The sequence below is a fragment of the Aldersonia sp. NBC_00410 genome (genome assembly GCF_026342035.1).
Taxonomy (GTDB): domain Bacteria; phylum Actinomycetota; class Actinomycetes; order Mycobacteriales; family Mycobacteriaceae; genus Aldersonia.
In genome coordinates, this window is the sequence record NZ_JAPENM010000005.1 from 169318 (window position 1) to 225249 (window position 55932).

At 66.1% G+C, this 55932-nt stretch carries 61 protein-coding genes (2 of these 61 cut by a window edge); 34 read left to right on the forward strand and 27 right to left on the reverse strand.

Features of this window, described 5'->3' with window-relative positions; genetic code table 11:
• Positions 1–476, reverse strand: partial view of an NAD(P)-dependent oxidoreductase gene (locus OG921_RS13515; RefSeq protein WP_266112980.1) — the 5' portion only. 379 nt of this gene lie to the left of the window's left edge; the window shows 476 of its 855 coding nt (coding positions 1–476); its start codon is at positions 474–476; its stop codon lies off the left edge, out of view.
• A gap of 78 nt (positions 477–554) precedes the next feature.
• Here OG921_RS13515 and OG921_RS13520 point away from each other — a divergent pair, with 78 nt between their 5' ends.
• The 4 genes from OG921_RS13520 (at position 555) to OG921_RS13535 (ending at position 4606) form a co-directional block, all read left to right on the forward strand.
• Positions 555–2132: a methylmalonyl-CoA mutase family protein gene (locus OG921_RS13520; protein ID WP_266112981.1), complete on the forward strand. Its 1578-nt coding sequence runs from the start codon at positions 555–557 to the stop codon at positions 2130–2132.
• On the forward strand, positions 2132–2533 hold the full coding sequence (locus OG921_RS13525) for a cobalamin B12-binding domain-containing protein (protein WP_266112982.1): 402 nt from the start codon (positions 2132–2134) through the stop codon (positions 2531–2533). Before OG921_RS13520 ends, OG921_RS13525 begins: the two co-directional genes overlap by 1 nt.
• A 73-nt stretch (positions 2534–2606) precedes the next feature.
• A complete protein-coding gene (locus tag OG921_RS13530; protein ID WP_266112983.1) occupies positions 2607–3563 on the forward strand; it encodes an LLM class F420-dependent oxidoreductase in 957 nt (318 codons plus the stop codon).
• Positions 3560–4606 (forward strand): CaiB/BaiF CoA-transferase family protein, encoded by a 1047-nt coding sequence (locus tag OG921_RS13535; protein ID WP_266112984.1) that lies wholly within the window; start codon positions 3560–3562, stop codon positions 4604–4606. Before OG921_RS13530 ends, OG921_RS13535 begins: the two co-directional genes overlap by 4 nt.
• A 17-nt stretch (positions 4607–4623) precedes the next feature.
• Here the strand turns inward: OG921_RS13535 and OG921_RS13540 are convergent, their stop codons facing one another.
• From OG921_RS13540 to OG921_RS13560, 5 genes are all read right to left on the reverse strand, one after another.
• Entirely contained in the window at positions 4624–5409 is a 786-nt protein-coding gene (locus tag OG921_RS13540; protein WP_266112985.1) for an SDR family NAD(P)-dependent oxidoreductase, read from the reverse strand.
• Positions 5410–5499: 90 nt separating this feature from the next.
• Positions 5500–6597 carry a dihydrodipicolinate reductase gene (locus tag OG921_RS13545; protein WP_266112986.1) on the reverse strand — a complete coding sequence of 366 codons (1098 nt, stop codon included), beginning with the start codon at positions 6595–6597 and terminating at the stop codon, positions 5500–5502.
• Between the two features lie 41 nt (positions 6598–6638).
• Positions 6639–7442, reverse strand: a complete 804-nt coding sequence (locus tag OG921_RS13550; RefSeq protein ID WP_266112987.1) for a mycofactocin-coupled SDR family oxidoreductase — start codon at positions 7440–7442, stop codon at positions 6639–6641.
• A gap of 1 nt (position 7443) precedes the next feature.
• Positions 7444–7770, reverse strand: a complete 327-nt coding sequence (locus OG921_RS13555; protein WP_266112988.1) for a DUF4286 family protein — start codon at positions 7768–7770, stop codon at positions 7444–7446.
• A 61-nt stretch (positions 7771–7831) separates the two neighbouring features.
• Positions 7832–8221, reverse strand: coding sequence for a 2Fe-2S iron-sulfur cluster binding domain-containing protein (locus OG921_RS13560; RefSeq protein ID WP_323182776.1), 390 nt, complete (start codon positions 8219–8221; stop codon positions 7832–7834).
• Positions 8222–8388: 167 nt separating this feature from the next.
• Between OG921_RS13560 and OG921_RS13565 the strand changes: the two genes are divergently transcribed.
• From OG921_RS13565 to OG921_RS13595, 7 genes are all read left to right on the forward strand, one after another.
• Positions 8389–9873 (forward strand): class I adenylate-forming enzyme family protein, encoded by a 1485-nt coding sequence (locus tag OG921_RS13565; protein WP_266112989.1) that lies wholly within the window; start codon positions 8389–8391, stop codon positions 9871–9873.
• Positions 9851–10756, forward strand: a complete 906-nt coding sequence (locus OG921_RS13570; RefSeq protein ID WP_266112990.1) for an acyl-CoA dehydrogenase family protein — start codon at positions 9851–9853, stop codon at positions 10754–10756. The genes OG921_RS13565 and OG921_RS13570 overlap by 23 nt, the downstream gene beginning before the upstream one ends.
• Positions 10743–11831: an acyl-CoA dehydrogenase family protein gene (locus tag OG921_RS13575; protein WP_266112991.1), complete on the forward strand. Its 1089-nt coding sequence runs from the start codon at positions 10743–10745 to the stop codon at positions 11829–11831. The genes OG921_RS13570 and OG921_RS13575 overlap by 14 nt, the downstream gene beginning before the upstream one ends.
• 1 nt (position 11832) lies before the next feature.
• Positions 11833–12600, forward strand: coding sequence for an enoyl-CoA hydratase/isomerase family protein (locus OG921_RS13580; protein ID WP_266112992.1), 768 nt, complete (start codon positions 11833–11835; stop codon positions 12598–12600).
• A gap of 24 nt (positions 12601–12624) precedes the next feature.
• A complete protein-coding gene (locus tag OG921_RS13585; protein ID WP_266112993.1) occupies positions 12625–13386 on the forward strand; it encodes an SDR family NAD(P)-dependent oxidoreductase in 762 nt (253 codons plus the stop codon).
• Between the two features lie 18 nt (positions 13387–13404).
• Positions 13405–14124: an alpha/beta fold hydrolase gene (locus OG921_RS13590; RefSeq protein WP_266112994.1), complete on the forward strand. Its 720-nt coding sequence runs from the start codon at positions 13405–13407 to the stop codon at positions 14122–14124.
• A gap of 132 nt (positions 14125–14256) precedes the next feature.
• A complete protein-coding gene (locus OG921_RS13595) occupies positions 14257–15036 on the forward strand; it encodes an enoyl-CoA hydratase/isomerase family protein (protein WP_266112995.1) in 780 nt (259 codons plus the stop codon).
• A gap of 12 nt (positions 15037–15048) precedes the next feature.
• Here the strand turns inward: OG921_RS13595 and OG921_RS13600 are convergent, their stop codons facing one another.
• From OG921_RS13600 to OG921_RS13610, 3 genes are all read right to left on the reverse strand, one after another.
• Positions 15049–15942: a TIGR03619 family F420-dependent LLM class oxidoreductase gene (locus OG921_RS13600; protein WP_266112996.1), complete on the reverse strand. Its 894-nt coding sequence runs from the start codon at positions 15940–15942 to the stop codon at positions 15049–15051.
• Positions 15943–16018: 76 nt separating this feature from the next.
• On the reverse strand, positions 16019–16765 hold the full coding sequence (locus OG921_RS13605) for an SDR family NAD(P)-dependent oxidoreductase (RefSeq protein WP_266112997.1): 747 nt from the start codon (positions 16763–16765) through the stop codon (positions 16019–16021).
• A complete protein-coding gene (locus OG921_RS13610; RefSeq protein ID WP_266112998.1) occupies positions 16762–17526 on the reverse strand; it encodes an SDR family oxidoreductase in 765 nt (254 codons plus the stop codon). The genes OG921_RS13605 and OG921_RS13610 overlap by 4 nt, the downstream gene beginning before the upstream one ends.
• A 53-nt stretch (positions 17527–17579) precedes the next feature.
• On the opposite strand from OG921_RS13610, the gene OG921_RS13615 reads away from it, so the two are divergent.
• The 3 genes from OG921_RS13615 to meaB are packed head-to-tail and all read left to right on the forward strand — an operon-like array spanning position 17580 to position 21050.
• Entirely contained in the window at positions 17580–19019 is a 1440-nt protein-coding gene (locus OG921_RS13615) for a class I adenylate-forming enzyme family protein (RefSeq protein WP_266112999.1), read from the forward strand.
• Positions 19012–20151: a thiolase family protein gene (locus OG921_RS13620; RefSeq protein ID WP_266113000.1), complete on the forward strand. Its 1140-nt coding sequence runs from the start codon at positions 19012–19014 to the stop codon at positions 20149–20151. The genes OG921_RS13615 and OG921_RS13620 overlap by 8 nt, the downstream gene beginning before the upstream one ends.
• Before the next feature lie 35 nt (positions 20152–20186).
• Entirely contained in the window at positions 20187–21050 is an 864-nt protein-coding gene (meaB, locus tag OG921_RS13625) for a methylmalonyl Co-A mutase-associated GTPase MeaB (RefSeq protein WP_266113221.1), read from the forward strand.
• A gap of 17 nt (positions 21051–21067) precedes the next feature.
• Here meaB and OG921_RS13630 read toward each other — a convergent pair whose 3' ends face one another.
• From OG921_RS13630 to OG921_RS13640, 3 genes are read right to left on the reverse strand one after another with little or no spacing between them, the layout of a single operon-like run.
• Positions 21068–22171, reverse strand: a complete 1104-nt coding sequence (locus tag OG921_RS13630; protein ID WP_266113001.1) for a dihydrodipicolinate reductase — start codon at positions 22169–22171, stop codon at positions 21068–21070.
• A 2-nt stretch (positions 22172–22173) separates the two neighbouring features.
• Positions 22174–23019: an acyl-CoA thioesterase II gene (locus OG921_RS13635; RefSeq protein WP_266113002.1), complete on the reverse strand. Its 846-nt coding sequence runs from the start codon at positions 23017–23019 to the stop codon at positions 22174–22176.
• Between the two features lie 25 nt (positions 23020–23044).
• On the reverse strand, positions 23045–23719 hold the full coding sequence (locus tag OG921_RS13640) for a TetR/AcrR family transcriptional regulator (protein WP_266113003.1): 675 nt from the start codon (positions 23717–23719) through the stop codon (positions 23045–23047).
• A gap of 182 nt (positions 23720–23901) precedes the next feature.
• Between OG921_RS13640 and OG921_RS13645 the strand changes: the two genes are divergently transcribed.
• The 4 genes from OG921_RS13645 (at position 23902) to OG921_RS13660 (ending at position 27491) form a co-directional block, all read left to right on the forward strand.
• A complete protein-coding gene (locus OG921_RS13645; protein ID WP_266113004.1) occupies positions 23902–24900 on the forward strand; it encodes an acyl-CoA dehydrogenase family protein in 999 nt (332 codons plus the stop codon).
• Complete coding sequence (locus OG921_RS13650; RefSeq protein ID WP_266113005.1) at positions 24884–26062, forward strand: acyl-CoA dehydrogenase family protein; 1179 nt, start codon at positions 24884–24886, stop codon at positions 26060–26062. The genes OG921_RS13645 and OG921_RS13650 overlap by 17 nt, the downstream gene beginning before the upstream one ends.
• An 11-nt stretch (positions 26063–26073) precedes the next feature.
• Positions 26074–26862 carry an enoyl-CoA hydratase gene (locus OG921_RS13655; RefSeq protein WP_266113006.1) on the forward strand — a complete coding sequence of 263 codons (789 nt, stop codon included), beginning with the start codon at positions 26074–26076 and terminating at the stop codon, positions 26860–26862.
• A 104-nt stretch (positions 26863–26966) separates the two neighbouring features.
• Positions 26967–27491: a hypothetical protein gene (locus OG921_RS13660; RefSeq protein WP_266113007.1), complete on the forward strand. Its 525-nt coding sequence runs from the start codon at positions 26967–26969 to the stop codon at positions 27489–27491.
• A 214-nt stretch (positions 27492–27705) separates the two neighbouring features.
• Here the strand turns inward: OG921_RS13660 and OG921_RS13665 are convergent, their stop codons facing one another.
• Genes OG921_RS13665 through OG921_RS13695 form a run of 7 tightly spaced genes read right to left on the reverse strand, consistent with a single transcriptional unit; the run spans position 27706 to position 33385 of the window.
• The gene (locus OG921_RS13665) at positions 27706–28497 is read right to left on the reverse strand and encodes an acyl-CoA dehydrogenase family protein (RefSeq protein WP_266113008.1); all 792 of its coding nucleotides are present in this window, start codon (positions 28495–28497) and stop codon (positions 27706–27708) included.
• Positions 28494–29582: an acyl-CoA dehydrogenase family protein gene (locus tag OG921_RS13670; RefSeq protein WP_266113009.1), complete on the reverse strand. Its 1089-nt coding sequence runs from the start codon at positions 29580–29582 to the stop codon at positions 28494–28496. The genes OG921_RS13665 and OG921_RS13670 overlap by 4 nt, the downstream gene beginning before the upstream one ends.
• Entirely contained in the window at positions 29579–29995 is a 417-nt protein-coding gene (locus OG921_RS13675; RefSeq protein WP_266113010.1) for a nuclear transport factor 2 family protein, read from the reverse strand. Before OG921_RS13675 ends, OG921_RS13670 begins: the two co-directional genes overlap by 4 nt.
• Positions 29982–31193, reverse strand: a complete 1212-nt coding sequence (locus OG921_RS13680) for an amidohydrolase family protein (RefSeq protein WP_266113011.1) — start codon at positions 31191–31193, stop codon at positions 29982–29984. The genes OG921_RS13675 and OG921_RS13680 overlap by 14 nt, the downstream gene beginning before the upstream one ends.
• 3 nt (positions 31194–31196) lie before the next feature.
• Complete coding sequence (locus OG921_RS13685; RefSeq protein ID WP_266113012.1) at positions 31197–31541, reverse strand: hypothetical protein; 345 nt, start codon at positions 31539–31541, stop codon at positions 31197–31199.
• On the reverse strand, positions 31534–32850 hold the full coding sequence (locus OG921_RS13690; protein WP_266113013.1) for an aromatic ring-hydroxylating dioxygenase subunit alpha: 1317 nt from the start codon (positions 32848–32850) through the stop codon (positions 31534–31536). The genes OG921_RS13685 and OG921_RS13690 overlap by 8 nt, the downstream gene beginning before the upstream one ends.
• A 4-nt stretch (positions 32851–32854) precedes the next feature.
• A complete protein-coding gene (locus OG921_RS13695) occupies positions 32855–33385 on the reverse strand; it encodes a carboxymuconolactone decarboxylase family protein (protein WP_266113014.1) in 531 nt (176 codons plus the stop codon).
• Between the two features lie 339 nt (positions 33386–33724).
• On the opposite strand from OG921_RS13695, the gene OG921_RS13700 reads away from it, so the two are divergent.
• The 13 genes from OG921_RS13700 to OG921_RS13760 all read left to right on the forward strand — a co-directional run bounded on the left by OG921_RS13700 (position 33725) and on the right by OG921_RS13760 (position 46577).
• Positions 33725–35101: an ABC transporter substrate-binding protein gene (locus OG921_RS13700; RefSeq protein ID WP_266113222.1), complete on the forward strand. Its 1377-nt coding sequence runs from the start codon at positions 33725–33727 to the stop codon at positions 35099–35101.
• A 246-nt stretch (positions 35102–35347) separates the two neighbouring features.
• Positions 35348–36727 carry an ABC transporter substrate-binding protein gene (locus tag OG921_RS13705; protein WP_266113015.1) on the forward strand — a complete coding sequence of 460 codons (1380 nt, stop codon included), beginning with the start codon at positions 35348–35350 and terminating at the stop codon, positions 36725–36727.
• The gene (locus OG921_RS13710; protein WP_266113016.1) at positions 36728–38848 is read left to right on the forward strand and encodes an ABC transporter permease; all 2121 of its coding nucleotides are present in this window, start codon (positions 36728–36730) and stop codon (positions 38846–38848) included.
• Positions 38826–39539 carry an ABC transporter ATP-binding protein gene (locus tag OG921_RS13715; RefSeq protein ID WP_266113017.1) on the forward strand — a complete coding sequence of 238 codons (714 nt, stop codon included), beginning with the start codon at positions 38826–38828 and terminating at the stop codon, positions 39537–39539. The genes OG921_RS13710 and OG921_RS13715 overlap by 23 nt, the downstream gene beginning before the upstream one ends.
• Entirely contained in the window at positions 39536–40243 is a 708-nt protein-coding gene (locus tag OG921_RS13720; protein ID WP_266113018.1) for an ABC transporter ATP-binding protein, read from the forward strand. Before OG921_RS13715 ends, OG921_RS13720 begins: the two co-directional genes overlap by 4 nt.
• Positions 40240–40590, forward strand: a complete 351-nt coding sequence (locus OG921_RS13725; RefSeq protein ID WP_266113019.1) for a hypothetical protein — start codon at positions 40240–40242, stop codon at positions 40588–40590. The genes OG921_RS13720 and OG921_RS13725 overlap by 4 nt, the downstream gene beginning before the upstream one ends.
• The gene (locus tag OG921_RS13730; RefSeq protein WP_266113020.1) at positions 40587–40898 is read left to right on the forward strand and encodes a hypothetical protein; all 312 of its coding nucleotides are present in this window, start codon (positions 40587–40589) and stop codon (positions 40896–40898) included. The genes OG921_RS13725 and OG921_RS13730 overlap by 4 nt, the downstream gene beginning before the upstream one ends.
• 92 nt (positions 40899–40990) lie before the next feature.
• Positions 40991–42157 (forward strand): acyl-CoA dehydrogenase family protein, encoded by a 1167-nt coding sequence (locus OG921_RS13735; RefSeq protein WP_266113223.1) that lies wholly within the window; start codon positions 40991–40993, stop codon positions 42155–42157.
• Positions 42158–42925 carry an SDR family NAD(P)-dependent oxidoreductase gene (locus tag OG921_RS13740; RefSeq protein WP_266113021.1) on the forward strand — a complete coding sequence of 256 codons (768 nt, stop codon included), beginning with the start codon at positions 42158–42160 and terminating at the stop codon, positions 42923–42925.
• Positions 42925–44202: a CaiB/BaiF CoA-transferase family protein gene (locus OG921_RS13745; RefSeq protein WP_266113022.1), complete on the forward strand. Its 1278-nt coding sequence runs from the start codon at positions 42925–42927 to the stop codon at positions 44200–44202. Before OG921_RS13740 ends, OG921_RS13745 begins: the two co-directional genes overlap by 1 nt.
• A 2-nt stretch (positions 44203–44204) precedes the next feature.
• Positions 44205–45353 carry an acyl-CoA dehydrogenase family protein gene (locus OG921_RS13750; protein ID WP_266113023.1) on the forward strand — a complete coding sequence of 383 codons (1149 nt, stop codon included), beginning with the start codon at positions 44205–44207 and terminating at the stop codon, positions 45351–45353.
• 118 nt (positions 45354–45471) lie between these two features.
• Positions 45472–46077, forward strand: a complete 606-nt coding sequence (locus OG921_RS13755) for a TetR/AcrR family transcriptional regulator (protein WP_266113024.1) — start codon at positions 45472–45474, stop codon at positions 46075–46077.
• Positions 46078–46115: 38 nt separating this feature from the next.
• Complete coding sequence (locus tag OG921_RS13760) at positions 46116–46577, forward strand: hypothetical protein (protein ID WP_266113025.1); 462 nt, start codon at positions 46116–46118, stop codon at positions 46575–46577.
• Positions 46578–46643: 66 nt separating this feature from the next.
• Here OG921_RS13760 and OG921_RS13765 read toward each other — a convergent pair whose 3' ends face one another.
• The 6 genes from OG921_RS13765 to OG921_RS13790 all read right to left on the reverse strand — a co-directional run bounded on the left by OG921_RS13765 (position 46644) and on the right by OG921_RS13790 (position 51969).
• On the reverse strand, positions 46644–46994 hold the full coding sequence (locus OG921_RS13765; protein WP_266113026.1) for a hypothetical protein: 351 nt from the start codon (positions 46992–46994) through the stop codon (positions 46644–46646).
• A 113-nt stretch (positions 46995–47107) separates the two neighbouring features.
• A complete protein-coding gene (locus tag OG921_RS13770) occupies positions 47108–47878 on the reverse strand; it encodes an SDR family NAD(P)-dependent oxidoreductase (protein WP_266113027.1) in 771 nt (256 codons plus the stop codon).
• 4 nt (positions 47879–47882) lie between these two features.
• On the reverse strand, positions 47883–48863 hold the full coding sequence (locus OG921_RS13775; RefSeq protein WP_266113028.1) for an NADPH:quinone oxidoreductase family protein: 981 nt from the start codon (positions 48861–48863) through the stop codon (positions 47883–47885).
• Between the two features lie 6 nt (positions 48864–48869).
• The gene (locus tag OG921_RS13780; protein WP_266113029.1) at positions 48870–49655 is read right to left on the reverse strand and encodes an enoyl-CoA hydratase-related protein; all 786 of its coding nucleotides are present in this window, start codon (positions 49653–49655) and stop codon (positions 48870–48872) included.
• Complete coding sequence (locus OG921_RS13785; RefSeq protein WP_266113030.1) at positions 49652–50671, reverse strand: phosphotransferase family protein; 1020 nt, start codon at positions 50669–50671, stop codon at positions 49652–49654. Before OG921_RS13785 ends, OG921_RS13780 begins: the two co-directional genes overlap by 4 nt.
• Entirely contained in the window at positions 50668–51969 is a 1302-nt protein-coding gene (locus OG921_RS13790) for an acyl-CoA dehydrogenase family protein (RefSeq protein WP_266113031.1), read from the reverse strand. The genes OG921_RS13785 and OG921_RS13790 overlap by 4 nt, the downstream gene beginning before the upstream one ends.
• 89 nt (positions 51970–52058) lie before the next feature.
• Between OG921_RS13790 and OG921_RS13795 the strand changes: the two genes are divergently transcribed.
• From OG921_RS13795 to OG921_RS13805, 3 genes are read left to right on the forward strand one after another with little or no spacing between them, the layout of a single operon-like run.
• The gene (locus OG921_RS13795; protein ID WP_266113032.1) at positions 52059–52511 is read left to right on the forward strand and encodes a VOC family protein; all 453 of its coding nucleotides are present in this window, start codon (positions 52059–52061) and stop codon (positions 52509–52511) included.
• Positions 52508–53341, forward strand: a complete 834-nt coding sequence (locus OG921_RS13800; protein WP_266113033.1) for an SDR family oxidoreductase — start codon at positions 52508–52510, stop codon at positions 53339–53341. Before OG921_RS13795 ends, OG921_RS13800 begins: the two co-directional genes overlap by 4 nt.
• The gene (locus OG921_RS13805) at positions 53338–53970 is read left to right on the forward strand and encodes a TetR/AcrR family transcriptional regulator (RefSeq protein ID WP_266113034.1); all 633 of its coding nucleotides are present in this window, start codon (positions 53338–53340) and stop codon (positions 53968–53970) included. The genes OG921_RS13800 and OG921_RS13805 overlap by 4 nt, the downstream gene beginning before the upstream one ends.
• Before the next feature lie 9 nt (positions 53971–53979).
• Here OG921_RS13805 and OG921_RS13810 read toward each other — a convergent pair whose 3' ends face one another.
• Complete coding sequence (locus tag OG921_RS13810) at positions 53980–54753, reverse strand: SDR family NAD(P)-dependent oxidoreductase (RefSeq protein WP_266113035.1); 774 nt, start codon at positions 54751–54753, stop codon at positions 53980–53982.
• A 106-nt stretch (positions 54754–54859) separates the two neighbouring features.
• On the reverse strand, positions 54860–55932 hold the 3' portion of the coding sequence (locus tag OG921_RS13815) for an amidohydrolase family protein (RefSeq protein ID WP_266113036.1). 193 nt of this gene lie beyond the right edge of the window; 1073 of the gene's 1266 nt are visible here — the last part of the coding sequence; its start codon lies off the right edge, out of view — the gene reads right to left on this strand; it ends in the stop codon at positions 54860–54862.

Below are 55932 nucleotides of genomic sequence, written 5' to 3' on the forward strand. Positions count from 1 at the left end.
TGCGGGTTCAGGTTGACCGGCGGGGCAATCGTGAGGACGTGCGGATTTGCCGATTTGCGCAGATGCGGCAGGCAGGCTTTGGTCAGCAGGAACGTGCCGCGGCAGTTGATCTCCTGCATGAGGTCGTACTTCTTGGCCGAGAGGTGTTCGGTCGGTTCGACCGCGATCGCACTCGCGTTGTTGACGCAGATATCGATGCCGCCGAAATGCTCGACCGCGGTTTCGACTGCCCGCACGACATCCTCTTCGCGGCGGACATCGCCGACCACCGCAATGGCCTTGCCGCCCGCGGCTTCGATTTCCGCGACGGCGGTGTGCACGGTGCCCTGCAGGCGCGGATGCGGCTCGGCGGTCTTCGCGAGCAGGACCACATTCGCGCCTTGCCCGGCCGCCGCAATGGCGATCGCCAACCCGATGCCGCGGCTCGCGCCGGAGACAACCATCGTCCGATCGGTGAGTAAACCCTGCTTGTCCATGCGTTCTCCTAGTAGATCGGCACTCTTCGCCGCGAATGGTATTGGCATTCTCATTTTCTGCAAGTACCGTATCCAACGATGAACGAGACCGTGAAAACCTCCTCCGGCATCCCGCTCGAGCCGGTCTACGGACCGGACGATCTGGTTGCCGAGCCCCCCGCGCCGGGCAGCTATCCGTTCACCCGCGGCAACTTCGCCACGGGCTATCGCGGCCGCACCTGGACGTTCCGGCAGTACTCGGGCTTCGGCACTGCCGAGGAATCCAACCGCCGGTACCGGTACCTGCTCGAACAGGGCGGCACCGGGTTGTCGGTTGCCCTCGACCTGCCCACCCAGTGTGGCTACGACTCCGACGATCCCGAGGTGAGTGAAGAGGTCGGTCGGGTAGGCGTTGCGGTCGACACCCTCGCCGACGCCGAGGTGCTGTTCGACGATATTCCGCTCGACAAGATCAGCACCAGCTTCACCATCAACGGAACCGCGGCGATCCTGCTCGCGTTCTACGTCGCCGCCGCCGAGCGCAAGGGCGTGCCGCGCGAAAAGCTCACCGGCACGATCCAGAACGACATCCTCAAGGAATACGCCTCCCGCGGCACCTGGATCTGGCCGCCCGAACCGTCGCTGCGGCTGATCGCCGACACGATCGAGTTCTGCGCCGCCGAGGTGCCGCGCTTCAACGCGATTTCGGTCGCGGGTGCGCATTTCCGCGACGCCGGTGCGACCGCGGTGCAGGAGATGGCGTTCACGCTTGCCGACGGCGTCACGTACTGCGACACGGTGGTCGAGCGCGGCCGACTGACGATCGACCAGTTCGCGCCGCAGGTCTCGTTCTTCTTCTACACGCACGGCGACTTCTTCGAAGAGATCGCAAAATACCGTGCCGGACGGCGCCGTTGGGCCACGATCGTGCGCGAGCGCTACGGCTCGACCGTCGACAAGGCGTCGATGTTCCGGTTCGGTTGCGTGGCGGGTGGCGCGTCGCTGTATGCCCCCCAGGCGCAGAACAACCTGGTCCGGATCGCCTACGAGGCGATGGCCTCCGTCCTCGGCGGCGTGCAGTCGATGTTCACCGCCGCGTGGGACGAGCCATTCGCCCTGCCGAGCGAGGAATCCGCGACGATGGCCCTGCGAACGCAGCAGATCCTCGCGTACGAGACGGGGGTGACGCGAGTCGCCGATCCGCTCGGTGGCTCGTACTTCGTCGAGGCACTCACCGACGCCACCGAGGAAAAGATCATCGAGATCATGGACGACCTCGAACAGCATGGCGGCATGGTCCGCGCGATCGAGGACGGCTACCTGCAGGGCCTCATCGCCGACGAGGCCTTCAAGTTGCACCACGAGGTCGAGAACGGCGAGCGACCGGTGGTCGGGGTGAACCGGTTCGTCTCGCCGGAACCGGCGCCCGAGATCTCCACCTACGAACTCGACGCGGAGGGACGCCGGCTGCAGCTCGAGCGCCTCGCGCGGGTGAAGGCAGAACGTGACCCGCTCGCCGTCAAGGACGCGCTCGCCGCACTATCCCGCGCTGCGGAAGGAACCGACAATCTGATGCACAAGTTGATCGACTGCGCGAACGCGTACTGCACCGTCGGCGAGATGGTGACCACGCTGAAGGACGTCTGGGGCGAGTTCCAGCAGCCGGTGGTGTTCTGATGACCGCCCGCGTTCTCGTCGCCAAGCCCGGCCTGGACGGGCACGATCGCGGTGCCAAGATCGTCGCGCGCACGTTGCGCGACGCGGGATTCGAGGTGATCTACACCGGAATCCGGCAGAAGATCGAGGACATCGTGTCGATCGCCTTGCAGGAGGACGTCACCGTTGTCGGGCTGAGCATTCTCTCCGGCGCGCATGTCGCACTCACGAAGCGGGTTGTCGACGCCCTGCGCGAGGCCGACGCCGGCGACATCGCCGTGGTGGTGGGCGGGACGATTCCACAGTCCGACGTGCCCAAACTGCTCGAGGCCGGCGCGGCCGCGGTCTTCCCGACCGGAACGGCACTCGACGTGCTGGTGACCGAGATCCGCAAGCTCACCGGCACACCCGCGCCGTCCTGAGCGAGGCGAAACTACAAGTAGGACAATCGCGTCGGCCGTTCGGTCACGCATACGGTGTCGAGCTGGAGGAATTGTGCGGATCGGAGTGATGAGCGGGCCGGAGCGTGGTGACTCCGCGCGCAAGGTGTCGCGGATGATCGCCGACGCGGAATGGGCGGAGTCCGCGGGCATGGACACCGTGTGGGTTCCGCAGGTACCCAACGACTTCGACGCGCTCACTGCCGTGACGATGATGGGCACCCGCACGAGCACGATCGAGATCGGCACCGCGGTCGTACCACTGCCGGCTCAGCACCCCATTGCCTTGGCGCGCCAGGCGCTTTCGGTGCACGCCGCGATCGGTGGCAGGCTGAGCCTCGGTGTCGGCCCGTCGCACCACTGGATCGTCACGGACATGCTCGGCCTGCCCTACGAAAAGCCGGCCCGATACACCCGTGATTATCTCGAGGTGCTCGCGGCGGCGCAGGCGGCGACCGGCTCGGTCGACGTCGAGAACACGAACTTCACCGTGCACAATCCGTTCGATCTCACCCCGCTCGCGCCGATGCCCGTTCTGGTCGCCGCACTCGGACCGGTGATGCTCGGCATCGCCGGTGAGCAAGCCGACGGAACCGTGTTGTGGATGGCGGACTACCGGGCGATCGCCGACCATATCGCCCCGCGCATCACCAAGGCGGCCGACAATGCCGGACGGCCGGCGCCTCGCGTGGTGGCCGGCGTGCCGGTCTGTCTGTGCAAGCCGTCGGAGGCTGACGAGGCTCGCGAGCGAGCGAACCGGATCCTCGCCGAAGCCGAGTACTCGCCGAACTACCAGAAGCTGCTCGAACACGGCGATGCGCGCAATGTGGGCGATATCTGCATCGCCGGCGACGAAGAGGCGATCCTCGAAGGATTCCGCCGGTATCGGGACGCGGGAGCCACGGACCTCTCGATGCGCCTGCTGCCGATCGGCGACACCCGCGACGAACTCGTCGCCTCGAAGTACCGGACCCGTGAGGTTGTGGCCGAACTCGCCAAGGAACTCAGGTGACCCAGGGACCGCTTGCCGGAATTCGGATCCTCGAGGTCGGTCACATCCTGGCCGGCCCCTACGCGACGATGGTGCTCGCCGACCTCGGCGCCGAGGTGACCAAGCTCGAACCGCCGACCGGCGACCTCTCGCGCCAAGTCAGCGACGCCTATTTCGCCAGCCTCAACCGCGGCAAACGCAGCATCTGCGTCGACCTGACCACCGAGGCAGGGCAACAACGGCTCGGCGAGCTCGCCGCCGAGTCGCATGCGTTGTTGGTGAACTTGAAGCCGTCGGCGATTCGGCGCTACGGCTTGACCTACGATGCGTTGCGCAAATGGAACGACAAGATCGTCTGCGTTGCGCTCACCGGGTTCGGCATGTCCGCCGGTGACGATCCGGCGTTCGACTACGTGATTCAGGCCGTGACGGGTGTCGCGGCCCTCACCGGGGATCCGGATGGCCCGCCGACCCTGCCCGGCTACTCCGCCGCCGACAACTCGACCGGCCTCACCGCGGCACTCGGCTTGCTCGCGCAGATCGTGTCCGGTCGCGGGGGACAGGTCGAGGTCTCCTTGCGCGACGTGATGCTGTCCCAGCTGAACTACCGCGCCTCGGCCTATCTCAACGAGGGCACCGAGCCGCGGCGGATGCCGCACGGCGCGCACTCCTATTACGTTCCCGCGCAATTGTTCCCGACCGCGGAGGGCTACCTGGCGCTGTTCGTCACTCACGACGGATTCTGGCGGTCGTTCGCAACCGAGGCCGGCATCGACGGCTACACCACGATGGCAGAGCGGGCGGCGAAACGCGACGAGGTGCTCGACGTGGTGACGAAGGTGCTCGCCACCGACACCGCTGCCGCGTGGGAAGCCCGGCTGCATCCGCTCGGTGTTCCCGCGGCCGCGGTGCGCACACTGCCCGATGCGCTGGCGGCCACCCCGGACGTGGTGGTGAAGGCCGGTGACTTCCAGCTGATCGGCAGCCCGATTCGCTTCGACGGATACGAGCCCGAATACGGTCCCCCGCCGCGCCTCGGCGAACACGGTGACCGCACGGGGTAGCGCGGGTAGCGCTGCCGTCAGATCGTGGTGATCATGCCGCCGTCGATGGTGACATCGGTACCGGTGATGTTCGCCGCCACATCACTGGCCAGGAACACGGCAACGTTCGCGACTTCCGCTGCGGTGGTGAACCGTTTCGTCACGGTGTCGGCCACCGCGCCGTCCGCGATGTCGGTCGCACTGCGACCGGTCACTCCAGCCACGGTGGTGGCGACGCCACCGTCGGCGAGCCAGAGGTCGGTCGCCACGGGACCGGGGCTGATGGAGTTGACGCGAATATTGTGTGGGCCCAGTTCCTTGGACAGGCCCTTGGCGAGGTTGGTCAACGCAGCTTTGGTCGCGCTGTAGTCGAGCACGATCGGATCCGGGAGGTAGGCGTTGACGGATCCGATCATCACGATGGTTCCGGCGCCCGAGGCGATCAAGTGTGGCAGCGCTGCCCGGGTGGTGCGGACCGTTGCCATCAGTCCGAGCGTCCAGGTCGCGAGCCAGTCGTCGTCGCTGATCGAGGCGAAGCCGCCGGTGCGCGGCGTGACGGCGCCGGCGTTGTTCACCAGGATGTCGATGCCGCCCCGCGCGGCGGCAGTCTCGACGAGGTGCGCGCCTGCGTCCGGTGCGGTCAGGTCGACGGCGACATGGGTGAGGTTGCCGGTTTCGGCGAGTTTCGCGAGACCCGCGCTGTTGCTGCGTGATCCGGCTACAACGTGGGCACCGGCGTCGATCAGGGCGCTGCTGATGGCGAGCCCGATGCCTTTGCTCGCGCCGGTGACGACAGCGGTCTTTCCGCCGAGGTGAAGGTCCATTGAGGGGTTCCCTTTCGAGCCGGTGCGGGTGTCTGTCGGAGTCTGCCCTAGCAGGGTTCGATTGTCAGCGGACGAGCCCGACGATCGAAACTACGACGGACCCCCGACGATCCCACGTGGCCGGACCAGGCCGAGGTCGAAGTCGGTGACGATGCCGGGCTCGGCATCGCACACGGCCGGGATCGTGTTGACGACGTCCATCGCCGTCCAGATGTAGCCCGGGTGTGTATGGCTCCCGTCGGGATTCGCGGCGCCCTGGAGCACGAGCTCGGTCGGTGGGTCACCCTCGATGACGATGCGGTAGCGGGTGTGGCCGCAATTCCAGTTCGGTTCGACGGCTTCGTCGCCCATTGTGTACACGGCGTGGCACACGACCAGCGGCGTGCCGTCGACCCAGGCGGTCCACTGGTGGTGCTGCGCGCCGACCGTGCCGGCTTTGATGACACCGGTCGCGCCCGGCATGTCGCTGTCGGGCGGTCCCTCGTAGCCGATGTCGCGGGTGGTCACCGCGATCTCGACATCGCGGGTGACTTTCTCGATCGTCTTGCCGAGTCCTTCGACGACCTCGGTGATGCTCTGGGTGAAGTAGGGGTGCGACTCACCCAACAGCGTTGGGCCGGCGAGAAATTGCTCGGGATCGGCGCCCATGCCCATCAGCTCGATGTACTTCGACGGGTCGGTCCCGAAATTCACGTACTCGTAGATGTGCAACTTGTCGATCCGGCTGGCGAGCCGTGCCATAGTCAGCGGCAGCAGATCGCCCGCGAAGCCCGGATGAATGCCGCCCCCGTGATACGAGCTGTTGCCCTCCTGGCAGGCTGCCTCGATTCGGTCGAAGTCCGCCCGGGTGAAATCCGTACGAAAGAACGGGCCGCTGGTCGATACGACGTTCTTGCCCGAGCGCAGAATTCGACAGATGGCGTCGACATCGGCCCAGATCGGTGAATACATGACGCAGTCCGCGCGCAACGCCAGCACGGCATCGACGTCATCGGTCGCGAGCACACCGACAGGTTCGGTGCCGGCGATCTCGCCGGCATCCTTGCCCACCTTCCCTGCATCGAACACCAGGACTGCGACGAGATCGAACACTGGGTTGCCGGCAAAATGACGGACCGCGACCTTGCCGACGTTCCCGGTGGCCCACTGCACCACCCGATACGGCACCTGTACTTCGGCATCGACCACGACGTGCCACCTTTCGAACGTTGTGCCGGTGCGGAGTTGGATCAGCGAATCGTCACGCCGGCATCGACCTTGAGCTCGGTGCCGGTCACGAAGCGTGACTCGTCCGACGCAAGGTACAACACCGCGTTGCTGACGTCGGCCGCTTCGATAACCTGGACCGGCAACGCATTCTGGTAGATCGGTCCGAGGTCGCCGCGCGTGGTGGCCATCAGCTCGTGCATCGCCGGCACCGACATCCCGGTCACGACACCCGTCGGATGCACCGTGTTGACTCGAATCGAGTTCTGCGCCAGCTCGTTCGCCAACGAGCGGCTCAGCCCGACCACCCCGTGCTTGGACGCGGTGTAGGGCGAGGTCAGCGGATTGCCCTTGATTCCTGCTGCCGAGCTGATGTTGATCAGGCTGCCGCCGCCCCGCTCGATCAGGTGCGGGATCGCGGCGACGCAGGTGTTCCAGACGCCGATGAGGTTGACGTCGAGCACCGTGCGCCAGTCGTCGGCGGTCGTGGTGTCCCAGGTGCCCGACGTGATAACTCCGGCGTTGGCGACCGCAGCGTCGAGGCCGCCGAGCGTGGCCACCGACTCGGCGGTGAACTCGGCGAGCCGCGCGCCGTCACGTACGTCGATCGCTGCCGCGGCGACGCGCCTGCCGAGCGCGGACACGGCAGCGGCGGTCTCGTCGAGATCGTCCTTGCCGCTCATCGGGTAGGGGACCGGCTCGACCGGGGCACAGATGTCGACCAGGATCAGATCGGCGCCCTCCGCGGCCAACTTCAACGCGTGACTGCGACCCATCCCGCGGGCTGCGCCGGTGACGAGTACGACTTTTCCGTCTACGCGACCCATTTCAGGCCACCGCAACGCGTTCGGTGGTGAGCTCGAGCAGCCGGTAGCTCGGCGGCGGATCCATCTGCATCGCGTCCGACAAACGGAACTCGCCGCGGCCCGCTGCGGCGATCATGTTCGCGATGATCGCCTCGAGATCGTCACCCTCGAGCTCGTAGATCGATACGTACGGGCCGTCGTCCTGCACCGGCCGCAGGCGGCGTGCAGCGACGAAGCCATCGAGGGCGAGCAGCTCGGGAATATGCACTTCGTTGTACCAGGTGTTGTACTCCAGGTCGCGGTCCGGCCCGGTGGGTCGGCTCTCGACATAGAAGATTCCCTTGGCCATCGACACTCCTCGTTGTGTGCACCTGGACGTAGCGGGTATGTGAGCTACCCGGCGCGGGTGGTCATTCGTAGCAGACCTTCACGGGCCCGTCGGGGACTGCCTGGCAGGTGAGCACGTAGCCCTCCTCGACCTCGTCGTCGTCGAGCGCGTCGTTCACGCGCATCGTCGCGGTTCCCTCGTCGAGCTTGGCGATGCAGGTGGCGCAGTTCCCCGCCTCGCAGGAGAACGGTGGGGCGAGGCCGGCGCGTCGCGCGCTGTCCAGGATGGTCTCGCCGTCCTTGCGCGGGACGGTCACCTTCTTGTTGTTGAGGTGGATGGTGACAGTGTCGCCGGACGCGGCGCCATTCTGCACGTCGCCGGACGCGGCGCCATTCTGCACATCGCCGGACCCGGCGCCGTTCGTCGCCGCGCCTGTCATGGCCGCATCCTTGGTCTCTGTTCCGTTGGTCACTTGCTTGCTCCGCATCGCCGTGTGGTGTTGCGTCGGTCTGGATCGGTCCGGCGACCGCCTCGCGACGATCCTGAAAGCGGGGGTCTCGCCATCACCCGACTTCTCCTGGTATTAACATTCTAATACAAAGAGAATACTATTCTCACTGACGAGACGGGATCTTCTCAATGTTGAATTCCAGCACGCGAGACGGGGCGCCCGCGGCGACCCCGGCCGCCGTGACGGACAAGGTGTCCGCCGCGCGTGCTGTGCTGGCCTTCGACGGCCGGGAGTACACCCGCGCCGAACTCGACTCCCTCGCCGGCGGCATGGCCGACGCGCTGGCGGGGCGGGGCGTACGCCCAGGGGACAGAGTTGCACTGATGTCGTCGAATCGGCCCGAGTTCGTGATCGCCGTGCAGGCGATCTGGCGTCTCGGTGCCGCCGTGGTCTTGATCAGCCCGGCCTGGAAGCGCGACGAGGTCTCGCACGCCCTCGAGGTGACCGGTCCGACGTGCGCGGTCGGCGACAGCGAGGTCCTTGCCGAACTCGCTCCGATGCTGCACCTCGACGACCCGATCGAGGCGCGGCCGGGGTCCGCCGATCGCTCCGATCCCGACTTACCCGATCCACAGTCCGACGCGGTGCTGGTGTTCAGTTCGGGCACGACCGGCCTGCCCAAGGCGGTTCGGCACACCCACGCGTCGTTCGCCGTCGCGGTCGCGCACTGGCGTGCCGCGCTCGAGCTCACCGCCGACGACCGGATCCAGATCGTCACCCCGCCCTCGCACATCCTCGGCCTGCTCAACATCGTCACCGTTCTCGATACCGGTGCCTGGATGCGCCTGCACCGCCGCTTCGATCTCGACGCGATGTTGCGCGCGATCGAGACCGACCGCATCACCGTGGAAATGGCCGTCGCGCCGATCGCTCTCGCCATCGCATCGCATCCCAACCTCGACTCCTACGATCTGTCCTCGCTGCGCTACATCATGTGGGGCGCGACTCCGGTGACGCCGAGTGTCGCCCAAGCGGTCACCGATCGCACGGGGGTCCGCTGGGTGCCCGCCTACGGTGCCAGCGAGTTGCCGGTCATCGCCTGCAATCCCGTCGTAGGTGCTCGGCTCGACAGCGTCGGCCGCGCGGTGCCGGGTGTCGATATCCGGGTCGTCTCGCTCGACACCGGTGACGCGGTCGGTCCGGGCGAGACCGGCGAGATTCAGCTGCGCGCCTCCTCTGTAATGGCGGGATACTTACCGGCGCAAGCGAATGCCGACGCCTTCGTCGACGGTTGGTATCGCACCGGGGATGTCGGCAACGTCGATGCCGACGGCTGGATCCGGCTCACCGACCGGCTCAAGGAAATGATCAAGGTGCGCGGCTTCCAGATCGCGCCTGCCGAAATCGAGACCGTTCTGCACGGACATCCGCAGGTGCGCGATTGCGCCGTCTTCGGTGTCCCGGACGGCGTGGGCGGGGAAGCCGTCGTCGCCGCCGTGTCGACGGACGGACCGGTCACCGCGGAGGAGTTGAGCGCGCTGGTCGCCGATCGGCTCGCCGGCTACAAGCGGCTGAGCCGCGTGGTGTTCGTACCCGAAATCCCGCGCCTGCCATCCGGCAAGGTGCTACGCCGAGTTCTCAAGGAGCAGTATGGATGCCCGGCTGACGAGTGAGCAGCGCCAACTCCGCGACGCGGCTGCGAAACTGGCCGACGACCTGGGCCCCGGTTCGGTCCTGGACCTCGAAGACGAGGCGCGGGTCGCGCGCCTCGCGAAGGCGGTCGCATCGACCGAATGGCGCTTCCTGCGTTCGGATGGTGCCTCGGGTGTCGAAGTCGCCATCGTCGCAGAGGAATTCGGGCGAGGGCTCGTCGACGTGCCCTACCTCGGGCCGGTACTGGCCGACGACCTGCGTCGCCATGTCACCGACGATCAACAAACGTGGGCGATCGCGCCCGCGAACGAGGCTTTCGACGCCCGCGGGCTCGAGCACGCGCTCGCCGTGGCCGGCACGACCATCTCGGCGGTCCCGATCGGCGGCACTGCGCCGGGGGCGGACCTCACCCGCAGTTTCGCGGAGTTGGCCGGCGACGGTGAAGTCCTCGGCGACCTGGCGCCCGCGAAAATCGAACGCTGGAACGCACTCGCACTCACGGTCACCAGCGCCGACCTGGTCGGTACCGCACGCGGCGCACAAGCACTCGCCGTCGACTACGCGAAAATGCGCGAACAGTACGGCAACACCATCGGCTCGTATCAGGCGGTTGCACATCTGCTCGCCGAGAGCCAGGCCCTGATCGAGGGTTCGATCAGCGTGCTGCGGCACGCCGCATGGGCCGTCGACGAACTCGAGCCCGCCGAGGCGGTGCGGGCCGCGGCGATCGCGAAACTGTACTGCGCGCGGGCCGCATGGACCGTGTGCGAGACCGCGATTCAGGTGCACGGCGGTATCGGCAACACCTGGGAGTGCCTGGCCCACGTCTACCTGCGGCGGGCATTGACGTCCGCCGAACTGTTCCCCGTCAGCCTGGAGGAGATCGATCTTGGACTTTCGTGACTCGACGGACGAAGCCGCCTTCCGCACCCGGCTGCGGGAATGGCTATCCGTCAACGCCAAGCAGTTCCCCACCTCCGGCGACGCGTACTGGGCGCGCGCCGGTGAATGGCACCAGGCGCTCTACGGCGCCGGCTTCTTCGGTCTGTCCTGGCCGAAAGAGTATGGTGGACAGGAACTCCCGCCCGTTTACGACGTGATCCTCGACGAGGAGCTCGCCATTGCCGGAGCGCCGGCACGCCCAAGTCTCGGCTACCTCGTCGCCGGCCTCGGCCATCACGGCAGCGCGGAACTCAGCCGACGCTTCCTGCCCGGCATGATCAACGGCACCGAGCGCTGGTGCCAAGGCTTCTCGGAGCCCGGCGCTGGTTCGGACCTCGCCTCGTTGCGCACGACCGCCACCCGGGACGGCGACAACTACGTCATCCACGGGCACAAGATCTGGACGAGCTACTCCGACGTCGCGGACTGGTGCCTGCTGCTGGCACGCACCGACCCGGACGCGCCGCGGCACCGTGGCATCTCGGCGTTCATCGTCCCGATGCACCAGCCCGGCATCGAGCAGCGTCCACTGAAAATGATCAGTGGCGTGACCAAGGAGTTCGGGCAGGTCCTCTTCGACGGCGCCACCGTGCCGGCCGACCAGATGGTCGGCGCGCCCGGCGAGGGCTGGAAACTGGCCATGACTGTCGTCGGGCACGAACGCGAGCCGTCCACGCTCGGGTTCGCGGCTCGCTACGCCAAGCTCGTCCGCCAACTGGCGGCCCGGTCGCAGGAGCGTCCGTCGACGGAATTGAAGTGGGCGGCAGTGCAATCGGAAATGCTGCGCCTGCATGTCCGCCGCCGGCTCTCCGAGCAGCTCGACGGAGTCACCCACGGCTCCGAAGGCTCGCTGGACAAGCTTCTGATGACCTGGGTGGAGCAGTCCGTCGGGCATGCCGCGCTGGCGGTGGCCGGCACCCGTGACGAAGAGATGCTCGGCACCTACATGTACAGCCGGGCGCAGAGCGTCATGGGCGGTACCTCGCAGATCCAGAAGAACATCATCGGCTCGCGCATTCTCGGATTGGGAGTTTGACATGTACGACATGCCGGAAGAGATCGACGTCGTCGCCGACGGGTCGCTGCGGATCATCACGCTGAATCGCCCGGAGGCGCTCAACGCGGTCAACGATCCGCTGCATGCCGGGCTCGCACGGCTGTGGACGAGGCTCGGCGAGGATCAGGACGCGCGCGCCGCGGTGCTCACCGGCGCCGGCAAGGCGTTCTCCGCGGGCGGCGACTTCGCCTATCTGCAGGAGCTCAGCCAGGATGCCGCGCTGCGTGCGAAGACCATTGCGCATGGTCGGGAAATCGTGCTCGGCATGGCGCGTTGCCGCGTGCCGGTGGTCGCCGCGGTGAATGGGCCTGCGGTCGGCCTCGGCTGCAGCCTGGTCGCGCTCAGCGACATCGTCTACATCGCCGAGACCGCGTACTTCGCCGACCCGCACGTGCAGGTCGGCCTGGTCGCCGCCGACGGCGGGCCGCTGACGTGGCCATTGCAGATGAGCCTGTTGCTGGCCAAGGAGTACTCGCTGACCGGTGCGAAGATCTCGGCGCAACGGGCGTACGAGATCGGTCTGGCCAACCACGTTGTCGCCGATCCCATGGCCGAGGCGCTGGCCGCCGCCAAAAAGATTTCCGAGTTGCCCAAGCAGGCCGTGGAGAGCACCAAGCGGATGCTCAACATTCACCTCGAGCGGGCCGTGCTCGCCAGCCTCGACTACGCGAACGTCGCCGAGGACCAGTCCTTCCAGACCGAGGACTTCCGCGCCATCGTCACCCGCCTCAACGCGAAGAAGAACTGAAGGCAGCACCCAAGAGGAGTCGCGATGCGCGGACTGCAGAACAAGGTCGTGATCATCGCCGGTGCTGCATCGGGATTGGGCGCGGCTACGGCGGCGCGGCTTGCCGAAGAGGGCGCAAAGGTGGTTGTCGGCGGCCGAACGCTCGCGGGCGCCGAGAAGACCGCTGGTGCGATCGGGGAGAGCGGCGGCACGGCGATCGGGATCGAGTTCGATATCTCCGATGACAGCTCGGTCAAGGCATTGGTCGATGCGGCGGTGGCGGAATTCGGCGGGCTCGACGCGGTGCATGTCAACGCCGCCGATATGGTCGCGCTGCAGAGCGACACCGATGTGGTCGATATCGAGCTCGACGTCTGGGATCGGATCGTCGAGGTGAACCTGCGTGGCCACATGCTGGTGACCCGGCACAGCGTGCCGCGACTGCTCGAGCGCGGCGGCGGCGCAATCGTGTACACGTCGTCGATCGCCGCACACGCCGGTGAGCCGGCACGCCCCGCGTACGCGGTCACCAAGGCGGGCATCAATGCCCTTGCACGGCATGTCGCTTCGCGCTGGGGCAAGGAGGGCATTCGGGCCAATGCGATCACACCGGGGCCGATTCTGACCGACGCGATGCGCAACGAATATCCGGAACGGATGTTGGCGGGGATGCTCAAACAGACGAGGAGCACCCGTCTCGGCGATGCGACAGATGTCGCGGCCATGGTCGCGTTTCTGGTGTCCGACGACGGCGCCTGGATCAACGGCCAGACCGTGAACGTCGACGGCGGAATTGTCTTGCGCTAACCAGATCGAAGGAGCTCCATGGCAACCTATGTCCTCGTGCACGGCGGCGGGCACGGCGGTTGGTGTTATCAGCGCGTCGCCGCGTTGCTGCGCAATGCCGGCCACGATGTCTACACCCCGACTCTGTCGGGGCTGGGGGAGCGGGCGCATCTGCTCTCGGCAGCAATCGATCTCGACACGCATATCGCCGATATCGGGGCCGTGCTGCACTACGAGGATCTGCGCGACGTGATCCTGGTCGGGCACAGCTACGGCGGGATGGTTGTCACCGGTGCTGCGGACCGCGCGCCCGACCGGATCGCGAACCTGGTCTACCTCGACGCCGCGACTCCGCTGAATGGGCAGTCGCTCGTGGATGTGGCAGGACCGGTGATGCTGGCCGCGCGCACCATGAGTCGCGTCGAGGATGGTGTCGAACTCGTACTGCATCCCTCGCCGGAAGCAGGTCTGTTCTATGGGGTAAGCGACCCAGCAGATCTGGAGTGGATGGCGGAACGGCTGACGCCGCACCCGTGGCGCTGCTTCGAGCAACCGCTGGTGCTGAAGAACGAGGATGCGCTCTGGGCGATTCGGCAGTCGCACATCGTCTGCACCTATTCGCTGCCCGGGCGCGACCAGGAAATGATTGCGCAGGCGCGAGCCGAGGGTCGGCTGTGGGAGGTCGACACCGGCCACGACCTGATGATCACCGAGCCGGTCGCAGTGACCGAGGCGCTGCTCGCGATCGCGCAGCGGTAGGCGCATTCCTGCGGTGATCACGAGCAAATGGCCCCGAAATCCGCTCCAACAGAGGCCATATGCTCGTGATCACCGCAACTCGGCGGGCCATATGCTCGTGATCACGGCGGGCTGGACAGGAAGGTAGGCACCATGGCTGACGACCTCGGCGCGGCTGGGCTGCGGTTCGAGCGCGAGGGCCCGATCGGTTGGTGCTTCATCGATCGCCCGGCCGCCCGCAACGCGTTCACCCCGGCGATGTATTACGGGCTCAAACGCGCGGTCTGGCTGGTGAACTCGGATCCGGACCTGGCCGCGCTCATCATCACCGGCGTCGGAGACGTTTTTGCCCCGGGTGGCGACCTGGGCGGCAGAGCCGAACCGGGCGACGTGACACCGGAGGCGATCGGTCCGGATGTGCTGCCGTTCTTGACTATTCGAGACAGTCGCGCGCCGGTCATCGCGGCCGTGAACGGGATCTGCCAGGCCGGGGGCCTGCTCGTGGCGATGATGGCCGACATCGCGGTCGTCAGTGACCGCGCCACGTTCCGCGTGCCCGAGCTACTCCGCGGCATCCCGGACGCGACATATGCCGCAGCCCTTCCCGCGCATGTGGGCGTTGCGGTGGCGCGAGACCTGTTACTGACCGGACGGCGGTTCGATGCCGCCGAGGCGCTGCGCATCGGGCTGATTTCCCGGGTCGTTCCACACGACGATCTGCGGTCCGCGGCGCTGACCGCAGCTCGCGAGATTCTGCGCACCTCGCCGGAGGCGCGAGCGCAGACCAAGCGAATGCTCAACGAGCGGTACGGGCTGATCGACTACCAGACGATGTTCGGCGCGCTCGAAACCTCCACGGAGCCACGAGAGGGGATGCGCGCCTTCATGGAGAAGCGCGAACCGAGCTGGATTCCGCCCGATCTGCCGAGCTGATCGCGCCTGCCGTTACGCCAGTTTGGCGACGAACTTTTCGGCGAACTTCTCGATCGGCGCACGGAATCGCTCTGCCGACTCCTTCAGGTGCCCATGATCCCCGGCATGGATCATGTCGTGGTTCGTCCACGGTGCGCCCATCACTCCCGTGATGCCGATGTCGGCGGCGCGTCGATAGAGATCGAGCGACGGCTCGCCGCGCAGGCTCACGATGATGTCGAACGGTTCGTCCGCACGGCCGAACTCACGGCGGTAGCCCTCGATTCGGGTAATCCACTGCTGCGCTTCGTCGAGCGTGTAAGCGGTGCCGACCCAGCCATCGCAGTAGTGCGCCGCCCGGACCAGGGCGGGAGTCGACTCGCCGCCGCAGAGGATCGGCACCGGTACCGGCGGATGCGGTTCGATGGTGAGTTCGGGAATGTCGTAATACTCACCGTGCCAGGACACCCAGCCGCCCTTCCACAGGGCGCGCAGTGCCGCGATCATCTCGTTCAGTCGCGGGCCGCGATTGTCGAAATCCTGTCCGAGCAACTCGAATTCCTGGCGATTCCAGCCCGCGGACAGTCCGATGGACACCCGGCCACCGGAGATCGCCGCGGCCGTGGCGACCTGCTTGGCGACTTCGACGATCGGGCGGGCGGGCGCGACATAGACGTTGTTGCCGAAGTGCAGACGCTCGGTGACCGCGGCCATCGCGCCGATCAGCACCCACGCGTCGGGCCACTCGGTCTCCGGCGGCCAGAACGGCCGGCCGTCGTCGGTCGCCGGATATGGGGTGGTCGGATTGCGCGGATAGACGAGATGATCGGAGACGAGGATGCCGTGGAACCCGGACTCGTCGAGCATCCGCGCCACCCGGGGCAGCTCCGCGGTGTTCATGAAAGCCGTTCCGCACCAGAATTTCACGCGCAGCACTCCTCACACCGCAGTTGGCAGCGGCGGGCGGGTACCCGAGTACCCGCCCGCCCGCGCCGAACGATTCTTACTGCAACACCAGCGATTCCGAGCGCTGCACCGTGCCGGTGATACCGCTCGCGTCCTGTCCGGCAAGCAGCACCGCAGCCTTGCCCATCGTCTCCGGTGGTTCGACCATCTCCGGTGGGATTTGCTGAGAACCACCGGCGGCCTGCCATCCCTCGGTGAGCACCACCCGCGACGGGCTCAGGCAGTTCACCGCGATGTTGTCCGGTGCGAGATCGCTCGCCAGTCCCAGGTAGAGACGTTCCACCGCGGCCTTGGACACCCAGTAGGCGTTCGACCCGCGGTCGATCATGCCGACTCCGGTGGTGGTGACCGCGATCATCGATCCGCCGCCGCGTGCGCGGAGATGCGGAATGACAGCCTTGGTCACCGAGAACACGCCGGTCAGATTGACGTCGAGGCACAGCTGCCAGCGCTTGCGTGGTGTCGACTCGATCGGCCCGAGCCACAGCACACCGGCGTTGGCGACCAGAATGTCGATGCCGCCGAACTCCGCCACCGTCGCGCCGACGGCGGCCTCGATCGAATCGTCGTCGGTGACATCACACGGCACCGCGAGGGCCCGACCGCCGCGGGCGGCGATGCCGTCCGCGACGGCGTGAATCGTGCCGGGCACCCGGCCCGCCTGTTCGGTGCGGGCCGCGACGGCCACCGCCGCGCCGGCATCCGCGAGCGCCGAGGCAATCGCGGCACCGATGCCGCGGCTCGCCCCGGCGACGAACACGACCTTGCCGGCGAGATTCGTCATTTCGGCGGGAACCGCAATGCGCCGTCGAGGCGAATGACCTCGCCGTTCAGGTAATCGTTCTCGGCGATGGCGAGTGCCAGCTGCGCGTATTCGGTCGAGCGGCCCATCCGCTTCGGGAACGGCACCTGCTTGCCCCAGTACTCTTCGAGCTGGTCGGCGGCCTTGCCGTAGGCGGGCGTGTTGATCGTGCCGGGCGCGATCGTGACGACCCGGATGCCCAGCGGCGACAGGTCGCGTGCGGCGACGAGCGTCATGCCGACGACGCCGCCCTTGGCGGCCGCGTACGGCAACTGGCCGACCTGGCCTTCGTAGGCCGCGATCGAGGCCGTGTTGATGATGACGCCACGACCCCCCTCGTCGAGCGGTTCCTGCCGGGCGATCGCCGCGGCGGTGAGCCGCAAAACGTTGAACGTCCAGGTCAGGTACGACTCGATGGTCTTCGTGAACGCGTCGAGGGGCATCGGGCTGCCGTCCTTGCCGACGATCCGTCCACCGCCGGCGGGGCCACCATGGGTGTCCACCGAGATTCGGAACGGGCCAAGAGACTCGGCCTCGGCGATCGCGGCGTTGACGGAAGCCTCGTCGGAGGCGTCGGTCCGCACGTAGCGGATGCCGAGCTCGCTTTCGAGTGCCTTGCCCTTGTCATCGGCGACGTCGGCGACGACCACCTTCGCACCGGCGGCGTGCAGGCGACGCACGGTGGCCTCACCGAGACCGCCCGTACCACCTACCACCAGCGCGGAAGTGCCACTGATCTGCATATCGATTTCCCTTCTTGCAACGAGTGCTCTCGCTCTGCGAGAATCATGTTCTCATGAATATCAGCATGATTCCAGAGATGGCGGCATCGGCCGGCGATCGGGCGGTCGTGACCGCTGATGGTCGGTCCCTGACAGCCGTAGAGCTACTCGACCTCGCGCAGCGCGCCGCCACCCGGTTTCAGCAGTACCCGGCGGTGCTCTACCTGGGCACGAACCACCTCGCCTACCCGGTCGCGCTGTTCGGCGCGGCGCTGGCCGGCGTGCCGTTCGTGCCGCTCAACTACCGGCTCGGTGAACAGCAGCGCAATGCCCTACTCGCACGGCATGACGGGGCGCTGGTGCTGCGGCCCGAGGATCTCGACGCGCTGGTGGACGCGCAGGGGGTCGACGAGTCCGCCGACGAGTTCGAAGCACCGGTGCCCGACGACGATGCGATCGCCGTGATCATCTACACCAGCGGCACTACCTCGGACCCGAAACCGGCGATTCTGCGCCACCGGCACCTGCTGGCCTACGTGTTCAACACCCTCGAGTTCGGCACGGCGGAGGAGACCGACGCCTCCTTGGTTGCGGTACCGCCGTACCACATTGCCGGCCTGACGAACCTGCTGTCGAACCTCTACACGGGTCGCCGGATCGTGTACCTGGCCGGATTCGACGCACCGACCTGGCTCGATACCGTGCGGCGTGAACGGGTCACACACGCGATGATCGTCCCGACCATGCTCGCGCGCGTCGTCGCCGAACTCGGCGACGCCGACGCCGATACGCCCAGCCTGGCGAGCCTCGCCTACGGCGGTTCCCGTACACCGCGACCTGTCCTCGAGCGTGCCTTGCGCCGCTTCCCGCACACCGGCTTCGTCAACGCCTACGGGCTGACCGAGACCGCATCCTCGATCGCGGTGCTCGGTCCCGACGACCACCGGACGGCGTTCGCCTCCGACGACCCGATCGTTCGCGACCGGCTCGGCTCGGTCGGACAGGCGCTGCCCGGCATCGAGATCGTGGTCCGCACCGCGGAGGGTGCGCCCGCGGCGGTGGGCGAGACTGGCCTGGTGTTCGTCCGCGGGGAACAGATCTCCGGCGAGTACGGCGCCCGCAGCGTTCTCGACGCCGAGGGGTGGTTTGCCACCCGCGATTTGGGCCGTCTCGATGCGGACGGCTATCTCTACATCGAAGGCCGCGCCGACGACACGATCATTCGGGGCGGGGAGAACATCGCGCCCGCCGAGATCGAGGACGTCCTGCTCGACCACCCCGGTATCACCGAGGCGGCCGTGATCGGCGTGCCCGATCCCGAATGGGGACAGCGGATCGTCGCGGTCCTTGTCGGCGACGTGGACCCAGACGAGATCCGCGCGTACGCCAGGGAGCGGTTGCGCTCGTCCAAGACCCCCGACCTCATCGTGTTCCGCGAAGAACTGCCCAAGACCGAAACCGGAAAACTGTTACGCCGCGTCCTCGTGGCCGAACTGGAGAACACTCATGCCTGAAGCCGTCATCGTCAATGCCCTCCGCACACCGATCGGCACCGCGTTCAAAGGGACGCTGCGCGAGACCTCCGCGTACGACCTGGCGAACCACGTTGTGGCCGCGGCCGCCGAGGACCTCGACAAGAGCCTCATCGACGACGTGATCCTGGGCGAGGGATTGCACGGTGGTGGTGTCATCGCCCGCCACGCGGCGATCACCGCGGGGCTCGAGCATGTACCGGGTCTCGCCAATAACCGGCATTGCGCGGCTGGGCAGGCCGCGGTACAGAGCGCCGCTGCGAGCATCATGGCCGGCATGGACCGACTCGTGATCGCCGGTGGCGTGAACTCTGCCTCGACCATGCCGCGGTCCCGGATCCGGGTCGGCGAAGAGATGGTGGACTGGATGGCGCCGACGCACCCCGACCGCCCCGACGCGCCGAACCGGGACATGTCGATCACCGTCGGCTGGAACGCCGCGCAGAAGGCAAACGTCACGCGTGAGGAGATGGACGCCTGGGCGCTGCGCTCGCATCAGAACGCGATTCGGTCGATCGACGAGGGACGGTTCAAGGAAGAAATCGTCCCGATCGAGACGGCGCACGGGCTGTTCGACACGGATGAGCACCCGCGTCGCGACACGAGCATGGAGCGGCTCGCAGGGCTCAAGGTGCTGCACCCCGAGATCGAGGGATTCAGTATCACCGCCGGAAACGCCAGTGGCGCAAACGATGCCGCCGCGGTGCTGACCGTCGCGAGCGACGATCTCGGCCTGCCGGCGCTGGCCACGATCCGCTCGTGGGCGTCGGTCGGTATCGACCCGGCGATCACCGGGCTCGCGCCGGTCGAGGCGATCCGCAAGGCACTTGCCCGCGGTGGCTACTCGCTCGGCGATGTCGATCTGTTCGAGATCAACGAGGCGTTCGCGGCGATGGTGGTGGCCACCAACCGCATTCTCGGCATCGACCCCGAACTGGTGAACGTGAACGGAAGCGGTTGCTCGCTCGGTCATCCGGTGGCTGCCACCGGTGCGCGCCAGCTTGCCACGCTGGTGTACGAGCTGCGCCGTCGCGGCGGTGGCGTCGGTGTCTCGGCAATGTGCGCAGGCGGTGGCATGGGCTCGGCCACGGTCATCGAGGTTCCTGCCCCGTGACGGTTGGTCACGACAATGTACGTCTGCGGCCGACGATGACCGTCGACGAACTCCTCTCGGCAGCGCGGGCCGGTTCGCAACGCGCGGTCGGGCGGTTGCTCAGCCTGGTGGAAGACCCGGAGCGCCGCGAGGAGGTCCTCGCGTCGCTCGACCGGGTGCCCACCCGGGTCGTCGGTATCACCGGCCCACCGGGAGCGGGCAAGTCGACGACGGTGGCCGCGCTGGTTGGCGCGTACCGCGAGCGCGGTTTGCGCGTGGCGGTTTTGGCCGTGGATCCGTCCTCGCCCTACAGCGGGGGTGCGCTACTCGGTGACCGGATCCGGATGGCGGCGCATATCAACGATCCGGATGTGCTCATCCGTTCGGTCGCGACGCGGGGACACCTCGGTGGCCTCGCGGCCGTGGTACCGGCGGCCATTCGACTGCTCGCCGCGCTGTCCTACGACCTGATCATGCTGGAGACCGTCGGCGTCGGGCAGTCCGAGGTGGAGGTTGCCGCGGTGGCCAACCCGACGGTGGTGATCCTGAATCCGGGTGCGGGCGACGCGGTTCAGGCGGCCAAGGCCGGATTGCTCGAGATCGCCGACCTGATCGTGGTGAACAAGGCCGACCGCGAAGGCGCCGAACAGACCGCGCGCGATCTGCACATCGAAACCGGATTGCCGATCATGAAGCTCATCGCGTCCCGGGGCGAGGGGATCGCCGAGTTGCTGGACGCGATCGAGGTCCATCAGCGCGCGGACACGGTCGAGCGGCGCACGGCGCGGGCGCGCGCACAGATCCTGTCGTTGGCGCAGACCATGCTGCGCACCCATCCCGAGCTGTCCGACCTCGCTGCGGCGATCGCGGACGGCAGCACCGACCCCTACACTGCCGCGGAACGTCTGATCGGGCGGTAGGGAACTGCGCGTACCGCCTAGAGCGCGGCGATGATCTGTGGCAGGTCGAGCGTGGTGCAGATGCCGGGAGGCGCTGCGCAGACTCGGGATACCGCGTTCACCGCACGGTTCGCGGTGTAGGCGGGTGCCATCTTGCTCATCCGATCCAGCGGGACGGGAAAGCGCAGATCGACCTCGAGCGGTGCGTCGCCGACCACGCTGATATGCCATCCGGTGGTGCCGAGCTCCCAATCGGTGTCGAGATCGGTACTGCAGTACCAATTCGCGCGGAACTGCAGCAGTGGCTTGCCCGCCCGCATGCCGACCACGGTGATCCGCTGCGCGGCAATCGTTCCGGCATCCAACGTGCCGGCGGCGATGTCGAGCTTGTGCGGTGTTGTTGCAGTTTCGCCGTGCGCTGCGACCGCATCGAAGGTCAGGCCGAGCGCGTCTGCGAGCACGTGCAGAGAGGGCGCGAAACTCGACTTCACGTGCGCGATCCGCCCCTCGTCGAACTCGCGGGGTGGCCGGCCGAATCCCATGATGTCGAAGAGGATTTCGGGTGTGTTGCGCTGCGACAGGTCGGCGAACTCGTCGATCGCGAGCAGGTCGAGACGGCGCTGGATGGAACTGAGCACCATCGGCACGGCTTCGGTGATGAACCCGGGGCTGCTTCCGGTGCTGTGGATGCTCGCGCCGCCGAGCTTGCACGCGGCCTCCACCTGCGCACGCAGCACCGGGTCCATGCTTGCGGGATGGTGAAATTCGCCGCGCGTCGTCACGACGTTCGTTCCGGTGGCCAGGATTCGGCAGATCTCGTCCGCGTCGAGGGCCCGGGCCATGTAGAGCACGCAATCGGCGTCGAGGTCCACGATGTCGTCGATGCTGCGCGAGGCAAGCACCCCGATCGAGCCGAGCCCGCACAATTCGCCCGCGTCCCGGCCGTCCTTGTCGTCCGAGTACACGTAGATGCCCGCCAGTTCGAGGTCCGGATGCTCGATGACACCGCGCAGCGCGCGGGCGCCGATATTTCCGGTCGCCCATTGCACGACCCGGTACGGACGGGACGAGCCGACGTCGGTCTTGTTGTCCGACAGTGAGTTCGGTGCGGCGAGGTTCGGTGCAATGGTGTGCCGCGCCATGCTCAGCCGGCTTCGGCCTGCGGCAGGCGCAGCAGCGCCTCCTGCGCAAACGACGCGACCAGCGAACCGTCCTCGGTCAGAATATCGCCACGGCCGAAGCATCGACCGTGCGCCACGATGGGGCTGTGTTGGCGAACGAGCAACCACTCGTCGGTCCGGAACGGTCGGTGGAACCAGATGTTGTGGGACGTGACTGCGGAGGTGAAGACGGTTCCGTTGCCGGTCTGATTGAAGCCCTCGACGGGGCGCAGTGCGGTGCCGATGATCGTCAGGTCCGTCGCGTAGGCGGCGAGCGCCGGGGCGAGATCGGGCTTCACCTCGGGGGTGCGCATCCAGAACTCGAACTCGGGCGCCGCGGCGTCCGAGGAGTTCAGATCGACGGTGGAACGAGCCTCCCAGGGGATGAGATCCATGCCCAGTCGGTGATCGTCGCCCAGCACCGGACCGACGGCGGCAACGTCCTGATGTTCGGGGCCGTCTTCGGCGGCGTGCATCGCGATCGAGGCGGTGGCGCAGACGCTTGCGGACTGCCGGGCGACGACGGAGAGGGTCGCGAACGAGCGCCCCTCATGTTGGCGGGTCACCTCGTAGCGCATCGGCTCCGACGCGCGGCCCTCGCGAGCGAACAGCACGTGCAGGGACTTGATTGTCTTGCTCGGGCAGGTCAGTTCGGCGGCGCGGACGACCTGCCCGAGAATCTGACCGCCGAATACCCGGTGGTAGGCGAGGTTGAGGTTGTTTCCCTCGTAGCCGGTGGGCGCGGCCGGAGTGTCTGTGGACGAGTCGGCCGGCGGCGGGTCCGTGCGGAGATCCAGACAGGTGAGGAGGTCGTTCCAGAGTTCGGACATGAGCCGAGTGTAAGCGAGTCTCTCCCTAGTTGAGAATAGCGTTCTCGCTAGGGTTGGCGAAACCTCGCGCGCAGAACGCCCATACCTCGTCTGCTTCGATCGGACGCATGGTTGCGTCGTCCGTGGCGCCGCTCGACTGGGCGATGAACATGACCGTTTGCATCGTCATTGCCGCGATTCGACGGGGGATGATGTCGGCGCGGATTTCGCCGGCGGAATGCGCCTTCTCCATCAGTTCAGTGAACAGCGCGAGCAGTGGAGTGTGCGCGATCTTCACCTCTGCGGGATGCGAGATGAGCAGCTGGGGCGCGAAATCGGTGAACAGTGGACGGCGGGCGGTCGGGTCGGGACGGCTGAATTCGAACAACAACTCGACCGATATTCGAAGCTGTTCGATCGGATCGTCCTGCCCGTAGGCGGCGGCGCGGATCTGGTCGGAAGCGCGACTGAGGGCGTCCTCGAACAGTGCGAGGAGAAGCTCGTGTTTACCGTCGAACTGCAGGTAGAAGCTGCGCAGCGACTGCTTGGACCGGTCGACGACCTCTTGGACCGTGAAGTCGGTCGTGCCCTTCTCGGTGATGATCGCCTGGGCAGCGTCGAGGAAGCGCTGCACACGCTGCTCGGCCCGCAGCTTTGCAGTGCGGATGGAGCGTTCGACGGCGCGCTGCTTCCAGGCCGGCTCTTCGCTGGCCCCAGTCACTGCTGGTCCCGCCGTGTGTCGGATGTGGCGAACATGCGAGCACTGTACCCGACAGTATGGACACGTTGTACAGCTATCTCGCTTCTCCCTAACATTTCTCGAGACTATTACTTTCGCTTGATGAGAATGTTATTCTCATTGCGCATGTGCAAACCATTTTCCGGGCAAGGAGGCAGGGCGTAATGCTCTTCGAGTTCGACGCCGATCAGCGTCTTTGGCGCGACACTGTGCGCGGTGTCACGGCCAAGGAGTGCCCGGCGACCCTGATCCGATCGATCGTCGACAACGGCGCCGATCCCAGCCCGCTGTGGAAGACCTACATCGACCTCGGCTGGACCGAGATGACCGAGTCGGACACCATCGTTGAACTGGCAATCGTGCTCGAGGAACTGGGCCGCGCGACCGATCCGACGCCGTTTCTGGCGACGATGACGCAATTCGCGCCGTTGGCGCCGGAATTCACCAAGCCCGATCAGACCGGCACTGCGGTGTATGGCGGTGTCAGCGTTCGCCGCGACGGTTCGGAATGGCTGCTCAACGGCACCGCGCGGTACGTCCTCGATGGAGACCGGGCGGATCGCTTCGCCGTTGTCACGGGCGCGGGAGTTTTCGTCGTACCCGCAGCCGATGTTGCGGCAGTGCGCAGCCCGATCTTCGACCCCGCGCTGCACGTCGCAGAGGTTTCCTTCACCGGTGTGCGCGTGAGTGACGACGCACGCAGCGCGGTCGATCCCGAACGTGCGCGGCACCTCGCGCTGGCCGGCCTCGCGCTGACCACGGTCGGTGCGTGCCAACGAATCCTCGACCTCGTCGTCGAGCATGTCGGCAACAGGAAACAGTTCGGTGTTCCGATCGGATCGTTCCAGGCCGTCAAACACAAGGCTGCCGACATGCACGTCGCGATCGAGCGGGCACGAGCGCTCGCCTATTACGCGGCCCTGACCATCGCCGAGGATGACCCGCGCCGTCGCGTCGCCGCATCGATGGCGAAAGCCGCTGCCGGAGAGTGCCAGTCATTGGTCTTCCGGCACGGCGTGCAACTGTTCGGCGCAATGGGATTCACCTGGGAGAACGACCTTCAGTTCGCGCTCAAACGAGCCAAGGTCGGAGAGTTGATGCTCGGCGGAGCAGACGAGCATCGGGCATTGATCGCCAAGGAGTACCGTGCAACTTTCGTTTGATAGCGAAGTCGAGGAATTCCGAGCCGAATTCGCGGCTTTCCTCGACGAAAACCTTCCGCCTGCGGCGGAGGCATCGGCCGAACGGGCGAAGTCCAGCTCGGATGTCCCGGAGTGGGCACGCCGTTGGCAGCGGCTGCAATTCGACAGCGGCTGGCTGCTTCCGGGCAATCCGCCGGAGTTCGGCGGACGCAATGCGTCGATCCTGCAGCAGTTCGTGCATCAGGATGAACTGTCGCGCCGGCGGATCTACCACAGCTTCAACCCGCAAGGCGTTGGCATCATCGCGGCATCTCTGCTGTCGTTCGGCACGCCGGAGCAGAAGCAACGTTGGGCCGTGCCGATTCTGCGGGCCGAGATCACCGCGTCGCTCGGCATGAGTGAGCCTGGGGCCGGTTCGGATCTGGCGGGCCTGCGCACGCGTGCGGTCCTCGAGGGCGACCATTTCGTCGTGAATGGCCAGAAGGTGTGGACGTCCGGGGCCCATGACGCCGACGTGCTGCTGACCTTCGTCCGCACGGATCCCGATGCACCGAAGCACAAGGGCATCAGCGTGCTGATCATTCCGACCGACACCCCCGGTGTGGAGCGCCGGCCGTTCCCGTCGGTGTGCTCCGTCGACGACAGGGACTTCAACGAGGTGTTCTTCACCGACGTCAAGGTGCCGGCGGAAAACCTGATCGGCGACCTGAATCAGGGCTGGCGAGTGGCGAACGGATCGCTCGGCCACGAGCGCACCCTGATGTGGCTCGGTTTCGCGGACCGACTGAAGGAACTCATCGAGGACTTCAGTCCGGTCTCCTATCTCGATCAGGACCGGTACGCGACGCTCGTCATGGACAATCTCGCTCTGCGCCTGCTCGGCTCGGCAGCGCTCGCGCGCGCTGCTCGCAACGAGCAGGATGTGCCCGCCTTGTCGGTCCTGAAGGTGTTCGGTTCGGAGGCCGTTCAGCGAGGCTCCGAGGCCGCGCTGGTCGCAGCCGGCAGTGACGGCCTGATCTCGCCGAACGTCACTGCGCCCGACAACCCCTGGAGTCTGGACAATTTCACGAGCAGTTGGTTCGAGCGCTACGCCCGGAGCTTCGCGGGCACCATCGCCGGCGGCACTTCGGAAATCCAGCGCACGATCATCGCCGAGCGTGTGCTCGGCCTTCCCCGGAGTTAGAGGAGTCCGCTTTGTACATTCTCTACGAGGTTGCGGACAAGATCGCGACCATCACGCTCAACCGCCCCGAGGCGGCCAACGCGCAAAACCCCGACCTCCTCGATGAACTCGATGCTGCATGGACTCGGGCCGCGGAGGACCCGGACGTAGTGGTGATCGTGCTGCGCGCCAACGGAAAGCACTTTTCGGCCGGACACGACATGCGGAGCAGCGGCAAAGTTCCCGTGCCGGACAAGATCACGCTCGAACTGATCTACCAGGCGGAGAGCAAGCGCTACCTCGAGTACTCGCTGCGCTGGCGCAACATACCGAAGCCGACGATCGCGGCCGTCCAGGGTCGGTGCATCGCGGGCGGTCTGTTGCTGTGCTGGCCTTGTGACCTGATCATCGCCGCCGACGACGCCCTGTTCTCCGATCCGGTCGTGCTGATGGGTATCGGTGGCGTCGAATACCACGGCCACACCTGGGAGCTCGGCCCCCGGCTCGCCAAGGAAATCTTGTTCACCGGGCGCGCGATGACCGCCGAGGAAGTCGCCCGCACCGGGATGGTGAACAAAGTGGTGCCGCGCGACGAACTCGACGCCGAGACCAGGGCGCTGGCGAGCAAGATCGCCGAGATGCCTCCGTTCGGGCTGCGTCAGGCCAAACGTGCCGTCAATCAAACCCTGGATGTCCAGGGCTTTTACGCGGCGATTCAGTCGATCTTCGATGTCCACCAGACCGGACACGGCAACGCGTTGAGTGTCAGTGGCTACCCCATTTTGACCAAACTCGACGAGATGAAGGCAGCCATCAAGTAGGTTCCGCATCGAGCGCCGTGTGCGAACGCATCTCGACGACATGAGCAATTTGCTCGCACCGGCGCACCCGCTCAGCTCAAAAAAGAAAGTCTAAAGGAGACCCCATGCGCGTTCAGTTCATCCGGCGAGCAGCTATCGCCGCCAGCATCGTCGCCATCGCGGTGGCACCGCTCGCCGCCTGTAGCGACGACGACAGCTCGTCCGACACTTCGACCACGACCTCGGCCGAGGCCACCAGCTCGGCGGCCGAGACTTCGGCTGCCGCGGGTGCCGCGGACGAGGCGACCACCAAGGCCATCACGGACGCCTACACCGTCGTCTTCAACGGCTCGGCTCCGCCGGCGGAGCGCGCCGCGCTGGTCGAGAACGGTCAGACCTTCCTCCCGGTGCTGGAGGCCTCGGTCGCGAACCCGCAGTCGACGGGGACGACCGCCACCGTTAGCAATGTGACGCTGGTCGACGCCAACAATGCCAACGTGACGTGGACGCTGAACTCGAATGGTGCTCCGGTGCTGCCGGACCAGACCGGCCAGGCCATCAACGACGCCGGCACCTGGAAGGTCTCGGCGTCCACCCTCTGTGCGCTGCTCGCAATCGCGGGTGGCGGGGGTACAGTCCCGGGCTGCTAGTCGCTGAACACGACAAGCGGGGCCGAGTCGAAAGACTCGGCCCCGCTTGTGTTGTGCGGTGTTCTGCCGTTCCCCATTTCCTCGTTGATCACGAGCAACTTGCCCCAAAAACTTGGCAAATCGGGGCCATTTGCTCGTGATCACCGCAGCGGAGGGGCCAGGGGCTCGTGATCAACTCGGGGTGAGCGGGGTGGAGCGGGGTGGGGAACCTGAGCTAAAGGTGCGCGAGCCGGGGTGCGGTGCCCTGGGCGCGGATGATCGCACCAGCCTCGCGGGTCAGTTCGCGCGAGCTGCCAAGGAGACCGTCGAGGAACAACGCCCGCCGGATATGTCCCTGCAGAGCGTGTTCCGCGGTGAAGCCGATACCGCCGAGCACCTGTTGGCAGTGCCGGGCGGCGGTACGCGCGGCAGTGCCGGCGGCGGCCTTCGCCAGCAGCGCGCCGAGGTCGTCGTTGGCGACGGCCAGCGTGGCTTCGGCACCCTCGATCGCGACCAGGGTTTCGGCGAGCCGATGCCGGACAGCCTGGAATCCTGCCACCGGCTTACCAAACTGGGTTCGGTCGAGTGCATGGCTGCGGGCCAGGGCGAGCATCGTGCGGCTGGTGCCGACCAACCACCACGCCAAGGCGCGCCGGCCGCCAGCGAGGGGGACCGCGGAACCCGAATCGACAACGCGGACCGGAAGATCGGCGTCCAGACAGGTGGCATCGGCGACAGTGGAACGTTCCCAGAGCACCCACGAACCGCCGCTGTAGGGCAACGGCAGCGTCTCACCGATCGGCAGATTCGCTTCGGCCGCCACGACGTCGTTGAGCACCGCGGAATGGGCGCCGGTTTCGCCGAGCAGACGGAACACCAGCGGAACGGCGATATCGGGGATCTCGGCAAGCATGTCGGCCCAGCCGAGCCCGTCGAGCGCGGTGTCGAGCGCCGCGCCCGACGCCGTCGTCATCGTCTTGCGGATGGTCTGCTCGAGCAGGTTGATCTCGACATCGTGCTCGGTCATTCCGCCCCCAGGTCCAGCAGTCGGCGCGCAATGATGTTGCGCTGGATCTCCGCGGTGCCGCCGTAGATCGTCGCGGCCCGCGAATAAAGGAATTCGGTACGCCACTCGGAGTCGGTCAATTCGATGGCGCCGGGCAGCAGGTCGCGCGCGGTGTCGAAGAGTTGCTGTTCCGCCGTCGCGAGGAGCACCTTGTCGATCGAGGTTTCCGGTCCGAGCTTGCCGCCCTCGGCCAGGCGCTGCTGGGTGGCGTGCGAACGGCATCGCACGGTGTGCAGCGCAAGGTAGGCCGACCCCAGTTCTGCGTCGGCGGCCTCGGTGGTCTCGGCGAGCAACCGGTCCAGTCGGGTGAACAGGTAGGCGATCCGATGCCAGAAACAGGTCGAGCGTTCGTGCGGCAGCAGATCCATCGCGACCCGCCAGCCGTCGCCCGGGTTGCCCAGCATTCGGTCGGCGGGGACCACGACGTCGTCGAAGTACACCTCGGCGAACTCGTCCACGCCGTGCATGGTGCGCAGCGGCCGCACGTCGATGCCCGGCGTATCCATGTCGACGAAGAACGCGGTGATGCCCGTGTGCCCCGGACCCGTGCGGGTGAGCAGCACACATCGGGATGCGTACTGCGCCAGACTGGTCCACACCTTCTGCCCGTTGATCACCCACTCGTCGCCGCGCTGGACCGCGCGGGTGGATAGTGACGCGAGGTCGCTGCCCGAACCCGGTTCGGAGAATCCCTGGCACCACTGCTCACGGCCGCCGAGCAGCCGAGGCACCATCTCCGCGGCGAGTTCCGGTCGTGCGTAGGAGATCATCGTGGGCGCAAGGACTTCGATCATGGAGTAGATCCCCGGCTCGGCCAGATCGCGATTGGCGACCTCCTCGCCGAGAATCGCGCGCAGCACGGCGGGCCCGCCGAGGCCGCCGACCTCGGCGGGCCAGCCGTAACGCATCCAGCCCGCGTCGAAGAGCGCGGCGCGGACTCGATCGAGTTGAGCGACCTGGCCGTCGAGCGAATGATCCTCGCCCGGCGTCAGGTCGTTCTCATCGAGCCATGCGCACAACGCCTTCCGGAACTCGTCCGGTGTCATGCCGAGGGCGCCTCGTAAGCGTGCGGCCGGCCCGAGTCGTGCTCGCCACTGCGGCGGATGAACGTCATCTTCCGGGTCCGCAGCCGCCACCCGTCGCTCGTCTTGGCGTAGGTGTCGTTGTAGTACCCGATCCGCATGTCGTGGGTCGAGTGCTCGACGAAGCACAGCGGCTGGGTGCCGGTCGCGGTGTCGCCGTTAAGATTGATGAGTGCGGTGCCGGTCATGAACAAACCGCTCGGGGCGGCGGCGACCAATGCGGGGAACTCGGCAAGCGTGAATGTGTCACCGAAGGCGCTGTACGTGCCGTCCGGGGTGAAAACTCCGATCAGCCCGTCGATATCGCCTTGTGTGATGGTGACCGCATACCGAGCCAGCAGTTGATTGATGGCCACGATTTCGTCAGTTGTTGACAAAGACCTTCCCGCCTTTCATCACGAACTTCACGTTCTGGGTGACAGTGATGTCATCCATGGGGTTTCCGGGCACGCCGACGATGTCGGCGAGCAGTCCCTCGGCCAGTCGGCCGCGGTCGGTGACGTTGATCAAGTCGGCGGCCACGATGGTCGCCGCCCGGAGCACGGCAAGCGGGGGCAATCCGCGTTCGACGAGCGCGACGAGTTCGTCGGCGTTCTTGCCGTGCGGGATGGCCGGTGCGTCGGTACCGACAGCGATCTTCACGCCGGCGTCGTAGCACTTCTTGACCGCAATGCGTGCCTGCGGGAACATCACGGCCGCTTTGTCTTTCAACTCGTCGGGTGCGTGCGACATGTCCATGCCATCGATCAACCGGGTCGTGGGTACCAGGAAGGTCCCGTTGTCGACCATCATCGCGATTGCCTCGTCGTCGACGAGGAACCCGTGCTCGATGCAATCGATGCCTGCCTTGACGGCCGACTTCACGGCTTCGGCTCCATGCGTATGCGAAGCGACCCGCAGCCCGCGCCGATGCGCCTCGTCGACGATGGCGCACAGTTCGTCGAACGAGTAGTGCTGCGCACCAGCAGTTCCCGTGTGCGACATGACGCCGCCCGAAACGCACACCTTGATCAGCTGGGCACCATGCTTGATCTGGTATCGAACGGCCTTCTGCACCTCGTCGACACCGTTGGCGATGCCCTCTTCGATGGTGAGCTCGAGGACGCCGGGCATGAACGCGGCGAACATCGTCGGATCGAGATGCCCCCCGGTGGGGGTGATCGCGTGCCCGGCGGGCACCACCCGCGGCCCGTCGACCCAGCCGGCGTCGATCGCCTTTCCCAACGCGACGTCGAGCAGGTAGCCACCGGTTTTGACGAACAGGCCGAGGTTGCGGACCGTGGTGAAGCCGGCCCGCAACGTGCGGCGGGCATTGCCCACCGCGCGCAGCATTCGCAGCGGCGGGTCATCCTGAACCATTGAGGTGACGGGCTTTTCGCCGCGGCCACCCATGAGCAGGTTGACCTCCATGTCCATCATGCCGGGCATGAGGATCAGGTCGCCGAGGTCGATGACGTCACCTTCCGGTGCGCCACCGACCCCGACGATGCGATCTCCGTCGACGCGGATGATGCCCGGCGTGATGATCTCGCCGGCATCGACGTCGAGTAGCCCCGCTGCCTTCAGGGTCAGCATGGGTCAGACCACCGGCTCCTTGGTGATGGTCACCCAGGCAGCGCCGCTGTCGAGCACGCGCGGCTGCTTCCAGACCTCGATCGGGAAGGACACCATCACCACGGACTGCATCAGGTGCATCAGCCGCTTGGCATCCTCGGGCATGTCGTTCAGCGGGAAACGGGCGTCGAGGTACACCATGACCTCCTCGAGGCGCGCGATACCGGCGTCGTAGAGGTCCTGCATCTCGTCCATGGTGGAGGCCAGCCGCTTGGCGTAGCGCTCCGGCTCGGTGGCCAGGATCCAGTCACCGAACCGTTCCAGGTCGGCGAACTCGGGCGGCAGCAGTGCCGTCGAAGTCTCAGACATGTGCGACGCTCCCATTGGTCTTGCCGTTCGATGCGGCTTTTTCTTCCTTGTACTCGTTCACGAAATCGTGCGCGGTCTTGTGCAGATGCCGCAGCAGGATCTCCTGATCGCACAGCGGGAAGTCGGTGACCGCCCGGGTGCCGATCTGGGTCTGAGTGGCCTCCAGGGTGTTGGCATCCTGCAACGCGTATTCCTTGAAGGTCACCGCTGCCAGCTCCTGGGACAGTCGCTGACGGGTGTTCTTCGGCGGTACGAAGTACAGGTTGGCCTCGAAGATATGCGAGTCCACGCCGGTCGGCCAGTAGTTGTAGGTGAGGTACCACCCCGGCACCCACAGCAGCAGAGTGAAGTTGGGGAAGAACTCGAACGAGTCCTGGCCCCAGGTCTTCTGCCGTGCCGGGTTGACGGCCGGGGGAAGCTCGTCGGGCAGGATGCCCTTGATATCGGGACGATCCCACGGACCGAACAGGCCGCTGTGCAGGATCCGCTCGATGGGCTTGACCATGTTCAGGTCCTTGGGCGGAGACATTCCGCCCCAGGACGAGATCATCGAGTGGATGCCCTTGATGTCGTAGTGCAGCGCTTCGAAGCCGATCTTGGCCAGCTTCGCGGCTTCCTCCTGAGTTGCCTGCTTCATATGCAGGATCGGCGCGTGGTAGAACTCGATGAACGCGTCGATGAACAGCTTCCAGTTCGCCTTGATCTCCGAGCGGTAGCTGTAGACCTCGGTCATTTCGTGGAACGGGTAGCCCTCGAGCCCCTTACCGAAGTCGCCCATATAGTCGGCCAGCGGCCCGGCCTCGTCGTCGAAGTTGACGAAGATGAAGCCTTCCCACACCTCGCACTTCACGGGCTTGAGGCCGTAGTCGGCCTTGTCCACGTCGAAGAACTCGTCTTCCTGCTGGATGAAGGTCAGATCACCCTTGGTGCTGTACCGCCAGGCGTGGTACTTGCAGGTGAACTGGCGGCAGCTGCCCGAGACCTCTTCGTTGGGGTAGTCGTTCCAGACCAGCTTGTTCCCACGGTGCCGGCACAGGTTGTAGAAGGCGCGGACTTCGCCGTCCTTGTCCTTGACGATGATGATCGAGGTGCCCGGTCCGACGGACGGCATCTCCCTGGTGAAGTAACTGCCGGTCTTGGGCAGCCGCTCGACCCGGCCGACGTGCAGCCAGAGCTTGCGAAAAATCGCCTGCTGCTCCAGCTTGTAATGCTCGGGATCGATGGAGTCGTTGTAATTGACGGGTGCAGTGCCGAGTTCGGGCCAATTCTCGGTCCAACTGCCCGCGGCCGGTTTCGGAAAGTGCGCCACAGGTCTAACCTTTCTGTTCGGGCTTAACGCCAAAAGTGTTGTAGGCCACGGCCATAGTGTTGTATGTGCCGATTGTGAAGATCAGGTCCATGAGCTGACGCTCGTCGAGCCGGGCCTCGAGAGTGGCCCAAGTCGAATCGGTGATCGCCGACTTTTCATCGAGCTCGTCGACTGCGCGCAGCACCGCCCGCTCGAAGTCGTCCGCCGACTCGCCACGCTGTGCGGCGGCGACCTCGCCGGCGTCGAGGCCGACTTCGGCGGCCATCTCCACGTGGTGCGCCGACTCGTATTCGCAGTCGCGTCGGTAGGCCACCCGCAGGATCGCGAGCTCGCGCAGGCGCGGGGGCAGAGTCGACCGGAACAGCAGGTGGACGCTCAGGCCGAGAAAGGCCTTGGTCAGCGCCGGGTGCCGTACGAGCGTCGCGAGCGCGGTACCGGCATCGTCGGGGTTCTGCCGCGCGCGCGGCATCATCCCGGCGAGCGCCGCGCGCGTCTCGTCGTCCCATTCGTCCGCGGGAAGCGGGGGGAGCCGCATGCACGAACTCCTTCCTTGAGGAGAATCGGATTCTCAATATTGAACAATAGGTTTCCACGACGAGTATCGGTTCGTCAACGTCTGGGTGCGAACTGCTTCGCCGGCGAGTGCCTTCTGCGGGGGCGTGAGGTACCGCGACCTCGCGCTTGTCGGTGTGCATCGGACCAGAGATGGGGCGAGAATTCCGATTCTCAGATTCCGAAATGGTGCTTGCAATGAGTGAGAGCCACGTCACACTATTAGTGCTCGCCCGCCATTCATTGTGCCCGGGCGTCGCACGACGAAGTGGCCGGACGCATCGGCGGCCCAGTGGAGGAGGAAACGTTGAAACCACGGCGAATACTCGTGGCTCTCGCAGCAATCACGGTGCTGGTCGCGGGGTGTAGCGGTCGTAGCGACGACAGCGGTGCGAGCAGCGAGGACAGCGGCGCGAAGAGCAGCAGCAGCAGTTCGGCTTCGGGCGATTTCGGCGACCTATCGGAAGTCTGTGGCCCCGGTGACGCGAAGACCGCCTCCGCGCAGGGCGTCACGGCGGACGACATCACGGTCGGCGTCTTCACCGACCTCGGGTTCACCAAGAATCCCGAGTTCGTCGACGCGGCCAACGTGTTCACCTCGTGGTGCAACGAAGCCGGCGGAATCAATGGGCGCAAGCTGGTGCCCAACACTCACGACACGAATTTGACGGCGGTGCGCCAGCAGATGGTCGAAGCGTGCCGCGAGGACTTCGCGCTCGTCGGCGGTGGCGCTGGATTCGACTCCCTGGGCGTGCAGGAGCGGCTCAACTGCCTGCTGCCCAGCTTTCCCGCCCAGGTCGCACAGGTGCAGTCGATCGGCGCCGATCTCGAGCTGAACGCCTCGCCGAGCCGGTTCGTCGGCTACGACAGCTACTACGGGTTCCGGAAGTGGGCTATGCAGGAGGCCTACCCGGATTCCGCGAACGCAATAGGGATCCTGCGCGGCGATGCGCCGGTCACCAAGACCCTCTCCGACCAGGGCACCGAGGTCGTTCGGGCGCTCGGTGGCACGGTTGTCTACCAGGACGCCTATCCGCCGTCGGGTATCGCGGACTGGACCCCGTACGCGCAGGCGCTCAAGGACAAGGGCGTCAAGGGTCTGATCTTCCTCGGCGACCCGAAGCATCTTCCCAAGCTGGAGGAAACCCTTACGGGGATGAACTACAAGCTGGACTGGATCGACGCGAACAACAACAACTATTCCCAGGAATTCATCGACCAGCTCGGTAAGTCGGCGCAGTTCCAGAACAATCTGCTCGACCTCGGCGGCTTCGCGCCGATCGAACTCGCCGACCAGGTTCCGGCGTTGCAGCAGGTCAAGGACATGTACGCGGAGTACGCGCCGGATGCGAACATCACCTTCCCGGCGCTGCGCGCGATGTCGGCCTGGCTGCTGTTTTCCAAGGCGGCCTCGGCGTGTGGCGATGAGCTCACGCGCAAGTGCGTCTACGAGAACGGCCTGAAGGAGACGGAGTGGACCGGCGGCGGGCTGCATGCGCCGGTCAATGTCGGCGACAACACCAAGCCGTCGCCGTGCTTCAACGTCGAGCAGGTGACCCCCGAGGGCTGGCAGCCGGCCGACTTCAAGCCGGACAATGGCCTGTACCGGTGCGACATCCCGCCGTACAAGTACACGCAGGACTACGGCAAGCCGATGACCCTGGCGGATGTCGGGAAGAGCATGAACGACCTGAACTGACGCTCATCCCGAATCCGGTGGACATATCGGCGCCGGCGAGTTCCGACTCGCCGGCGCCGAGCCTGTCGCTGTGCCCGCTTTGCCCGCTTGTCATGAAACTAGAGGTTGATTCTCCAAAAGCGAGAGGATAGTTTCCTAGTAGTGAGAGGCACGTCACTGCGGTGGCCCGAAGTGGGCACGGGGGGCATGGGCGACGGACCTCCCGGCACACATGGCCGGCCGATGACGGCCGGCAGAGGAGGAAACGTGAAACGAAAGCGGATAGTCGTCGCCGTCGCGGCAGCCGCGCTGCTGCTCGCGGGCTGTAGCGGCCGCAGTGGTACGGAGACCAGCACCGAAAGCGACGGCGGTTCGGCCGGCGCGTCGGCGGTTTCGGCTGATTTCGGCGACCTCACCGATGTCTGCCAGTCCGGATCGCCGAAGGGCTCGCCCACACAGGGCGTGACCGACAGCCAGATCGAAGTCGGCGTTTTCAGCGATGTGGGCTTCACCAAGAACTCGGAGTTCGTGGACGCCGCGAAGGTCTTCACCTCGTGGTGCAACGAACTCGGTGGCATCAACGGTCGCAAGCTCGTCGCGAACACCCGCGATTCGAAGCTGATGGAGACCAATGCGCAGATGGTGGCCGCGTGCAGTGAGGACTTCGCTCTCGTCGGTGGCGGCAGCGCGCTGGACGGACTCGGTGTCAAGACGCGACTGAACTGTGGTCTGCCGAGCTTCCCGGCACAGACTGTGCAGGCGACGGCAACCGGCGCCGACCTTCAGATCAGTGCCTCACCGAGTCAGACCGCAGGTTATGACCCTTATTTCCAGTTCCGGTCGTGGCTGATGAAGGAGGCCTACCCGGCCTCGGCGGGCGCCATCGGCATCATCAATGGTGACTCACCACTCACCAAAGACCTTGGCGCGCAGGCTCTCGAATCCGTGCAGGCGGCCGGTGGCACGTTCGTCTACAACGATCTGTATCCGGCGATGGGTGTCTCCGACTGGACCCCGTACGCGCAGAAGATCAAGAGCGAGGGCGTCAAGGGTCTGCTGTTCTACGGCGACTACAACCAGCTGGTCAAGCTCGAGACGGTGCTCACCGGCATGGACTACAAGCTCGACTGGATCGATGCGAACAACAATGCGTACAACGCACAGTTCCTCAAGCTTGCGGGTAAATCGGCCGAGTTCCAGAACAACGTCCTAGACCTTGGTGGCGTGGCGCCGCTGGAAAGCGACGAACCGGCCACCAAGCAGGTCAAGGAGCTGTACAAGAAGTACGCGCCCGATGCGCAGATCACGCTGCCCGCGATCCGGGCGATGTCGTCCTGGTTGCTCTTCGCGAAGGCTGCGGCGAGCTGTGGTGACGACCTGACGCGCACCTGTGTCTACAACGCGGCTGCGTCCGAAACCGCCTGGACCGGTGGTGGATTGACCGCGCCGCAGAATCTGGCACAGCCGGCCCCGCCGTCGCCGTGCTACAACGCGGAGCAGGCGACGAAGGACGGCTGGGTGGCCGCGGACTTCCATCCGGACAACGGTCCGTACCGCTGCGATATGCCGGCCTACAAGTACACGCAGAACTATGGCACTCCGATGACCCTCGCCGACGTGGGCAAGACGATGAACGACGTGAAGTAGATGGATAAGTTCCTCACGTTCGGGATCGTCGGTCTGACCCTGGCCTCGATTTACGCGATCATCGGTAGCGGCCTGGTGGTCACGTACACGACCACCGGTGTGTTCAACTTCGCGCACGGCGCAACCGGCATGATGGCGGCATTCAGCTACTGGCAGCTGACCGTCGACTGGGGCCTGCCGGTCTGGCTCGGCATCCTGATCGTGCTCTTCGTCCTGGCACCCGGCTTCGGTCTCCTTGTGGAGAAGGCGCTGCGGCCAGTGCAGAGTCTGGGTGACGCCGAGAAACTTGTCATGACGATCGCGTTGTTGAGCGCGTTGATCGCGCTGTCGCGGTGGATCTGGGATCCGAATGTCTCGCGTTCGCTGCCGGCCTTCTTCGCCGACAAGTCATCGATCCACCTCGGCTCGGCGACCGTCAGCTGGCATCAGGGCGTCACGATGATCATCGCCATTGCGGTGGCGATCGGCCTTCGCGTGTTGATGTTCAACACCCGCATCGGCACAGAAATGCGCGCCACGGTGGACGACCGGTCGCTGGTGGGTCTCACCGGCGCCGATCCGGTCCGGGCCAACCGGGTGGCGTGGGTTCTGGGCACCGAGCTTGCCGCGATCGGCGGCGTCCTCATCGCCTCGTCGGTCGCGCTGGACGCCATGCAACTGTCGCTGCTGATCGTGAGCGCCTACACCGCGGCGATCTTCGGCAGGCTGAAGAACCTGCCGATGACGTTCGTCGGCGCAATCGTCGTCGGGTGCCTGGAGAGTTATCTGGCCGGTTACCTGCCGCAGAATCCCTATTTGCCGGGCTTGCGGTTGGCCGCGCCGGCGTTGCTGTTGTTCGCTGCGCTGCTGATCTTCCCGCATGGGCGATTGCGCGGCCGTGCCTATCGGCTCACCAAGGTTCCGCTGCCAACCATCCGCGGCACGGTGATCTTCGGTGCCGTGATCATCGCATTCGGCGTCGTGCTCGCGACCGTGCTCACCGAGTCGGACCTGATCTCCTTCGGGCTGATCTTCCCGATGAGCATCATTGCGCTGTCGTTCGTGCCGCTGGCCGGGTATGCCGGACAGATCTCGCTGTGCCAACTCAGCATGGCCGGGATCGGCGCCGCCGCCTGTGCGTACTTCGGCGGCCAGGGGCAGTGGTGGGCGCTGATCGCGGCCATCGTGGTCGCGGCCGTATTCGGCGCGGTGGTCGCGATTCCGGCGCTGCGCCTCTCAGGGGTGTACCTCGCGCTCGGCACCGCGGCCTTCGCGGTGATCCTCGACCGCTGGATCTTCACCATGCCGTCGTTCAGTGTGTTCGGCGTCGACATCACCATCTTCGATCAAGGTTCGGTAAATCTCGTCGGGCCGAATCTGTTCGGCTTCCATATCGACTCCACGGCGAAGGTCACCATCTTCTCCGCGGTCTGCCTGGCTCTTGCGACGCTGGTTGTGGCGTCGTTGCGGCACAGCAGGTTCGGTCGGCAGCTGATCGCGCAACGCGACAGTGAGGCGGCGTACGCCACCCTCGGCGGCAACCTGCTGCTCGCGAAGGTCATGGTGTTCGCGCTGGGCGCGGGTATCGCCGGTCTCGGCGGCGCGCTCTATGGCATGCAGTTGCAATCGGTCACGGCCGATCAGTTCAACTTCGTGGCGGGCCTGCCGATCTTCCTGATCGCCGTCATCGGCGGCCTGGGTGCGGTGGGTGACGGATTCTTCACGGGCACAATGCTTGCCGGGCCGTTCGCCGCGGTCGTCGCGTTGTGGCCCGGGACGGCGGATCTCGTCGCGGTGGTGCCGGGCCTGCTCGGTATCGCGTTTGCCGGCGGAATCATCAGCCAGGGTGCGATCGCGACCATGCGGAAGGACTGGGATCCGGTGTTCCGCAACCGCACCGCCGTGGTCGCGTACGTCGCCATCTTCGTGGTGGCGTGGCTGCTGCGGCTCAACGATGTCATCAACGGTTACGTCTTCTTTGGAATTGCGGCGCTCGGCGGGTTGGCGGTGCAAGGCTTTGTATCGATGCGCCAGAAGCCATCGGCGGATGCGGAGATTCCGGTGGAATGGTGGGGCATCGAGCGAGACTGGCAGCCCGAGGACGAGGAGGTGCTGAACCGTGCCGTCACTACTCGAGGTTAGTGGGGTCAGCGTCGCGTTCGGTGGGAGCAAGGCGCTCGACGACGTTGCGCTGGCTGCCGAACGCGGCAAGATCACGGGGCTCATCGGGCCCAACGGTGCCGGCAAGAGCACGCTGTTCGACGTTATCGGCGGACTCCGCCGACCGTTGACCGGACGCGTCACCCTCGACGGGCACGACGTCACCCGCAGTGGTCCTGCGCACCGCGCGAAGCTGGGATTGGCCCGCACCTTCCAGCGGCTCGAGCTCTTCGGGCGGCTGACGGTACGGGACAATCTGCTCGTCGCCGCGGAACTCGGCGCCAAACGACGCGGCGCCGCTGAATTCGTCGATGGAATCATCGATCGGGTCGGACTTCGTGAGGTCGCCGACGTCGGCGCGGACAACCTCTCCACCGGTATGGGCCGACTGGTCGAGGTGGCCAGGGCGATGGCGACCCAGCCCGGGCTGCTGTTGCTCGACGAACCTGCGGCAGGCCAGGATCCGGAAGAGACCGAGCGGTTCGCCACGCTGTTGCGCGGGCTGGCCGACGACGGAGCAGCGGTCCTGCTGGTCGAACACGACATGGAACTGGTGATGAACGTGTGCGATCAGGTGTACGTGCTCGATCTGGGCAGGATCATCTCGAGCGGTCCGCCTGCGGTCATCCGTCGCGACGAGAAGGTGCTCGCCGCCTACCTGGGGGCAGCATGATGCCGATCGTCGAGTTGCGCGGTGTGCGCGCGGCCTATGACGAGATCACCGTCCTGCACGGCATCGATCTCAGTGTGGCGGCCGGCCAGGTTGTTGCCCTGCTGGGACCCAACGGTGCCGGCAAGACGACCCTGCTGAAGGTGGCCGCCGGTGTGCACCCGGTGTCGTCCGGCCATCTGATGCTCGGCGGCCGAGACGTCACGGGAGTCGCGCTGCGTGACCTTGCTCGCGCCGGTGTCTGCCTCATCCCGGAAGGCCGCGGCGTGTTCCCGAACCTCTCGGTCCGGGAGAACCTGCAGATGATGACCTACACCGGTCGGAAGCGCGAAGAAATCGAGGAGATCGCGTTTTCGCGGTTCCCGATCCTCGGGAAGCGCGCTTCGCAGACGGCCGGCACGATGTCGGGCGGCGAGCAGCAGATGCTCGCGCTCGCTCGCGGGCTGGCAACCGATCCTGCCGTCCTGCTGCTCGACGAACTGTCGATGGGCTTGGCGCCCTTGATCGTCGGCGAGCTCTACGAGCAGGTGGCCGAAATCGCCCGCCAAGGTGTCGCGGTGCTGGTCGTCGAGCAGTTCGCCTCGGCGGTACTCGATATCGCGGACCACGCCGCCGTCATGGTGCGTGGTCGGATCCAACAACAAGGCCACCCCGACGGTGGTTTCCGCACCGAACTTGCAAACCTCTATCTTGGGAGCTCCATATGACCTCGACCGAATCGCGAGCCGACCGATTCACTCGCGAATTGTCCGAACTGAAGATCCCGGACCCGTCCAGCGGACGGTCGAGCCTGTGGCTGCGACTCGGCCTCACGATGATGCTCGCCGGCCCGGTGATCGGCATCATCGCCTACTTCATGTCGCACACCACGTCCAACCCGCTCGTTCAGCGTGACGCGATCATTCTGGCGATTCTCGGCGTTTCGGTGGGTATCGCGGGTGCGGCGATCTACCTGCGCTACTCACTGACCGGGTTCCTGCGGTTCTGGATGGCGCGCCAGTCGTTCGAATTCGCTGCAATCTCCGATCGAATCGAGAAGGGAGACCGGTCATGACCACTCCGGCACTGAAGTCCGGAAGCCAGCTCGCAAGCACCGTCTGCACGACGCGCGTTGTGGTGGTTCGCCTCCCGGCGGATCGCACGCCCGAGATCGCCTGTGGCGGTGCGCCGATGGTGGCCGCGCCTCCCGGGCGGCCGGACACCAAGGGGCTCACAAACCCGGCGACGCTGATCGGCAAACGGTATGTCGATGCCGACGAGACCGTCGAGTTGCTCTGCACCGCACCCGGTACCGGGGAGTTGTCCTGCGATGGCGTACCGATGACCATCAAAGCCGCCAAGGCGCTCCCCGCTTCGGACTGACCAGCTGAGCTAAGGACAACGCCAATGACGTTGGACGATTTCGCAACCCGATTCCGAGGAGCGGCGTGACGGAGCAGATGAACAGCGAGGGAATGAGCTTCGAGCTGAGCGAGGATCAGCAGCTGATCCGATCCTCGGTGGCCGAGCTGGCCCGCAAGTTCGACGATCAGTACTGGATGGAGAAGGATCTCGCGCACGAGTTCCCGCACGAGTTCTACAAGGCGATCGCCGATGGCGGTTGGCTCGGCATCACGATCCCGGAGGAGTACGGCGGGCACGGGATGGGGATCACCGAGGCATCGCTGATCCTCGAGGAGGTGGCGCGCTCCGGCGGTGGCATGAACGCTGCCACCGCGATCCACTTGTCCATCTTCGGGATGCATCCGGTGGTAAAACACGGTTCTGAAGAGCTCAAACAGCGGACATTGCCACGGATCGTGAACGGTGATCTGCACGTGTGCTTCGGGGTGACCGAGCCCGGTGCCGGGCTCGACACGTCGCGTATCACGACCTTCGCCCGGCGGGATGGCGAGCACTATGTCGTCAACGGACGCAAGGTGTGGATCTCCAAGGCGCTCGAGTCGGAGAAGATCCTGCTGCTTACCCGGACCCAGCGCTACGACGAGGTCACCAAGAAGACCGACGGCATGACGCTGTTCCTCACCGACCTCGATCGCGACCACGTCGATATCCGGCCGATCCGCAAGATGGGCCGCAATGCGGTGTCGTCGAACGAGTTGTTCATCGATGACTTGAGAATTCCCGTCGAGGACCGCGTCGGCGAGGAGGGCAAGGGTTTTCAGTACCTGCTCGACGGGCTGAACCCGGAGCGCATGCTCATTGCCGCCGAGGCGCTCGGCCTCGGCCGCGTCTCGCTCGACCGGGCCGTGCGGTACGCCAACGAACGCGTCGTTTTCGATCGCCCGATCGGGATGAACCAGGGGATCCAGTTCCCGCTCGCCGATTCGCTCACGCATCTCGATGCCGCCGAATTGGTGCTGCGCAAGGCGACCTGGCTCTACGACAACGGAAAGCCCTGTGGCCGTGAGGCGAACACGGCGAAGTACCTGTGCGCCGATGCCGGGTTCACAGCCGCGGACCGTGCGATACAGACCCACGGTGGCATGGGCTATTCCGAGGAATACAACGTCGCGCGGTACTTCCGTGAGGCACGCGTCATGAAGATTGCGCCGATCAGCCAGGAAATGATCCTGAACTATCTGGGATCTCATGTCATGGGAATGCCGAGGAGCTACTAGATGGCCGAGAAGAAATCGCTATTCGATCTGACCGGGCGTGTGGCGTTGGTGACCGGCGCCGCGGGCGGTATCGGCGCGGCGGTGGCCGAGGCGCTCGCCGACGCCGGTGCCACCGTGCTGGTCACGGATGTCAATCCCGATGCGGCTGCCGCAGTCGCAGAGCGGATTTCGGCAAATGGCGGCAAGGCGGACAGCATTGGTCTCGACGTGACCGATCGGGAGTCGGCCGACGCGGCGGTGGCCCGCGCTGCGGGTCTCGGTTCGGGTTCGCTGCATATCGTGGTGAACAACGCAGGTGTGACCGACCCGGCGATGTTCGGCGCCACATCCGCCGACAGCATGCGCAAGTTGTACGAGGTGCACTTGCTGGGCGCCTTCAACTGCTCGCAGGCGGCGCTGCCGTTCCTGCCGACAGACGGCACCGGGCGCATCATCAACGTGACGTCGTCGGCGGGAATCGTCGGCACGCTCGGCCAGGTGAACTACTCGGCGGCGAAGGCCGGCATCATCGGTCTCACCAAATCGCTCGCCCGCGAGCTCGCGCGCAAGCAAATTTGTGTGAACGCGCTGGCTCCGCTCGCAGCGACACCGATGACGGACACGATCCGCACCGACGAGAAGTTCGCGGCGACGATGCTCAACCGAATCCTGTTGCGGCGCTGGGCCGAGCCCTCGGAGGTTGCCGGCGCGTTCGTGTTCCTTGCCTCCGACGCGGCGTCCTTTGTGACCGGGCAGGTGCTGCCGGTGGATGGCGGCATGGTGATGTGATGCCGGATTCTTCGGCACCGGCCGGCCCCGCAGCCTCCGCTGCGGGGCCGCTCGCCGGTATCACCGTGGTCACCCTCGAGCAGGCGGTGGCCGCGCCGATGTGCACGCGCGTGCTCGCCGATTTCGGCGCGCGGGTGATCAAGGTGGAGAACCCGAAGGGCGGGGACTTTGCCCGCGATTACGACACAGTCGTGAATGGCCTTGCGGCGCACTTTGTCTGGGCCAACCGCGGCAAAGAGTCGGTGACGCTGAATCTCAAGTCGCCGGAGGGCCTCGAGGTGCTGCACCGGCTGCTCGATGGCGCCGATGCGCTCGTCTCGAATCTGGCCCCGGGCGCCATGGCGAGGCTCGGGCTCGCCGGTTCGGGGCTGAAGCAGCGCTACCCCGATCTGATCTCGGTCGAGATCGACGGATACGGCCAGGGCGGCCCGTTGTCTCACAAGCGTGCATACGACCTGCTGATTCAGGCGGAATCCGGGGCATGCTCGGTAACCGGTACGCCGGACCAGCCGGCCAAACCCGGTCCGCCCGTGGCGGATATCTCGACCGGGCTGTACGCGGCCATCTCCATCCTGGCGACGCTGTGCGGCAGGCAGCGTAGCGGCGCGGCTACGACCGGTCCCATCACGGTGAGCCTGTTCGACACCATGATGGATCTCATGGGCTACCCACTCACCTACACCCAGCATTCCGGTATCGAGCAGCAGCCACTCGGCATGAGTTCGCCCGCGGTCGCGCCCTACGGCGCCTTCCGCACCGCCGACGGGCAGACCGTGATCCTCGGCACGACGAATGACCGTGAATGGCAGCGGCTGGCCCGAGACATCATCGGCCGCAACGACCTTGCCGACGACCCGACATTCGCCACGAACAGTGACCGGGTCGCGAACCGCGCGGTGCTCGACGAGGCGATCGGAGCGTGGTGCGCCCAGCACGATCTCGACCACGTGCAGAAGATCGCCGACGACGCGGGCATCGGGAACTCGCGATACAACACGACGACCGATGTGCTCGCGCATCCGCAGTTGACCGCACGCGACCGGTGGCGGCAGGTGGAGACCTCGGCCGGGCCGATTCCGGCGCTGTTGCCACCGGCGATCATCAGCGGCTTCGAATACGAGATGGGCGCCGTCCCCGGACTGGGCGAGCATACCGATGTCATATTGACCGAACTCGGCTTCGACCCCGCGGCCATTACCGGCCTGCGGGTGCGCGGAGCCATCGGTCCCAGCTATGGCACCGCCGATACAAACGACGAAACGCACAGTGGGAGTTGACCTTGCGCCGACATCTGTACACCGCCGACCATGAGGCATTCCGGGAACTGGCCCGGAAGTTCGTGGAAAAAGAAGTGGCACCGAACTATCCGGCCTGGGAGAAGGCCGGTCAGATTCCACGCGAGGTCTTCAAGCAGCTCGGATCACTCGGCATGCTCGGTGTGGCAATCCCCGAGGAATACGGCGGTGGTGGGCTGCCGGATTACCGCTACAACGCGGTGCTGCAGGAGGAGGCGGCCCGTGCCCTGGTCACCCTGGGCACGGTACGTACCCAGCTCGACGTGATTCTGCCGTACTTCCTGGAGTACGCGAATGAGGAGCAGCGCGGCCGGTGGTTCGCTGGTCTGGCGACGGGGGAGCTACTCACCGCGGTCGCGATGACCGAGCCCGGCACCGGCTCGGACCTGGCCGGGGTTCGCACCACGGCGGTGCGGGATGGCGACCTTTACGTGCTCAACGGCGCGAAGACATTCATCACCGGTGGTCTGCTCGCCGATCTCGTGATCGTAGTGGCCCGGACGTCGACCGACCCGGACAACCGCCGCGCCGGGCTCAGCCTGCTCGTCGTCGAAGACGGGATGGCCGGGTTCGAGCGTGGCCGGGTACTCGACAAGATGGGCTGCCGGGTGCAGGACACGGTCGAGTTGTCGTTCAACGACGTGCGGGTGCCGGCGGCCAACCTGCTGGGTGCGGAAGGCGCGGCGTTCGGCTACCTCGGACACAATCTCCCGCAGGAGCGCATCACGGTCGCGGTCGGTTCGGTTGCCCAGGCGAAGGCGGCGGTCGCCGCGACGATCGAGTACACCAAGGAACGTAAGGCCTTCGGTCAACCGGTGGCGTCCTTCCAGAACACCAAGTTCGAGCTCGCGGGCATGACGGCCGAGCTCGAGGCCGCCCAGACGATGGTCGACGCTGCTGTCGCCGAGCTTGTCGAGGGCGAGCTGTCCGGCGCCGACGCGGCGAAGGTGAAGCTTTTCTGCACCGAGTTGCAGGGCCGGGTCGTCGACCGCTGCCTGCAGCTTTTCGGTGGGTACGGCTACATGATGGAGTACCCGATTGCGCGGCTGTACACCGATGCGAGGGTGGCCCGGATCTACGCAGGTACCAGCGAGGTGATGCGCACAATCATTGCCAAATCGCTCGGACTGTGAGTGGACCGAGTACTCGGCGTGTGAGCTGAGCCATGAAAAAATCCGGGTGCGACTCTTGTCACATGCGGGAAACCGACCTACTGTGTGTTCGGTAGGTCTGTCGAAGTAGAGGTATTCGGTGTCCGATCAACGGCCATATGCCACGTTGCTCGCCAAAGGCGAGGATCGTAAACAGCGCATCCTGATCGTCGCGCAGCGCCTGCTTGCGCGAAACGGGTGGCGTGGCACGACGCTCGCACAGATAGCGTCGGCGGCCGGCGTCAGCCCCGCAGGACTGCTGCATCATTTTGAGTCGAAGGACCAGTTGCTGCATGCAGTGCTAGACGCTCGTGACATCGACGACGATGTTCATGCAAACCGCTCGGGTGATCTCCTCGAGGAGATCGAGCGGGTTGTGCAACGGTTCGAACGATCTCCCGACCTGGTGGGAATGTACGTAGTCCTCCTGGTCGAGAATCTCGAACCCGACGCGCCGCTGCATGACCGCCTACAGGCGCGGTACCGCTTCGCAGTCGACAGCGTCGCCGAGTTCTTGCGACGAGGTCAGCTGGAGGGTCGGTATCGAGCGGACCTGGATGCGGCCACCAAGGCCGTGGAGATTGTCGCCTTCATCAACGGGATGGAAACATCATGGTTGCTCGATCCATCGATTCCACTGAAGAACGTCTTCAAGGAGTACATTCGCTCGCTAGCGTTAGAGCTCTCGCACGAAAGCACGAACTGAGGTACCGCCTGGCGATCATCGCCCCGACGACTGCCGAAGTGGTGCAGTACGCCGGTGGCTGGCTCTACGACCGGATGATGGCCGGCTGGGACGTCACCGTCCACGTCCGTGAGCTCGGCGACGTGCGTCCGCTGCAGATCCTCGGCGCGACGCCGCTCGAACTCGAAGAGTCCCTCGGTTCACCCGACCATGGCCCGATGCCGCAGGCGATCGCCGTCTCGACGAGCATGTTCGAAACGGACGTGCGGGTGCGCGAGGGGATGCTCGCCGCGCTCGACGACGCCGATTACGAGGTTCGCCTCTGGGGCGACCGCCTGCCGAACGAACTCGGCCGCCGTTGCGCGCCGACCCAGCATCGACTCAGTGTCGCGGCGCGCGCGTTCAAGTCCCGCGCACTCGCGGCGGTCGGCACGGGCTTCCCGATCGATGCGTTCGAATCCTTCTGCGGCGCAGCGCATGCCAAGTTCCCGAGCACCGCGGATCTCGTCTCGGCGATGTGATCGTTCCCAAGCTGCAAAACGAGGGTGGCCCGGGCCGTGTGGACCGGGCCACCCTCGGTTCAGCTGCTAGGTGCAGCCATCGCCGCTGATCAGACCTCCGATGGCGGCGAGAGTGCCGCCCGAGCACTGCGGCAGGTTGTTGTATCCGAATGGCGGTTGCGACGGCGTGTACGTCAACCCCGGGGCGGGGGACGGAGTATCCGGTCGCGGCGAACAGTAGTAACTGCCCTGCAAGGCGCCGCCGTTGCAATCGTCGGCGAGCGCGGTTCCTGCCCCAACGAACATCACGGCGGGTGCGATTGCGGCGGCTGCCGCCACCCCCAATGCCGCGATTCGCCGCTTCGACTTGCTGTGGGTGGTGTTCATGATCGTGCCTCTTCCCTGAATCACGGCGATTCCGTCGGTGATGGGTGACATCCCGGCGGGATCCTGTCCTGGAGAAAGCATGAACCGGAGCCGCTGAGCGGTCGATGGGGAGAATTACCCGTTAACGATCGACGACGCCGCTCGGATGGGTCGATCGCGGAGCGTCACCGCAGGATTGTGCCGCCGTCGACGTTGAGGACCTGACCGGTTATCCAGGCGCCGTCGTCGGACATGAGGAAGGCGACCATTGCTGCGACGTCATCGCTTTCGCCGACCCGCGGGCTCCGCATTCGTTTCAGCGCCCCCGCCTCGAGAGCCGGCCATTGTGGCGCGGACCGGATCGTCTCTGTCGCGGTGAAGCCCGGTGCGACTGCGTTGCAGCGGATTCCGTCCTTCCCCCAGCCGGAGGCGACGTGGCGGGTGAGCGCGCCGATGCCGGCCTTGGCCGCGGCATAGGCCGGTCGGCGCGGTTCGCCCTGGAAGGCAGCCGCGGAGGACGTGTTGACGATTGCACCGCCACCGCGGGCGAGCATGTGGGGAATCGCGGCGCGCATGGTGAGCAGGTACCCCCGCAAGTTCACGGTCATGATGCGATCCCACGTTTCGAGTTCGATGTCGAGCACGTCGGAGTCGCCGCGCAGGGCCCGCATGTCCGCGCCCACGTTGAACAGCAGGTCGACCGCACCGAAACTCGCGATCGCGCCCTCGAACAATCTGTTTATCGAGTCGGGATCGGCGAGGTCGAAACCGAAGGCGGCGGCCGTGCCACCCACTCCGGCGATGTCGGCGGCCGTCTGCTCGGCAGCCGTCGGGTCGAGGTCACCCACCACGACCCGGCATCCCTCGGCACCGAGTCGGCGCGCGGTCGCGGCGCCGATACCGGTCGCGCCGCCGGCGACAACGACGACCTTGCCGGCCAAGCCAGACAGACCCATAACGCTAGCCCCTTCGGTGGGAATCGAATTCGATGAGCACCTTGCCGACTGCATTACCGTCCGCCACGAGGCGCAGCGCCTGCGCCGCATCATCGAGCGCGAACCTCGCCCCGATATGCGGCACCGCACGCTGGGTGCGCAACAGCTCGATGAGCTCATCCTCGTTGCGGCGCAATTCCTTCGGATCGATGTCTTGGAACTGGAAGCCCAATATCTGCACACCCTTGACCAGGACGAGATTGAGCGGGATGCGCGGGATGGTGCCCGAAGCGAAGCCGACGGTGACGAATCGGCCGCCGCGCCGCAGCGCGCGCAGCGCCGGCTCGGACAGGTCGCCGCCGACCGGATCCACCACCGCATCCGCGCCATCCGGCAGGGCCTCGCGCAGCGCCGAACGCAGATCACCGTCGCGATGGTTGATCAGGTGCGCTGCGCCGTACGACGCTGCGGCATCGAGCTTCTCCTGCGACGACGCCACCGCGGTGACGGAGGCGCCGAGCGCCGACCCGAGCTGCACCGCGGCAAGTCCGACGCCGCCGCCTGCCCCGAGGACAAGCAGTCGCTGGCCTGGCTCGAGCCGGGCCACCGAGCGCAGCGTGTGATATGCCGTCCGGTGCGCGACACCGAAAGCGGCCGCGATGCGGTCGTCGACGCCGTCGGGGATTCGGTTGAGCTTGGCGGCCGCAGCGACAATCTCCTCGGCAAAGGCACCGACGATTCCGGTTCCGCTGACCCGGTCACCGACGGCGAGTTCGGTCACCTCGGGCCCGATTTCGATCACCTCACCGGCGTACTCGCTGCCCGGCACGAAGGGTGGCGGCACGCTGATTTGGTACTTGTCGGCGATGACGAGGACGTCCGGGAAGTTGACCGCCGCCGCGCCCACCCGGACGCGCACCTGACCCGACTGCGGCTCGGGCGACGGCAGATCCTCGACGCGGACAACCTCGGGCGGCCCGTAGGACGGGCAGACGACGGCGCGCATCTCGGCTTACCTGCCCTGCCAGGCGGGTGCCCGCTTCTCCATGAACGCGACGGCGCCTTCCTTGGCGTCGGCGCTGGTGAAAACCACTTTCTGCCAATGGCTTTCCCGCTCTCGCGCTCGATCGAGGTCCGTCGCGGCCAGGCGGCCCAGCTCCTTGCATGCGGCAACCCCGAGGGGAGCGTTGGCGGCGATGCGCTCGGCGTACTGGATCGCAGTCGCCAGCACGTCCGCCGCCGGAACGACGGCGTTCACCAACCCGACCTCGTAACCGCGAGCCGCGTCGATCGGCTCGCCGGTCATGGTCATCTCCAGCGCCACGCTCAAGGGAATTCGCGTGCCGATGAACGTGCCGCCACCACCGGGGAACAGCCCTCGTTTGACCTCGGGCAGCGCAAACTTCGCGTCCGCCGCGGCGATGATGAGGTCACAGCCGAGGAGCAGTTCGAGCCCGCCGCCGACGGCCGAGCCATTCGCTGCGCCGATCACCGGAACGGTGACCTCGCCACGCGTGAGCCGGAGAAAGTCCTCGTTGCCGCTGAGGTCTTGGCCCTTGGCAAACGCACGCAGGTCCATCCCGGCACAGAACGCGCGATCGCCCGTTCCCGTGAGAATCACCGCGCGGATGCCGGCATCGGACTCGGCCTCGACGATCGCGCTGCCGATGCCCCGCATGACATTCGCGGTCAACGCGTTTCGCGCCTCTGGGCGGTTGATCCGCACGACGAGCACCTCGCCGCGCCGCTCGGTGACGAGTTCGCGGCGTTGCGCCACCGTATCGTCGACCTCGCTCATGAGTTGTACTCGGTGGACTCGGCGAGGTCGGCGGCCGAACGCATCAGGCTCGGCACGATGGACCCGAACGATTGCAGTTTGATGTCGTCGCCAGCGCGCTGGAAACCCTGCTCGAGGACGATGGCGAGCTTCCACTTCGCCAGCACGAGGTAGTAGTCGAGGTCGTCGACCTGGCGTCCGGACACCTCGGCGTAGTGCGCCACCATCTCCGCACGCGACGGCATGCCTCGCATGTCGACGTAGCTCGACGTCTCGGCCTCGGGCGCGTTGGTGTCCTCGGGCCAGCCCTGGATCATCCAGGCCAGGTCGAGCTTCGGGTCGCCGACCGTGCCCATCTCCCAGTCGACGATGGCGGCGAGCTGTGCCGGGGCACCCTCTTTGAACATCACGTTCGCGAATTGGTAGTCGCCGTGCATCAGGCCGGGGATGAAGTCGAGCGGCTTGTGCGTGCGCAACCAATCGGTGGCAACGTCCATGCCGTCGAGTTCGCGACCCTTGATGCGATCGAAGAAGGTGGTCCACCGGTCGACCTGGCGGTCGTGGAACCCGTCCGGGCGGCCGAGGTCATGCAGGCCCTTCGCGCGCCAGTCGACCTTGGACAGCAGGCCGATGCCCTCGGCCAGCTGAAAGGCGAGTCCGCGCCGCGCTTCCGGGTCGGAGACGAAGGGTTCCTTCCACTTCTTGAACTCCATCGGCGACCAGCCGTCGACGAACCCCATCAGGTAGAACGACCGCCCCAGCACAGATTTGTCCGAGCACGGCGCAATGGCCTTGGTGTGCGGGACATCGGTGCCGTCGAGGGCCTCGATGATGCGCCACTCGCGCATGATGCCGTCGTCCCGGTTGGCGGGCGCGGCCTCCGGTGGAATCCGGATGACGCAGCGCTCGTCGCCGCGGGTGATCTCGTAAATTTCGTTCTGCGTTCCGCCGGAGAGGAATCGGGCCTCGAGCGGCTCACCCTTACCGGGCAGGCCCTGCTCGTCCATCCAATCGGCGAGGCGTTGTGTATCGATCACAGGTTCCCTACTTCGTGTTCGAGGTATTCGGCGAACTTCGCGCGCGCCGCCTCTTGCTTGCGTGGAATCCACTCGGTCGGCCAGACGTCGTCGGTGGGCTCGTAGTCGCGCAGCACCTGCTTGGCGACGGTGCCCTTGTGCACCTCGGTCGGACCATCGGCAAGTCCCATCACGCCGGCGCCGTGGATCATCGTGAAGAACGGCATCTCGTTCGTGGTGCCGAGTGCGCCATGTACTTGCATTGCGCGCCAAGCGATATCGTGCAGAACCGTCGGCATGACGATCTTCGCTGTGGCGATGTCCTTACGGACCTTCTTGTAGTCGTTGTACTTGTCGATCTCCCACGCCGTGTACAGCACGAACAGCCGGAACTGGACGAGCTGAGCGTAGGAATCGGCGATGTAGCCCTGCACGAACTGCTTGTCGGACAGCTTGCTGCCGGCCGTCTCGCGGCTCAGCGCGCGCTCGCACATCATGTCGATGGCCTTCTGCGCCAGGCCGATCGTGCGCATGGCGTGGTGGATCCGGCCTCCGCCGAGACGAGTCTGCGCGATCGCAAACGCCTGGCCTGCACCGCCGAGCAGTGCCGAATTCGGCACGCGGACATCGTTGTAGTGGATCAGCGCGTGCGAGCCACCGTTCATCGGTTCGCCGTACAGGCCGACATTACGGACGATCTCCACGCCCGGCGTATCGGTGGGCACCAGGAACATCGACATGCCCTTGTAGGCGCTGACGTCGGGGTCGGTCACCACCATCACGATCAGGAACGACGCGGTCTTGGCATTGGACGAGAAGAACTTCCACCCGTTGATCACCCAGTCGTCACCGTCGCGGACGGCGCGGGTGGTGAACTGTGCCGGGTCGGCGCCCGCCTGCGGTTCGGTCATCGAGTAGGACGAGAACACCTCGCCCTCCAGCAGCGGGCGCAGGTAGCGCTCCTTCTGCTCGTCGGTGCCGAAGTGCGCGATGATCTCGGCATTGCCGGTGTCGGGTGCCTGGCAGCCGAACACGATCGGGGCCCAGGACGAGCGCCCCAGGATCTCGTTGAGCAGTGCGAGCTTGAGCTGGCCGAAACCTTGGCCGCCGAGGTCGGGGCCCAGGTGTGTGGCCCACAGGCCCTGCTTACGCACCTCAGCCTTGAGTGGATCGATTATTTTGCGTCGCGCGCCGTCGAGCGGCACGAATTGTTGGTGCGGAAAGACCAGGTCGAGTGGCTCGACCTCCTCGCGCACGAATGTGTTTGCCCAGTCCAGTTTCGCCTGAAATTCCGGGTCGGTTTCGAAGTCCCACGCCATTTGCTTCTCCTCTCCATGAATGAGAATATGCTTCTCATGATCCAGAACGCAATTCTGAGTTCGACGAAGATGGTTTCGGAGGTATTGCGATGAATGCTGCGGACCTGTTCCACCTGGGTATCGTCACCACTGACATGGTGGCCACTCGCGAGCAGTTGGGTGTGCTGTTTGGCTACCAATGGGGACCCGAGGTCGGCGGCCGGGTCGATGTCACGCTGCCCGACGGGCCGGCGGTCCTCGACCTGAAGTGCGCGTACTCGATCACCGTTCCGCGGCTCGAACTGGTCCGTGAGATTCCGGGCACGATGTGGTCGGCGGCCCCGGGCATCCATCACGTCGGGTACTGGTCCGATGATGTCGCCGCAGATGCGGCGGATCTGGAACGCCAGGGCTTCCTGTGCGAGGCGTCCCGCTCCGGCCCGGATGGCGTGCCATTTTTCACTTTTCACCGGAGCCCGTGGGGCCTGCTGATCGAACTGGTGACCCGCGCCGCCGAGCCGGGGCTGCAGACTTGTTGGGCGGCGCCGGGTGGTGGCGTATGAGCACCGTCGGAATTGTGACCGGGGCCGGGCGCGGGATGGGCCTCGAGTGCGCCCGTCGCCTGACCGCCACCGTGGACCACCTGCTCCTCGTCGATCTGGACGGCGCGACGCTCGAGTCCGCCGCCGGGGAGCTGCGTGTGGCCGGGGGAGCAGCGGTCGAAACGATGGCGCTCGATATCACCGACCGGGCCGGCGTGGCACAGCTCGCCAAACGAGCGGCCCAGCTGGGCACGCTGCGGGCGGTTGCGCACGTCGCGGGAATCTCGCCGACGATGGCCGATTGGCGACGCATCTTCACCGTCGACCTGGTCGGCACCGCAGTGCTTACCGAGGCGCTGCGGCCACTCGCGACCGACGGCACCGCCATGGTCTGCTTCGCGTCGATGGCGGCAAAGATGGGCAATTTCGCACCCGACGATGCGACCGCGGCCGCACTCGACGATCCGCTGCACGAGGACTTCCTGGACCGGGTGCACGCCGCGATCGGTCCGGAGGTGGAACTTCCGGGGCTGGCGTACGCCTGGGCGAAATACGGGGTTGCGCGGTTCGTTCAGCGCGAGGCCGTGCGCCTCGGGCCGGTCGGCGCGCGGGTGTGTTCGGTCTCGCCGGGAATTATCGATACACCGCAGGGCCGGCAGGAGGCCGCGAGCAACCCGAATATGGCGGCGATGCTGCAGGTCGCACCACTGCGCCGCGGCGGCAGGCCGGACGAGGTCGCCGCGGTCGTCGCATTCCTGTTGTCGGACGAGGCGAGCTATCTCAATGGGGTCGACATCCTGGTCGACGGCGGTATCTGCGCCGGCATGGCGCACGCCGCCGCGCGGCCATGAGCACCGACCCGGTTGGCGGCCTCGCGAGCCGGATCGCCGCACGGTCGCTGGCGAAGCGGGAAGCCAACTACGCCAGCGAGGTTCGTCGGCTGCTCGATGCAGGCCGAGAGGTGATGGGCCGAACCGGCACCACCTCCCGGCCGCGGGTCGCGGACATCGTGGCGGAGGCCGGGCTGTCGAACGAGGCGTTCTATCGGCATTTTCCGTCGAAGGACGCACTCGTCGCCGCCATCCTCGAAGACGGCACCGATCGGTTGCACAGCTACGTCGCGCATCAGATGAGCAAGGAATCGACGGCCCAGGCACGCCTGCGGCGCTGGGTCGAGGGAGTCCTGTCGCAGGCGGACGACGACAGCGCCGAAACGACCCGTGCCGTGATGTGGAATGCCGGGAGTATGGGGGAGGAGATCATGTCGAGCCCGCCGTCCGTCGCCGGTCGGCTCGCTGCGCTCCTGCACGACACCTATGCCGAACTGGGCAGCGCCGACCCGGAATTCGACGCCTCGCTCGCCGCGCACGCCACCATCGGCAAGCTCTCCGATTACCTCTGGCGCCAGCTGCGGCCCACAATGTCCGACGTCGACCGCATCACGGCGTTCTGCCTGCGCATCCGCACGCCCGCGCCGTAGTCACCCCGGTCAGAGCGTGCCGACCCCGTCGACCGGCAGGAGCGTGCCGCTGGTGTACGAGGACGCATCGCTGGCGAAATAGAGCGCGGCGGTCACGATCTCGCGCGGGTAGCCGTAGCGGTTCATCGGCAACGCGGGGACATCCTCGCCGGGGATCGCCCAGTCCTTGGAGATGTCGGTGTAGAAGCCGCCCGGCGCGATCACATTGAACCGGACCGTCGGCGCGAACTCCTTCGCGAGCGCAACGCTGATCGCATTGAGCGCAGCCTTGGATCCGGCGTACGGACCGAAGTTGGGGGAGGGGCGCAGCGATCCGGTGCTCGAAATGCTGATGACCGAGCCGCCGTTCTCGGCCTTCATGCGCTCGGCCACCAGCGACGAAAGCCGGAACGGACCTTTGAAATTGACGGCGACGACCTTGTCGAACAGTTCCTCGCTCGTCTGCGCGGACGATGGCGCCAGCGGTGACATCCCGGCGTTGTTCACCAGGATGTCGACCTTGCCGAACTCGCCGTACGACCGTTCGACGAGAGCGTCCAAGTCATCCCAGTGCCCGACGTGGCAGGCAACCGGAAGTGCGCGCCGCCCGAGGCTTTCGACTTCGCGGGCGAGTTCTTCGCACGCCGCGAGTTTGCGGCTGGCGATGACGACATCGGCTCCGGCCGCTGCGTAGCCGAGGACGATCGCGCGGCCGATACCGCGACTGCCACCGGTCACCAGTGCGACCTTGCCGGACAGGTCGAAGAGTTCGGCGGGGCTGCGGGTGGGGGAAGGCTCGGTCATGAATGTTCCCGTCGACGTTGACGAAGAAATCTACGCGAGAAAGAAGATCGCCTCCCGCTGCCGCAGATGCAACACCGGGAGGCGAACGTCGTGTATGGGCGAGCCGTTATTTGGCCGCTGCGAACTGCTTGTCGTCGTACAGCTTTGCCCACTCCGCACGCGGGCGGATGGAGACATCGACATCGGTCGCGCTTGCACGCAGTGCGCCGACGGTGGCGTCCTCGCGCTTGATGTTGGCGAACGGATCCCAGTCGAAGAACCGGCAGGAGTTCTGCCAGGAGATCTTCTCGATATCGGTGTCGTCCGCGCCGGCGGCTTGCAGTTCGCCCAGCATCTGTTCGGGCGCGTCCGGCCAGAAGCAGTCCGAGTGCGGGTAGTCGCATTCCCAGGCGATGATGTCGATGCCGATCTCGTGGCGCAGCTTGAGCGACGTCTTGTCGGTGACGTAGCAGGCCAGCGAGTGCTCGCGAAACACGTCGGAGGGCAGCTTGCCGCCGAAGTCGCGGCGCAGCCACTTCTGATTGGTGTAGTGACGGTCGCAGCGGTCCAGGTAGAACGGGATCCAGCCGATGCCGCCTTCGGAGAAGGCGAACTTCAGGTTGGGGTAGGTGCGCATCGCCGGACCCCACAGCAGATCCTGCGCGCACAGCGACGAAATCTGCGACGCGAGGACGATCAGGTTGTCGATCGGTCCGTCCGGCGCCAATTGCAGGGCGCCGAAGCCGGTTCCGATGTGCAGACACATGACGACGTTCTCGTCGCTGAGCGTCTGGAACACCGGGCCCCAGTAGTCCATGTCGTGGTAGCTGGGCAGACCCTCGAGGTGCGGGAGCTCCGGCATTGTCACGGCGCGGCAGCCCTTGGCCGCAACGCGGCGGATCTCCTTGATCATCTCTTCGGGATTCCAGGTCGGCATCAGCGCGATCGGGATGAAGCGGCCCGGGTAGGAGCCGGCCCACTCGTCGATGTGCCAGTCGTTGTAGGCCGACACCATGATGCAGGTGACCGGATCTCGGTGCAGGTTGAGGTGGCGGGCCGAGAAGCCGGTGAAGGTCGGGAAGCACATCGACGCGAGGATGCCGTTGCGGCTCATGTCGCGGACGCGCTGATGCACGTCGTACACACCGGGCCGCATCTCGGCGAATCCGGCGGGGTCACGGCCCCACTCTTCCGCGGGCC

Coding starts and splice junctions, on each gene's coding strand:
- OG921_RS13520 (WP_266112981.1), top strand. CDS start 555: ATGAACGAGACCGTGAAAACCTCCTCCGGCATCCCGCTCGAGCCGGTC.
- OG921_RS13525 (WP_266112982.1), top strand. CDS start 2,132: ATGACCGCCCGCGTTCTCGTCGCCAAGCCCGGCCTGGACGGGCACGAT.
- OG921_RS13540 (WP_266112985.1), bottom strand. CDS start 5,409: ATGGACCTTCACCTCGGCGGAAAGACCGCTGTCGTCACCGGCGCGAGC.
- OG921_RS13550 (WP_266112987.1), bottom strand. CDS start 7,442: ATGGGTCGCGTAGACGGAAAAGTCGTACTCGTCACCGGCGCAGCCCGC.
- OG921_RS13555 (WP_266112988.1), bottom strand. CDS start 7,770: ATGGCCAAGGGAATCTTCTATGTCGAGAGCCGACCCACCGGGCCGGAC.
- OG921_RS13565 (WP_266112989.1), top strand. CDS start 8,389: ATGTTGAATTCCAGCACGCGAGACGGGGCGCCCGCGGCGACCCCGGCC.
- OG921_RS13570 (WP_266112990.1), top strand. CDS start 9,851: ATGGATGCCCGGCTGACGAGTGAGCAGCGCCAACTCCGCGACGCGGCT.
- OG921_RS13580 (WP_266112992.1), top strand. CDS start 11,833: ATGTACGACATGCCGGAAGAGATCGACGTCGTCGCCGACGGGTCGCTG.
- OG921_RS13585 (WP_266112993.1), top strand. CDS start 12,625: ATGCGCGGACTGCAGAACAAGGTCGTGATCATCGCCGGTGCTGCATCG.
- OG921_RS13590 (WP_266112994.1), top strand. CDS start 13,405: ATGGCAACCTATGTCCTCGTGCACGGCGGCGGGCACGGCGGTTGGTGT.
- OG921_RS13595 (WP_266112995.1), top strand. CDS start 14,257: ATGGCTGACGACCTCGGCGCGGCTGGGCTGCGGTTCGAGCGCGAGGGC.
- OG921_RS13605 (WP_266112997.1), bottom strand. CDS start 16,765: ATGACGAATCTCGCCGGCAAGGTCGTGTTCGTCGCCGGGGCGAGCCGC.
- OG921_RS13610 (WP_266112998.1), bottom strand. CDS start 17,526: ATGCAGATCAGTGGCACTTCCGCGCTGGTGGTAGGTGGTACGGGCGGT.
- OG921_RS13615 (WP_266112999.1), top strand. CDS start 17,580: ATGAATATCAGCATGATTCCAGAGATGGCGGCATCGGCCGGCGATCGG.
- OG921_RS13620 (WP_266113000.1), top strand. CDS start 19,012: ATGCCTGAAGCCGTCATCGTCAATGCCCTCCGCACACCGATCGGCACC.
- meaB (WP_266113221.1), top strand. CDS start 20,187: ATGACCGTCGACGAACTCCTCTCGGCAGCGCGGGCCGGTTCGCAACGC.
- OG921_RS13630 (WP_266113001.1), bottom strand. CDS start 22,171: ATGGCGCGGCACACCATTGCACCGAACCTCGCCGCACCGAACTCACTG.
- OG921_RS13635 (WP_266113002.1), bottom strand. CDS start 23,019: ATGTCCGAACTCTGGAACGACCTCCTCACCTGTCTGGATCTCCGCACG.
- OG921_RS13645 (WP_266113004.1), top strand. CDS start 23,902: ATGCTCTTCGAGTTCGACGCCGATCAGCGTCTTTGGCGCGACACTGTG.
- OG921_RS13660 (WP_266113007.1), top strand. CDS start 26,967: ATGCGCGTTCAGTTCATCCGGCGAGCAGCTATCGCCGCCAGCATCGTC.
- OG921_RS13665 (WP_266113008.1), bottom strand. CDS start 28,497: ATGACCGAGCACGATGTCGAGATCAACCTGCTCGAGCAGACCATCCGC.
- OG921_RS13670 (WP_266113009.1), bottom strand. CDS start 29,582: ATGACACCGGACGAGTTCCGGAAGGCGTTGTGCGCATGGCTCGATGAG.
- OG921_RS13680 (WP_266113011.1), bottom strand. CDS start 31,193: ATGCTGACCCTGAAGGCAGCGGGGCTACTCGACGTCGATGCCGGCGAG.
- OG921_RS13685 (WP_266113012.1), bottom strand. CDS start 31,541: ATGTCTGAGACTTCGACGGCACTGCTGCCGCCCGAGTTCGCCGACCTG.
- OG921_RS13695 (WP_266113014.1), bottom strand. CDS start 33,385: ATGCGGCTCCCCCCGCTTCCCGCGGACGAATGGGACGACGAGACGCGC.
- OG921_RS13710 (WP_266113016.1), top strand. CDS start 36,728: ATGGATAAGTTCCTCACGTTCGGGATCGTCGGTCTGACCCTGGCCTCG.
- OG921_RS13720 (WP_266113018.1), top strand. CDS start 39,536: ATGATGCCGATCGTCGAGTTGCGCGGTGTGCGCGCGGCCTATGACGAG.
- OG921_RS13725 (WP_266113019.1), top strand. CDS start 40,240: ATGACCTCGACCGAATCGCGAGCCGACCGATTCACTCGCGAATTGTCC.
- OG921_RS13730 (WP_266113020.1), top strand. CDS start 40,587: ATGACCACTCCGGCACTGAAGTCCGGAAGCCAGCTCGCAAGCACCGTC.
- OG921_RS13735 (WP_266113223.1), top strand. CDS start 40,991: ATGAGCTTCGAGCTGAGCGAGGATCAGCAGCTGATCCGATCCTCGGTG.
- OG921_RS13740 (WP_266113021.1), top strand. CDS start 42,158: ATGGCCGAGAAGAAATCGCTATTCGATCTGACCGGGCGTGTGGCGTTG.
- OG921_RS13745 (WP_266113022.1), top strand. CDS start 42,925: ATGCCGGATTCTTCGGCACCGGCCGGCCCCGCAGCCTCCGCTGCGGGG.
- OG921_RS13765 (WP_266113026.1), bottom strand. CDS start 46,994: ATGTCACCCATCACCGACGGAATCGCCGTGATTCAGGGAAGAGGCACG.
- OG921_RS13770 (WP_266113027.1), bottom strand. CDS start 47,878: ATGGGTCTGTCTGGCTTGGCCGGCAAGGTCGTCGTTGTCGCCGGCGGC.
- OG921_RS13775 (WP_266113028.1), bottom strand. CDS start 48,863: ATGCGCGCCGTCGTCTGCCCGTCCTACGGGCCGCCCGAGGTTGTCCGC.
- OG921_RS13780 (WP_266113029.1), bottom strand. CDS start 49,655: ATGAGCGAGGTCGACGATACGGTGGCGCAACGCCGCGAACTCGTCACC.
- OG921_RS13790 (WP_266113031.1), bottom strand. CDS start 51,969: ATGGCGTGGGACTTCGAAACCGACCCGGAATTTCAGGCGAAACTGGAC.
- OG921_RS13795 (WP_266113032.1), top strand. CDS start 52,059: ATGAATGCTGCGGACCTGTTCCACCTGGGTATCGTCACCACTGACATG.
- OG921_RS13800 (WP_266113033.1), top strand. CDS start 52,508: ATGAGCACCGTCGGAATTGTGACCGGGGCCGGGCGCGGGATGGGCCTC.
- OG921_RS13805 (WP_266113034.1), top strand. CDS start 53,338: ATGAGCACCGACCCGGTTGGCGGCCTCGCGAGCCGGATCGCCGCACGG.
- OG921_RS13810 (WP_266113035.1), bottom strand. CDS start 54,753: ATGACCGAGCCTTCCCCCACCCGCAGCCCCGCCGAACTCTTCGACCTG.